Annotated in this window: 32 protein-coding genes; 13 read left to right on the top strand and 19 right to left on the bottom strand. The window is 46.0% G+C overall.

The features are described from left to right. On the top strand, positions 1–455 hold a 455-nt coding region (locus QZ918_RS12025; RefSeq protein ID WP_293335111.1), incomplete at its 5' end, for a YdhT family protein. Here the strand turns inward: QZ918_RS12025 and QZ918_RS12020 are convergent. Then, positions 389–1984 carry a M16 family metallopeptidase gene (locus tag QZ918_RS12020; RefSeq protein WP_293335108.1) on the bottom strand — a complete coding sequence of 532 codons (1596 nt, stop codon included), beginning with the start codon at positions 1982–1984 and terminating at the stop codon, positions 389–391. The two genes, QZ918_RS12025 and QZ918_RS12020, sit on opposite strands and share 67 nt — an antisense overlap. A 271-nt stretch (positions 1985–2255) precedes the next feature. Between QZ918_RS12020 and QZ918_RS12015 the strand changes: the two genes are divergently transcribed. Together QZ918_RS12015 and QZ918_RS12010 are read left to right on the top strand one after the other, a co-directional pair. After that, on the top strand, positions 2256–2870 hold the full coding sequence (locus QZ918_RS12015; RefSeq protein ID WP_293147517.1) for a TetR/AcrR family transcriptional regulator: 615 nt from the start codon (positions 2256–2258) through the stop codon (positions 2868–2870). A gap of 267 nt (positions 2871–3137) precedes the next feature. Next, positions 3138–3659, top strand: coding sequence for a GNAT family N-acetyltransferase (locus QZ918_RS12010; protein ID WP_293147515.1), 522 nt, complete (start codon positions 3138–3140; stop codon positions 3657–3659). Between the two features lie 8 nt (positions 3660–3667). On the opposite strand, the gene QZ918_RS12005 is transcribed toward QZ918_RS12010, so the two are convergent. Continuing rightward, positions 3668–4033: a hypothetical protein gene (locus tag QZ918_RS12005; protein WP_293335105.1), complete on the bottom strand. Its 366-nt coding sequence runs from the start codon at positions 4031–4033 to the stop codon at positions 3668–3670. Between the two features lie 121 nt (positions 4034–4154). Between QZ918_RS12005 and QZ918_RS12000 the strand changes: the two genes are divergently transcribed. Beyond that, a complete protein-coding gene (locus tag QZ918_RS12000) occupies positions 4155–4916 on the top strand; it encodes a cobalamin biosynthesis protein (protein ID WP_293335102.1) in 762 nt (253 codons plus the stop codon). Positions 4917–4920: 4 nt separating this feature from the next. On the opposite strand, the gene QZ918_RS11995 is transcribed toward QZ918_RS12000, so the two are convergent. Next, positions 4921–5286, bottom strand: coding sequence for a phage holin family protein (locus QZ918_RS11995; protein ID WP_293335117.1), 366 nt, complete (start codon positions 5284–5286; stop codon positions 4921–4923). 109 nt (positions 5287–5395) lie between these two features. Here QZ918_RS11995 and QZ918_RS11990 point away from each other — a divergent pair, with 109 nt between their 5' ends. Next, positions 5396–5893, top strand: a complete 498-nt coding sequence (locus QZ918_RS11990; protein WP_293335099.1) for a pentapeptide repeat-containing protein — start codon at positions 5396–5398, stop codon at positions 5891–5893. Positions 5894–6294: 401 nt separating this feature from the next. On the opposite strand, the gene QZ918_RS11985 is transcribed toward QZ918_RS11990, so the two are convergent. Next, entirely contained in the window at positions 6295–8496 is a 2202-nt protein-coding gene (locus QZ918_RS11985; protein WP_293335096.1) for a lytic transglycosylase domain-containing protein, read from the bottom strand. Positions 8497–8686: 190 nt separating this feature from the next. Here QZ918_RS11985 and QZ918_RS11980 point away from each other — a divergent pair, with 190 nt between their 5' ends. Both QZ918_RS11980 and QZ918_RS11975 read left to right on the top strand, forming a co-directional pair. Continuing rightward, entirely contained in the window at positions 8687–10165 is a 1479-nt protein-coding gene (locus QZ918_RS11980) for a leucyl aminopeptidase (RefSeq protein ID WP_293335093.1), read from the top strand. Positions 10166–11158: 993 nt separating this feature from the next. Then, on the top strand, positions 11159–13381 hold the full coding sequence (locus tag QZ918_RS11975) for a PAS domain-containing sensor histidine kinase (protein ID WP_293335090.1): 2223 nt from the start codon (positions 11159–11161) through the stop codon (positions 13379–13381). Positions 13382–13398: 17 nt separating this feature from the next. On the opposite strand, the gene QZ918_RS11970 is transcribed toward QZ918_RS11975, so the two are convergent. The 10 genes from QZ918_RS11970 to trxA all read right to left on the bottom strand — a co-directional run bounded on the left by QZ918_RS11970 (position 13399) and on the right by trxA (position 26239). Continuing rightward, the gene (locus QZ918_RS11970; RefSeq protein WP_293335087.1) at positions 13399–16803 is read right to left on the bottom strand and encodes a PAS domain S-box protein; all 3405 of its coding nucleotides are present in this window, start codon (positions 16801–16803) and stop codon (positions 13399–13401) included. A 469-nt stretch (positions 16804–17272) separates the two neighbouring features. Beyond that, positions 17273–18286, bottom strand: coding sequence for a cytochrome d ubiquinol oxidase subunit II (cydB, locus tag QZ918_RS11965; protein ID WP_293147506.1), 1014 nt, complete (start codon positions 18284–18286; stop codon positions 17273–17275). Positions 18287–18294: 8 nt separating this feature from the next. Further along, entirely contained in the window at positions 18295–19737 is a 1443-nt protein-coding gene (locus tag QZ918_RS11960; protein ID WP_293147504.1) for a cytochrome ubiquinol oxidase subunit I, read from the bottom strand. A 748-nt stretch (positions 19738–20485) separates the two neighbouring features. Further along, positions 20486–20956, bottom strand: a complete 471-nt coding sequence (locus QZ918_RS11955; RefSeq protein ID WP_293335084.1) for a hypothetical protein — start codon at positions 20954–20956, stop codon at positions 20486–20488. Then, entirely contained in the window at positions 20931–22136 is a 1206-nt protein-coding gene (locus tag QZ918_RS11950; RefSeq protein WP_293335081.1) for an urease accessory protein UreH domain-containing protein, read from the bottom strand. The genes QZ918_RS11955 and QZ918_RS11950 overlap by 26 nt, the downstream gene beginning before the upstream one ends. A 167-nt stretch (positions 22137–22303) precedes the next feature. Continuing rightward, entirely contained in the window at positions 22304–22582 is a 279-nt protein-coding gene (locus tag QZ918_RS11945) for a hypothetical protein (protein ID WP_367275325.1), read from the bottom strand. 117 nt (positions 22583–22699) lie between these two features. Further along, positions 22700–23947 carry an RNA-guided endonuclease InsQ/TnpB family protein gene (locus QZ918_RS11940; RefSeq protein ID WP_293147497.1) on the bottom strand — a complete coding sequence of 416 codons (1248 nt, stop codon included), beginning with the start codon at positions 23945–23947 and terminating at the stop codon, positions 22700–22702. 156 nt (positions 23948–24103) lie between these two features. Beyond that, positions 24104–24370 carry a hypothetical protein gene (locus QZ918_RS11935; protein WP_293181486.1) on the bottom strand — a complete coding sequence of 89 codons (267 nt, stop codon included), beginning with the start codon at positions 24368–24370 and terminating at the stop codon, positions 24104–24106. A 295-nt stretch (positions 24371–24665) separates the two neighbouring features. Further along, positions 24666–25727, bottom strand: a complete 1062-nt coding sequence (locus tag QZ918_RS11930; protein WP_293147494.1) for an LOG family protein — start codon at positions 25725–25727, stop codon at positions 24666–24668. Between the two features lie 188 nt (positions 25728–25915). Then, on the bottom strand, positions 25916–26239 hold the full coding sequence (gene trxA / locus QZ918_RS11925) for a thioredoxin (protein WP_006631199.1): 324 nt from the start codon (positions 26237–26239) through the stop codon (positions 25916–25918). A 313-nt stretch (positions 26240–26552) separates the two neighbouring features. On the opposite strand from trxA, the gene QZ918_RS11920 reads away from it, so the two are divergent. Then, positions 26553–27707, top strand: coding sequence for an RNA-guided endonuclease InsQ/TnpB family protein (locus QZ918_RS11920; RefSeq protein ID WP_363318774.1), 1155 nt, complete (start codon positions 26553–26555; stop codon positions 27705–27707). A gap of 549 nt (positions 27708–28256) precedes the next feature. Here QZ918_RS11920 and QZ918_RS11915 read toward each other — a convergent pair. Then, entirely contained in the window at positions 28257–29420 is a 1164-nt protein-coding gene (locus tag QZ918_RS11915; RefSeq protein ID WP_293147492.1) for a GuaB3 family IMP dehydrogenase-related protein, read from the bottom strand. A gap of 566 nt (positions 29421–29986) precedes the next feature. On the opposite strand from QZ918_RS11915, the gene QZ918_RS11910 reads away from it, so the two are divergent. After that, on the top strand, positions 29987–31198 hold the full coding sequence (locus tag QZ918_RS11910; RefSeq protein ID WP_293335078.1) for a lipid-A-disaccharide synthase-related protein: 1212 nt from the start codon (positions 29987–29989) through the stop codon (positions 31196–31198). Between the two features lie 263 nt (positions 31199–31461). On the opposite strand, the gene QZ918_RS11905 is transcribed toward QZ918_RS11910, so the two are convergent. Next, the gene (locus tag QZ918_RS11905) at positions 31462–31719 is read right to left on the bottom strand and encodes a hypothetical protein (RefSeq protein WP_293147488.1); all 258 of its coding nucleotides are present in this window, start codon (positions 31717–31719) and stop codon (positions 31462–31464) included. Between the two features lie 319 nt (positions 31720–32038). On the opposite strand from QZ918_RS11905, the gene QZ918_RS11900 reads away from it, so the two are divergent. Then, positions 32039–32578: a hypothetical protein gene (locus QZ918_RS11900; RefSeq protein ID WP_293335075.1), complete on the top strand. Its 540-nt coding sequence runs from the start codon at positions 32039–32041 to the stop codon at positions 32576–32578. A gap of 10 nt (positions 32579–32588) precedes the next feature. Here QZ918_RS11900 and QZ918_RS11895 read toward each other — a convergent pair whose 3' ends face one another. After that, a complete protein-coding gene (locus tag QZ918_RS11895; protein ID WP_293147484.1) occupies positions 32589–33392 on the bottom strand; it encodes a circadian clock KaiB family protein in 804 nt (267 codons plus the stop codon). Between the two features lie 590 nt (positions 33393–33982). Further along, positions 33983–35269 carry a PilT/PilU family type 4a pilus ATPase gene (locus QZ918_RS11890; protein WP_527250398.1) on the bottom strand — a complete coding sequence of 429 codons (1287 nt, stop codon included), beginning with the start codon at positions 35267–35269 and terminating at the stop codon, positions 33983–33985. Positions 35270–35740: 471 nt separating this feature from the next. On the opposite strand from QZ918_RS11890, the gene QZ918_RS11880 reads away from it, so the two are divergent. Together QZ918_RS11880 and QZ918_RS11875 are read left to right on the top strand one after the other, a co-directional pair. Beyond that, a complete protein-coding gene (locus QZ918_RS11880; RefSeq protein ID WP_293335067.1) occupies positions 35741–35908 on the top strand; it encodes a hypothetical protein in 168 nt (55 codons plus the stop codon). A gap of 80 nt (positions 35909–35988) precedes the next feature. Then, complete coding sequence (locus QZ918_RS11875) at positions 35989–37386, top strand: amidase (RefSeq protein WP_293335064.1); 1398 nt, start codon at positions 35989–35991, stop codon at positions 37384–37386. A 268-nt stretch (positions 37387–37654) separates the two neighbouring features. On the opposite strand, the gene QZ918_RS11870 is transcribed toward QZ918_RS11875, so the two are convergent. Next, positions 37655–43258 (bottom strand): trifunctional serine/threonine-protein kinase/ATP-binding protein/sensor histidine kinase, encoded by a 5604-nt coding sequence (locus tag QZ918_RS11870; protein WP_293335061.1) that lies wholly within the window; start codon positions 43256–43258, stop codon positions 37655–37657. A 368-nt stretch (positions 43259–43626) separates the two neighbouring features. Here QZ918_RS11870 and QZ918_RS11865 point away from each other — a divergent pair, with 368 nt between their 5' ends. Further along, a complete protein-coding gene (locus QZ918_RS11865; protein ID WP_293335058.1) occupies positions 43627–45285 on the top strand; it encodes an alpha/beta hydrolase in 1659 nt (552 codons plus the stop codon). Positions 45286–45651 lie beyond the last annotated feature (366 nt).

Here is a 45651-nt window from a genome sequence, read left to right as displayed (position 1 = left end):
GCGGAGGCAGACTTCGTTTTTGTAGCTGCGGTTTCAACCGCCGAGTCTTAGTCTGCGGAGGCAGACTTCGTTTTTGTAGCTGCGGTTTCAACCGCCGAGTCTTAGTCTGCGGAGGCAGACTTCGTTTGTGTAGCTGCGGTTTCAACCGCCGAGTCTTAGTCTGCGGAGGCAGACTTCGTTTGTGTAGCTGCGGTTTCAACCGCCGAGTCTTAGTCTGCGGAGGCAGACTTCGTTTGTGTAGCTGCGGTTTCAACCGCCGAGTCTTAGTCTGCGGAGGCAGACTTCGTTTTTGTAGCTGCGGTTTCAACCGCCGAGTCTTAGTCTGCGGAGGCAGACTTCGTTTTTGTAGCTGCGGTTTCAACCGCCGAGTCCAAATCGAGGCTTCTTCTTACAGCGACAAAAGCTTACCAATCGTGCGATTTTCCGGGCGGAAAGTTGCCTTAGCTACTCGCTGAATGTCAGCGGGAGCAACAGCAGCGATCGCATCCAATTGCTTGAACAGATTTTTCCACGAACCAGTTTTCACTTGATAGTCCAGCAGCGAAAATGCCATCCCCATATTAGAATTGAGCGATCGCAACAAACCCGCCCTCGCCTGAGTTTTCACCCGTTCCAACTCCAAAGCAGACACCGGATCAGTTTTTAGGCGATCGATTTCCTTGCTCAAAGCTACCGCCACCTCATCAACCGTTTTACCCGGAGCAGTTTGAGCGTAAAACAACATCAAATTCGGGTACTTTTCCCCCGGATAACCGCTAAAACCTTGAGCAGCTAGCGCCAATTGCTGTTGTTCAACCAAAGACTTATAAAGCCGAGAAGTGCGGCCGCTGCTGAGCAAAGAACCAATGATTTCATAAACCGCATTGTCGGGATGATTCATCGCCGGCCTGTGGTATCCTTCCAAATACCAAGGTTGAGTTTTTAACTTCAGCGTCACTTCCTTCGTTTGTGTTTGCGGAGGCTCCACAATTTGCAATTCAGGAGGCGCTGGTTTCGCCTTGTAGCGACCGAAATAAATTTGAGCGAGACGCTTCACCTCCGCAGCTTTCACGTCTCCTACCACCGCCACAGTCAGCTTGCTGGGGATGTAGTGGCTGTCGAAAAAATTCTGCACCTGGCTGCGCGTGAGGTTCTTAATGTCTTCAGTGTAGCCAATCACCGGACGACGGTAAGGATGAACAGAGAAAGCTTTGTCAGCAAAAACTTCTACCATTTGCCCGATCGCCGAATTCTCGGTTCGCAGCCTCCGCTCTTCTAAAATTACCTGTTTTTCCTTGTAAAATTCCCGAAAAACAGGCTCTAAAAAACGCTCGGATTCCAACGACATCCACAGTTCTAACTTGTTAGCTGGCAGACTGTAAAAATACATAGTCGAGTCGATGGAAGTAGCAGCATTTAGTCCAACTCCGCCTGCTTGTTCGACAATTTTACCGAATTCATTGCGCTTGACAAATTGCAAAGCTTCGGATTCAACCTTGTCAAATTCTGCTTTGAATTTGGCGATATCTTCAGTTTTGCCGATCGCCTTCGCTGCTTGCATTTGCTCGAAGAGTTTATCTTGTTTTTCTAGCAGCGGCTTTTCGGCTTTGTAGTCGGTAGTGCCGATTTTTGGCGTACCTTTAAAAGCTAAATGTTCCAGGTAGTGGGCGACTCCGGTTTGGCCCTCTGGTTCGTTGGCGCCTCCCACATCGGCGTGAATCAGAAACGATGCTACCGGGGATCTGGGCCTTTCGAGCACCACGAATGTCATGCCATTGTCGAGCTTAAATTCGGTGACTTGCTTGATTACGCGATCGAGCGACGGTTGCACAGACACTAATTGCGAGCCGCTAGCGGGGTTCTCGCGAGCGAGGGCGATTTCGGGGGAAATTCCCCACCACAGCACTACAGCGGCGAGTAGGGAGGCAATGAATCGAGTTTTGGGTTTGGGCGATTCCCTAAGGGATCGCTTCGCCGCGCGTGGTTTTTGGAAGTGCGGGATCATTCGATTTTAGATTTTAGATTTTGGATTGTCAAACCAGAGGTTTGTGCCGAATACAAGAGATTCTTGTTTAAGGATAAAGATTTTTTGACGCATAAGCGATCTGTTGCGCCGCAGATGTTAGGCTGATACAGCAAATCTCAAAAAGGGTCTAGGGTCAGGCAAGGAGTTTTGAGTTTGGAATTAAAGTCGCGCACTACTTAAAACTTAACATTATTTCGCCCGCCCGTCCGAAACCCCCAGTTCTAAATCGCCAATTACCGATTCCAAAGCCATGCGAATTTTTAATCAGTCTCCTCCTTCAGAAACAGAAACCAAGAAGCGAATTTTACAAGCAGCTCAGCGGTTATTTGCCCGCAGCGGATACGACGGTACGACAACTCGGGATTTAGCAGCGGCGGCGGGGGTGGCGGAGGGTACGTTATTTCGGCATTTTGATAATAAAAAAGCGATTTTGGTTGAGGTGGCGACGGAAGGATGGGTGGAAATACTGACAGATTTGCTGACGGAATTGAGCGAGATGGGTAGTTACAAAGCAGTGGCTCAAGTGATGCGGAGGCGGATGCTAAATATCCGCGAGAATAGCGATATGATGCGGGTATGTTTTTTGGAGGCGCAGTTTCATCCCGATTTGCGCGACAAAATTCAGTTGGAAGTCATCGGAAAAATGAGTATTGTGGCTGAGGCTTTTTTTGAAACGGCGATGGAAAAAGGAGTTTATCGGAAGATGAATCCAAAGATTGTCGCTCAGGTATTTTTGGGAATGTTTGCCGTCGCCGGTTTCAGTCAAAATACAATTATGGAGCCGAATGCTTCCCCGCAGGAAATGCAGGAAATGGCGGAAGGATTGGCAGATATTTTTCTGAATGGAGTTTTGGTTAAGGATTAGTCAGTTGTCAGTGTTTAGTTGTCAGTGGTTAGTTGTTAGTTGTCATTAGCGCGAGCGTCATTAATCATTAGTCATTAGTATAGCGGTTCTCAGAAAGATTCGCGGACGTTGTTGGGCTTGGGCCCTATACGTCTAAGCGGTTATACTGATGCCAGTCATACCTCATCTTTTTGAGAAAGGCTATAGTTCGCGTTTTTTCCTTCTTTATTCTTCAACACATTCGTTAAATCCGTGGAGCGCATCCTTTGCTGAACTTTCTTCTACCTTATGGACAAAATCTTAGACTATTCTATTCGGCCCTTAATGCAGGAAGACGAGCCTTTTCTGTGGCAAATGCTCTATGAAGCGGCGCACATGGCAGAAGAAGGCGAATCAACGGTGGAAGCTGTTGTGAATCATCCTTTAATTGCGAAATATGTCAAGCATTGGGGACGTGCAGGCGATATGGGCTTCCTAGCAATTGAATTGAACAGCAGCCAGCCAGTAGGAGCGGCGTGGCTGCGTTTGTTTGCAGGGGATGACAGGGGGTTTGGCTGGATTGACGATACTATCCCGGAATTGGCGATCGCGGTTCTTCCAGAATACACAAATCAGGGTGTAGGAACTCAATTGCTGGCTCATTTGTTGCCAGCAGCCAAAGCATCTTATCCAGCGGTATCCTTGAGTGTCAGAAGCTCAAATCAGGCCCTGAATTTGTACGAGCGATCGGGATTTAAAGTAATTGAGGGAAGCGAGATAATTAACCGCACAGCCGGGACATCATTGACTATGAAAATAGATTTTGATTGAGTAAATTATTACTCATCGTTAAACTCGTACATTTGCCGTGCCCAATTATCCCGATTTTCCTGCCATTCATCAATAAATGCTTCCCAAGTTGTATTGCTTTCTAGTTCCAGCAATAAACTTGATACTTCTTCAAGAGTCGATGCTGCTTGACATTCTTCTACCCAACTTTCCCGGCGCCGTTTCCATTGATTTTGCACCGCTTCCCACTCGATGTCTGATTCCAATTCAACTAGAAATTCTGCTAACTGTGACGGATCGACTGCTGCTTGCACGTCACTCACCCAACTGTCGCGACGTTCTTTCCATTCTTGCGTCACTGATTCCCATGTGAGGTTGCTTTCAAACTCTAACAGTAATTGGTTCAGTTCTACCATATTAAATGTTTAATTGTTTGCAGTTTGTGCTAAAGTTATTATACAAAAAAAATCAACAAAGAGTGTTAAAAAAAATTTAAGATTGCAGTCTCAGTGAAACTACGGAATAGATAATTGAATAATGAGCGATGAATTTACTTTAGAGATGCTAGACATTCCCAGGAGTTGGAATCGCGGGACAGGCGACTGGACGAAAGTTGCCGCTGCGATGGAGAGAGGGGAAACTGTAGAAGTAATTCAAGAAGTTGGTTCGACTTTGTGGCGAAACAGTCTGCCGGAAAAACATTGTTTGTCTTGGGATGGGGAAAATCTATCACCTATCAAAGGGCGAATTTGGATTAGTTTTACTCAGAGAAGATTTGCGCCGGAATCGGTTTTGCCAAAGGTTCAGTGGCATCCGAGAGTGTTGTGGGTAGGGATAGGTTGCAAAGCTGGAACTTCGCGAGAATTAATCGAAACTGCGATTCAAAGTGTCTGTCGCAGTTATCATTTAGCGGAAAGTGCGATCGCAGGTATTGCTACAATAGACGCTAAATCAGGAGAAATCGGCTTGCTGGAACTTTGTCGATCGCGAAACTGGCAGTTAAAAACCTTTTCTGCTAAAGTTTTAAGTTCCGTTGAAGTCCCCAATCCTTCAGATGTTGCAGCAACAGCAGTCGGCACGCCCAGCGTAGCAGAAGCCGCTGCACTTTGCGCGATCGCCCAAATTGTCACCGCGCACCAACACCAAAAAACGCAGATATCCATGAATCATCTGGGTTTATCTGCGTTTATGTGCGGTTCGCATCCGCTCTTAGTTCCGAAACAAGTCTTGCGATCGCACAAAATGCTAGGCTCTGTTACAGTGGCGGTTGCAGTTTGCCCGATCGACTATCCAGGATAATATCTTACTGCTCGACACCGACATTCACAAATCGACCAATTAGCCCAGAAACCAACGACAACACAATTGCACCGAACAAAGCAGGCCAAAAACCGTTAATCGCAAAGCCGATACTGAAAGCACCCGCCAACCACGAAGCCAAGGAAAGCGAAATCGCATTCACCACAAACAAAAACAAACCTAAACTCAGAATGCTCAAAGGCAGCGTCAGCAATGTAATAATCGGCCTGACAACCGCATTCACAAATCCGATAACCACAGCAGCCAGCATCGCCGCTGGAAAGCTCGTCACCGCAATACCCGGTACAATGTTAGCGGTAATCACCAGCGAAACGGCCGCTACTATCCAAGTTAAGAAAAAACTTACCATATCGTTTTTTTCATCTCCATCACTCTTAATTAAGATTGTAGCTGTTTGGGCGATCGACCAAAGTTCGGGATACACTACCAAATACCCACCTTGCGACGACATCAGATTTATGAAAATCCGGCAACTAGCAGCATTTCTATTGGCACTCACCATCTTCATCCTGCCCCGCGCAGCCCAAGCTCAATCTAAATATTATCCACCGCCGCTGTCCTTTAGCAATGCCGAACTAACCAGACGCGATTTTTCTGGCCAAACGCTGCGCGCCGCTGAGTTTTCTAACGCTAATATGGACTTAACTAATTTTTCTAATGCCGATTTGCGGGGAGCAATTATGAGCGCTTCGGTGATGACTGAAGCGAATTTGCACGGCGCAAATTTAACTAATGCCATGATCGATCAAATTAAATTTACTAAGGCTGATTTAAGCGATGCAATTTTAGTGGAAACAATTTTGTTGCGTTCTACTTTTGATGAAGCTGATATCACGGGTGCTGATTTTACTGATGCAATTATGGATGGCGCACAAGTTAAAGAATTGTGCAGCAAAGCCAGCGGCATTAATTCTCAAACTGGGATTTCCACTCGCGATTCTTTGGGATGCCGCTGATTTGTTTTAATCCCATAATTTCAATTTTTGGAACAGAAGGTACCAGGGCTATTTCATTCTCAGGGAAACCAGGGTTTTGTAGGGGTAGTGCCCCCGTGCCTACCCTCCTTATCGATGATTTGCAAGCATTTCAGGAATTGGGGCAACCTGGCGTGGGATTGCCCCTACAAAGAATGAAATAGCCCTGCAGAAGGTACGTTGTTGGGCTTTAGCCCTCTTTAAGATATACGCCTACAGAGGGCTGAAGCCCAACTACGTACCTATTTTTATACAGAAGGTACGTTGTTGGGATTTAGCCCTCTTTAAGATATACGCCTAAAGAGGGCTGAAGCCCAACAACGTACCTAATTAATTTGATTGTGAAACAGGCCGGAAAGCCTGTTTCTGACAGCTAAGAATTACTAAGGCTTGACTTTTTTCTGAGCAGCCTCATAATGTTCAGCCATTAACTGATTAACTTCTGGATTGTAAATCCGCAGATAATTCCAGTAATTCTCAAATACCGATTTCACGTATCCTTTTGTTTCAGGAAACGGAATCTTTTCCGCAAAAGCATCCGGATCGCTAAAACTAAACCTCTTCAACCAATCTGCTACCGCATTCGGCCCTGCATTGTAACTCGCCACAGCTAACATCGAATTATTCTTGTACTCGTCGTGAGTGTGATCCAAATACCAAGTTCCGAGTTTAACATTGTCGTCTACATCCTCCAAGGAATACTTTTTGAGGCTGATTTTCTCAGCCACCCAACTTCCTGTCTCCGGCATTACTTGCATTAAACCTGTCGCCCCAACTACTGATTTAATTTTGGGCATAAACCGAGATTCTTGGCGAATCAAGGCTGTTACTAATACTGGATTTATTTGGCGTTCTTGCGACCATTTGACAATGGTTTCTAGGTAAGGAAAGGGATAAAGTGCTTGCCAATAAGCGGGCTGCTGTCTGAGAGCCAAATATTCAGTTTTATCATCTGGTTTTTCGCGCTGGCGCAAACTTCCAATCATCCACAAACCGTCTAAATTGTCTCCGACTCCAATTCGCATTAAACCGTCGGTAAACTGTTCGGCAACACTTGGTTCGACGCGGTTGGTAAATTCTATTTGCCACAACGTCCAAGCATCTCTATCTTGACCTAATTGATACAGTTCTTTTAATGCAGGAGATCCGGCGGTTGGTTCGGGGCGCTGAGGCTGTTGTACTACCTTGGGAGATAAGTCTCGGACTGTGGTAAAGTCGCCTACTGGCCAGCCGAGAAATACTGCCGATCGCCATGCGAAATATGATTCTGGATAGCGTACAATGGTGTACTCGAAGGATGTCTTGGCATCCTGTTCGCGGCCGAGCTGCATAGCCCATTTCCCGACCCAAAATGCTGCTTCTGGTGCTTGTTCGCTGTCGGGATTGTGGGTGGTTAATTCCCTCGCCCACTGCCAAGCTGATTTTAAATCTCCGGCTTTGGCATACTGTTGCGCGATCGCCCAACGCAATTCGGCTGCTTTATCAGAATTGTTGTATTTTGTCAATAGCAACTTGCGGGTTTGTGAGGCGGATTCACCGCTGCCTGCTTTGTCGAGAAGTTTGGATTTATCTAGCAAAGCTTCGGGGGCATCATTGGGAAATTTGCCGATCGCGCGATCGAGATAGGCGATCGCATCCTTGGGCTCGCTCAGCCGTGACAGGCGGATTAAACCCATACCAGTATCTTCGGCATCCGGGAAATCTCGCACTAATTCTTGATAGGCAATTCTCGATTCCGGGATTTTGCCGTCTAGCCACAAACCGCGAGCTTTGCGGTAAAGATTTTTACCCGTGCGGGGCGCTTTTCCATAAGCAATCGCTCCTTTGCCGTAATCCTGTTTTTCCCAATAGCCAAAGGCAATTTCTTCCCAATCTTCCGGTTTCAAACTAGCGCTGTTTTGCTGCACCAGTTGTTCTAATAATGTACCGTAATCTTTAAGATAATGGCCGTGCTTTGCTACTAACAGCATTAACTCGGGCTGATTGGGATTTTCTTTTAACTTCTTCCGGGCTATTTCTACACTGCGCGGATGGGCGGGAAATTCAGTAACTGCTTGCTTCCAATATTCTGGTTTCGACTTGCCTAAAACATACAAAGATTCGGCAGATACTGGATCGCTTGCATAGTTTTTAAGCAGTTCTTTCCAAGCTTTTTCTGCTTTGCCTTTGTCGCCGCTTAATTCGTAAGCTTGCGCGCGTTTGAGGGCAATTTGAGCAGCTAAAAGTGGATATTCTTGCTCTAAGTTTTCCAGTAATTTTAATGCTTTGGCGGCATTTCCTTGCTGGATTAAATCGCTGGCAAGCAAGTAGCGGGCGCGGCTTTGAGGGGAGATTTCCTGCTGTGGGTTGGTACTTGCAGGCTGACTGGCGGCGAGCTCTACCAATTTTGCCGATCGCTCATTCGGTGACAGGGATACCAGCGTTTTGACGGACGATGGGGAATTGGCTGCATCTCTTGCCCGCTGAGCCTTCTGGAAGGGGCCCACACCCATCCATTTCGCCGCACCAACCACAGAGGCGATCGCCATTATGCAAACTGAAACGCCAATTAAAACAGAAACTCGGGTTTTTCGTCGCTTTAGCATGGGAAAATTTAATAAAATAACAATAGAAAATCGATCGCCAGCGGACTTGGCTGATATCGTACCAGAATTCATTTAGATCTGTAGCGGAGAATTTAGGCGATAGATTTATTTACTAGAACGAAGGAAAAACGACAAACCAGCAAGGACAAAGTACAATCAAAAATCTAAAATCTAAACTGTAAATCAAAACATGGAATTTCTAGTCACCGATACGCTCCCCTCTGCTTGGACGGGAGATGCCCTGGCAATTGGTCTATTTGAGGACGCTTTGGAGATCGCCGGCGACTTGGCGCAATTAGATGAAAAGCTTGCAGGCACGTTGAAAGAGCTGATTCAGGAAGTAGATTTTAAGGGCAAAGCGGGCCAGAGTGCGATCGCCCGTGTCGGCGGCAACAGTCCAATTCGCAAAATTGCGATCGTCGGTTTGGGGAAAGCCCCAGACTTAAAATTAGACACAGTGCGGCAAGCTGCGGGCGCGTGCGCCAAGTTAGCCAAAAAGGAGAAATGCAAAACCCTCGGAATTAGCCTTCCAGTGTGGCAAAACGCGCCGGATGTAACAGCAAGTGCGATCGCCGAAGGTGTAGAGCTCTCCCTGAATCAAGACAACCGTTTCAAATCGGAACCCGACGAGAAAAGCCCGCAAGTAGAACAAATTCATTTACTCGGTTTCGCCGGTACCGAAAGTGCGATCGCCCGCGCTCGCCAAATCACAGCCGGAGTTATTTTAGCACGGGAATTAGTCGCAGCGCCGGCCAATTATGTCACCCCGATTACCATGGCCGAAACCGCTCAAAGTCTAGCAGCAGAATGCGGTTTAGAATTAGAAATATTAGAGCAAGAAGAGTGCGAAAAACTAGGCATGGGAGCCTTTCTCGGGGTTGCCAAAGCATCCGACTTGCCGCCGAAATTCATCCACCTGACTTACAAACCCGCAGGCACACCGCGGCGCAAAATTGCGATCGTCGGCAAAGGATTAACCTTTGATTCCGGCGGTTTGAACATCAAAGGAGCCGGCAGCGGTATTGAAATGATGAAAATAGATATGGGCGGTGCCGCTGCTACCTTGGGAGCCGCAAAGGCGATCGGACACATCAAACCAGATGTCGAAGTTCACTTTATCAGCGCCGTCACCGAAAACATGATCAGCGGCCACGCCATGCGCCCTGGAGACATTCTCACAGCTTCCAACGGCAAAACAATTGAAGTCAATAATACCGACGCCGAAGGTCGTTTAACCCTCGCTGATGCTTTGGTATTTGCTGACAAGTTGGGAGTTGACGTAATTGTCGATTTAGCCACTCTAACTGGCGCCTGCGTCATTGCTTTGGGCGAAGATATCGCCGGTTTGTGGAGTCCTCAAGATAGCGTCGCCGCCGAAATAGTCGCCGCCTCAGAATTGGCAGGCGAAAAGTTTTGGCGAATGCCGATGGAAGAAAAGTATTTTGATGGCTTGAAGGCTTTGCACGCTGACATGAAAAACACAGGGCCTCGTTACGGCGGTTCGATTACGGCGGCGCTATTTTTGAAGCAGTTTGTTAAGGACACTCCTTGGGCGCATTTAGATATTGCTGGCCCAGTTTGGAGCGACAAGGAAAACGGCTATAACGGCGCTGGAGCAACTGGTTTTGGCGTTCGGACTCTGGTGCATTTGGTGCTTGGTGGTGCTTAATTAACTGTGGATTTGCCAGCGCAAAAATAGATATTTTTGCTGCTGGCAATCTGGGTCATAGCAATCCTAAATCATTTGTGAATTTGTAACTCCCTCCCCGCAATTTCGGGGAGGAAGTCAGGGCCGTTTGGTTGTCGTCTTAGGTACGTAGTTGCGCTTCAGCGCTCTTCATAATCTCAGCAAAAAGCGCTATTATTTATTATCATCTTAGGTACGTAGTTGCGCTTGGGCGCTCTTAACAATCCCAGCAAAAAGCGCTATTATTGATTATCATCCTAGGTACGTAGTTGCGCTTGGGCGCTCTTAACAATCCCAGCAAAAAGTGCTATTATTTATTGTCATCCTAGGTACGTAGTTGCGCTTGGGCGCTCTTAACAATCTCAGCAAAAAGCGCTATTATTGATTATCATCCTAGGTACGTAGTTGCGCTTGGGCGCTCTTCACGATCTAAACAAAAAGCGCTAAGTTCGCAACTACGTATTTGCGTTCATCTCATTTAGGCAAGGGCGAAGCATTTCGGTACATAATTTATAGCCTTTCTCAAAAAGATGAGGTATAACTGACAGCTCATATAACTACTAAACTCACAGGGCTAAAGCCCAACAACATACCTTATCTTTCTGAAAACCGCTATATCGAAAATTATTCTAGAAGCACCAGGGATCGGAAACACTGCGCGCGATTATTTTTACTCCCAGAAACTTCAGTCAGCTTACAGGAACTACCAATTGCCTTTTTCCCCATTACCACCCTTTGATATCGTTTCCGGTTGCATCGGTATTGTTTAAACCGTCAACTGTCAACTATCACAGGGCAACTGTCAACTGTCAACTGTCAGCCGAAGCTACACAGTTTTGACATTCCATGCAAAAATAGCTGTTTCCTAAAAAATGAAAAAAGTATATAATTATGTAAATATTTTTCAGCCACCGAAATCAAATAATTATATTTGATGGATTTGGATTGCTGCAAATAACTTTTTTCTTGAAATTTATGCAAGAATTATTAACATTTTTTTATGCAACACTGCCTGCATCTTCCGCACTTGGCTGCGACGGGCTGGCCCAGTTGCGACTGTACGCTGTTTTTGACTCGCTGACGGCACTCGCTTATTGCTCTCTGGCGCTATCTTTGGTTTATTTTACGCGCCAAAGTTCTCACAGCAAGATTGGACGGCTATTTGCTGTTGGTTTTTTGGGCTGCGGTGCTGCTCAATTAACGCAAGTTTGGGCGCTTTGGCATTCCATTGATTGGCTGTCGGTAGATCTCAAAGCTGCAAGTGGTGTGATTTCTTTGCTCTTAGCCGCATTCGCGATCGCCCTGATGCCGAAAGCATTTACCGAATCTGACTTAAATCTCACAGAAGATCTTCCACAACAGCCGTTAAAACAGTTAGCACAAAATCCGCAGCAAGATGATACACAGACAGCAGAATTGGCAAAACCACCAACAGACGATATTGTCGATCGCACTTTAACTCTCAGTTCGTTAAGCGAACTGTTGCAAAAAGAAATCGCCGATCGCCACCGGATTGAGGAAAAGTTGCAATTGGCTCAATTTGCGCTCGACCGATCGGCAGATGCGGTATTCTGGATCGGAGCGGACGGTAAATTTTTGTACGTCAACGACGCCGCTTGCAGTTCGTTGGGATATTCTGCCACAGAATTGCTCGATCTAACTGTGCACGACATCAATCCCGATTTTCCCGAAACTGCTTGGAATTTGCACTGGAAAGTCTTAAAAAGGTGCGGTTCCGTTAATATAGAAGTTCACCACATCACTAAATACGGTCGCATTTTTCCAGTAGAAATTACGATCGACCATTGGCAATTTAACGGCCAAGAATATCAGTGTGCCTTTGCGCGCGACATTAGCGATCGCAAGCGGATTGAGGCAGCTTTGCGGGAAAGGGAACAAGAATTTAGATCCTTAGTTTCCAATATTCCCGGCGCAGTTTACCGTTGCAGTGCTGCGGGGCGATCGAGCTTAACTTTTATCAGCAGCGGCATAGAAGCTATTTCCGGCTATCCGGCAGATAACTTTATGGAAAAACCCGTGCAAGCTTTTGCTAGTATAGTTCATGGCGATGACGTGGGGCAGATCGATAAAATTGTCGATCGGGCGATTAAGACAAGACAACCTTACGCGATCGAATATCGCCTGATTCACAGCAACGGAAACCTGCGGTGGGTTGCAGAAAAAGGTCAAGCTATTTTCAATCCAGACGGTCAAATTTTATCCCTCAACGGCGCCATTTTCGACGTGACAGAGCGCAAAGCGGCCGAGGATGCTTTGCGACTCTCCGAGGCGATCGCCAACAACAGAGCCCAGCAGCTAGAAATAGCTCTCAAAGAACTCCGAGAAACTCAAGCTCACCTAATTCATACCGAAAAAATGTCAAGCCTCGGTCAAATGGTAGCAGGAGTCGCCCACGAAATCAACAATCCCGTGAGTTTTATCTACGGCAATATTTCCTACGCCAGCCAATATATGAGAGACTTATTGCAGCTTGTGGAACTGTACCAAACACACTATCCTCAACCACAAGTAGAAGTTCAAGAATATATTGAAAACATAGATTTAGAATTCCTGAAAGAAGACTTATTAAAAATATTCTCTTCGATGAAAATGGGAGCAGATCGCATTCGCGAAATAGTTCTGAGTTTGCGAAACTTCTCGCGTTTAGACGACTCGGTAAAGCAGCCTGCCAATCTTCATGAAGGCATAGACAACACACTGCTAATTTTGCACAACAAACTGCGAGCTAGATCCGAATATCCCGAAATTAAAGTCATCAAAGATTACGGGAAAGTACCCTTAATTGAATGTTATCCAGGTCAGCTAAATCAGGTATTCATGAATCTGCTTAGCAACAGTATTGACGCCTTGGAAGATGCTTGGAAGCAAAAAAAGCGTTCCTCTCCGAGGGCTTCGCTAACGGGTAGTGGCGACTGGAAACCAACTATTAGCATTCACACAGAAGCCCTTAACGAAAATATTATTTGCATCCGGATTGCCGATAATGCGATCGGCATGACAGAAGACGTGCGCCACCAATTATTTGACCCGTTTTTCACCACAAAACCGATGGGGAAAGGCACCGGTTTGGGCTTAGCCATCAGTTACCGAATTGTGGTGGAAAAACACGGCGGAACCTTGATCTGCCATTCGGTTTTGGGCGAAGGGACGGAATTTGCGATCGAGCTTCCATTATAAACTAGCTATAGATAATTTTACTTGCAAGTTGGCAACTCGATCGTCAACTCCGTCCCCTCTCCGGGTGTCGAAAAACACCGCAACTTCCCCCGATGATTTTCCGTGACAATTTGATAGCTAGTTGCTAGCCCCATCCCCGTACCTTTACCCACCGGTTTAGTCGTAAAAAAGGGATTAAATATTTGTTCTTGAACTTCAGGAGTTATCCCGCAACCGTTATCATGAATCGAGATCGACACGCGATTGTCAGCAGCGAACGAAGTGGCGATCGCGATCCGACCAATATAATTTAATTTGGCGCTGGGTTCTAGGCTTTCTCGCCTTTGTTCGATCGCATCGATCGCATTCACCAGCAAATTCATAAATACCTGATTTAACAAACCGCCATAACATTCAACCAGAGGTACTTCACCATAATATTTGGCGACATGAATTTCTGGTTTTCCCGCCCTACCGTTCAAGCGATTTTGTAAAATCACTAAGGTACTTTCGAGATTCTCGTGAATATCTGTGCTTTTTAAATCCGCTTCGTCCAACCGCGAAAAAGTCCGCAGCGACTTAACAATATCGCTGATGCGCGCGGCTCCAGTTTTCATCGATTTCAACAGCTTATAAAAATCATTTTCTAGATACTCAAGCTCGATATCTTCGATAAAATCGGCAATCGCCTGGGGCGGAATCGGATAATGCTCTCGGTAAAGATGAATTAGTTGAATTAACTCGCTCGCACAATCGGTAGCAGGTTGAATATTGCCATAAATAAAACTGACTGGATTGTTAATTTCATGGGCAATTCCGGCGACTAATTGACCCAAACTAGACATTTTTTCCGCTTGAATTAACTGAGTTTGGGTATTCTGCAACTTTTTCAGGGTTGCTTCTAATTCTTCAGTTTGCAGCCGCAGTTGAATTTCTGATTTACGCACTGCTGCTTCCGCCTGCATCCGTTCCATTTCCGCAGCCGCACGGGTGGCAAATATTCTCAAGATAGCTGACTGCATTTCTAGATATTTCACCATCGGCTCAGTATCCATCACTACGAGCAATCCCCAACAATTTCCAGCGGCATCTACAATCGGTACACCCGCATAACTTTGGGCTGGGAAACTTGCTAAATTATCATCTTTGGGGAACCAGCACTGCAAGAGATTGGGATACCGACATATCTCGGTACACCGCTCGACATTTTGACAGGGTGTCTCGGATAGATGGTAAGTAAAATTATCCCCAAATTCATCTCCCGCCCAAAATGCTAGAGTTGTGGCGATCGTTTTTTCAGAGTCACCAAATTCAGCAATCAAAGCATATCGAACTTCTAGTGCCTGGGCGAGATATTGAACGCAGCTTTTGAAGAATGCTGCGCCGGTTTTTGCCGCCGTACCTTCGACTACTAAGCGGAGAGCTAGCTGTTGGCGTTTGCGATCGGTGATATCTCTGGCGACAAACACCACTTGCTCTTGAGACATGGGAGAAATCCTGGCATCAAACCAGACTGAACGATCGCCAATTGGTAACGAGTATTCCAACTGCGTCACGCATTGATTGGCGATCGCTTCTTGAATCGACTCTAGGAAAAAATCTGCTGATTCTTTGGGTAAAACTTCGTGAAGAGTTTTGCCTAAAATTTGAGCGGTAGGTTTGTACAACAAGGGAGCCGAGCTGGGAGATATTTTGAGATAGCGTCCCTCTGTATCGAGCACCATAATCACATCCTGCATGGCGTTAAATAGTGCGATTAATTCTGCTTGAGATGTTGCTAACTCTAATTCTGCGGTTTTGCGATCGCTGATATCGCAATGAGTGCCGATAAACCGCATCGGTTCACATTCTTCGTCCCATTCCACCACCTGACCCCGGTCTAAAATCCACTTGTAAGAACCGTCTTTGCAGCGCAGGCGGTGTTCGTTGCGACAGGTAGAAGTTTCGCCGCGAAAATGTTTGGCAAAATCTATATAGCATTGAGCTTTATCCTCTGGATGTACCCGACCGTCCCACTCTGCTAAATTATTCACAATTTCGTGTTCTGCATAGCCCAGCATCGCTTTCCACTGCCTGGAAAAGATGACTTCATTGGTTTTGAGGTTCCAATCCCAAGTGCCATCTCCCGCTCCTTCTATAGCCAACTGCCAGCGGCTGTTACTTTCTTCTAAAGCGATTTGTGCTTGTTTTTGAGGGTGGATGTAACGCGCTATTCCCAAACAGGCAACGAATTCTCCAGCGTCATTTACGATCGCGGATACATTGGCAGAGTGCCAGTAATAGTTGCCATCTCGATGCAAAACTCGGTACTCAGATCCCCGCAGTTTCTCACCTTGCAAAGAGCGATCGAGAGTATTTTTACAAATTGGTAAATCTTCTGGATAAACCCACTTAGCAAAACTCTCATGTAACATTTCTGCTGCTTCATATCCCATGATTTCTTTTAATTGGGGACTGACATAGCTGAAGGTGGTATCGGAATTGACGATATAAACCATATCGTTGAGATTTTCCACGATCGTGCGAAATTTTTCTTCACTGGTTTTGATGGCAATTTCTGCGGCTTTGCTCTCGGTATTGTCCCGAACATAGCCATGCCAAATAGTGCTGCCATCGGGTTGTCGCTGCGGTGTAGAATCGCCCCGCAACCACCGCAACCGCCCGTCGGGAAAACACAGCCGGTATTCGCAACACCAAGGTGTCTGATGTTGGGCAGAATCGAGAATCGATTGATAAACGCGATCGAAATCTTCAGGATGGAGGTTATTGAAAAGACAACTCGAATCTTGTTGCACTTGTTCTCGGGTAATGCCATAAATCTCTTGCAGCTTGCCGCTGGCATAGGGAAAATGGAAACCACCATCAGCATCCATCCGAAACTGATAAATAACGCCCGGGATGTGGCGGGCAATTTGTTCTAAAAAATCCGAGTCTGCCGGAGTAGTTGGGATCGCGAGTGCGATACCTGCTTCCCGAAGTTGAGCTTGGGTTTGGGCGAGTTGGCGGGTAAGTTCTTCGACTTGTGTTTCGGCTTGTTTGCGCCCTGTAACATCTCGCATGACTAACAAGTAGCGGTGAGGCAAAAAGTTGAGCGTTATTGCATATTCGACGGTGCGAATCTCTGCATCAGCCCGCACTAACTCAAATTCACCCTGCACTTTTTCCGGTTGCTGACATTCTTCCCACACCTGTTGAAAATTCCAGCTTGGTTTTGCAAACTCCCAGATCCAGCGCCCGAGGAGTTGTTCTCTTTTTAGTCCAAACAATTCGCAGGCGGCGGGGTTGACATCGAGGTATCGCCCTTTGTCATCGGCGATCGCGATCGCATCTAGGGCAGTTTCCCAAATAGTCTGCAATTTCCTCTCTCTGAAACAAATCAAAGTGCGATCGTCTGCTGCTGATGGGGGATTGATTTCTCGATCGCCGTCTAAAAATTCAGACATAAATTATTAAATCAAGTGTAAAATAATACATAGTATTTCCGTAATATCGCCAACCAACTTACGAGTTACTCTATTTCTACTAATTCTCAAAACTCACAGAACAGTAAGGTTCCTCGTACCGGGACACCCTTAAATCCTGAAAAAAAGCGACAATCTCGCCTCGACGCACCTGAGACAATAGTTAGGCAAACACAGCCAAAACTTGTAACTGTTGCCAGACAAAAAGAGCATAGAAATCATTTTCTCTACTAATTATACAGAAATTTTCAGCATTCTTATAAGTAGATTCACTTAATTTTGCGGGCGAAAACAAAAAGTTTTATATTTTTTTGATTAATAAATCAGAACCCTGACGCTCAGAAATCGATACTTGTCAACAGCAAAGACACCCAAATATCCCCAGATCGGATTAATTTTAAATCTGGGGATATTTGGGTGTCTTTACTTGGATTTGCAGTGTTATGCTGCTTTATTCGCCGTAATGGCCGCCAGCAACCTTACCCCGAAATACTACGTAGTTGTAGATGTTGTAGAAAATCATGATCGGGATCAGAAAGCCGATGAACACAATCATAAATACCAGGGCGCTGGGTGCCGCCGCCGCTTGGTAAATCGTGAGTTGTGTGGGAATAATGTAGGGAAAAACAATCAATCCCAAACCGATGAAACTGAGCAAGAAAATCATAATCGTCCAGACAAATGGCGTCCGTTCTTCTTTGCGATTGAGACTTCTGAGCAAGAGTCCAACTAATAGCAATCCCAGCAAAGGAATCGCTACAAACACATAAACTAGCGGTTTCTCAAACAATCTTGCTCTGGTACTTTCATAAAAAACCGGAGTGGCGACGGTAATCAAAATCGCTCCGATTAACGTCGTCACCGCCGCAATTTTAGCCGTGCGATAGTGATGTGTTTGCAGTTCCCCCTCAGTCTTCATAATTAGATAGGTGGAACCAATCAAAACATAGCCTTGAACCAGCGTCAAAGCCACCAAGATCGATCGCCAATCCAGCCAATCCCAAGTAGTCCCCACAAAATGACCGGCTTCATCCACCGCAATGCCTTCAAGCACCGCACCGAGGGCAAATCCTTGAGCTAAAGCAGCCAAAAAACTGCCCGCACCGAAAGCATAATTCCAAAACAACTTGCGGTTAGAATGCTCGCGAAATTCAAAGGCTACAGCCCGAAATATTAAACCGAAAAGCATCATGCAAATCGGTATGTACAAGGCAGTTAAAATTGTGCCGTAAGCCAAAGGAAATGCACCAAATAAAGCGCCTCCCATTAAAACCAGCCATGTTTCGTTAGCATCCCAAACATTGCCCAGACTGGTCATTAAAATGCCTCGGCGCTCGTCATCAGAAGCAGTCAAAGATAATATTCCCACCCCTAAGTCAAAGCCGTCTAGCATGACATAGAGCAAAAGAAATAAACCCAAAATGATGAACCAGACTTGCGGGAGAAAATGCTCCAAAGCTTGCATAAAATCTCCTATTGTTGTGCTTCTACAGGGCGTTGATCGGGAATGTGTTCTGCGGGTTCAGTTTCGATCGCAGGTTGATTGTCTAAACCAGGTACTGACAGATTCAAATTCGGGCCTTTGCGGATAATGCGGCTGCCAAAATACAAGGCGCAAACAAACAAAAAGCTGTAAATAACAGCAAAGAAACTCAGAGAAGTTAAAACATTGCTAGCGGGGATATTTGATACCCCGTCAGCCGTGCGAATTTGCCCGTATAAAACCCAGGGTTGTCTGCCTACACAGCGCACAATCCAACCCGATTCTACAGCGATATATCCCAGGGGTGCTGCTAAGATCCAAGCGCGCATCAACCAAGGTTGACTGCTAATATTTTCAGCGGAAAGTTTGCCTCGCATCCACTGAATTGTACTGAACAGCATCAATCCTACAAAGAAGAATCCAATCCCGGACATGATGCGGAAACAATAGTAGATTAAACCTACCATCCGGGGTCGATCTTCTGGTTTCCATTCCTTTAAACCGAGGACTGGTTCGGAAAGTTTTTGTTTGAATTCTAGAACGTATCCTAAGCCATTGGGAATTTTAATTTCCCAGTCATTTTTTTGGGCTTTTTCATTAGGCAAAGCTAGCAAAGTCCAATCGGCTGATTCTCCGGCTGCTGAGGTTTCCCATTTAGCTTCGATCGCTGCTAATTTGGTCGGCTGATAGTGATAGACTTGTTCGGCGCTCAAATGTCCGATGAATATCTGTAAAGGTGCAACTGCGATCGCCGTTGCTATGGCAATCTTTAAAGATTTGGAAAAGAAGGCTTCGTTGCGCTTATTTAGAATGTACCAAGCGCTAATTCCACCAATTACAAACAGGGAAGTTTCTAACGTCGCAAAAAACATATGTAGAATGCTGTTTAATGCGAAGGGGTTCATAATTGCTTGGAAGTAATCGGTGACAACAAACTTGCCGTCGATCATTTCTCCGCCGGCGGGAGTTTGCAGCCAGGAGTTAGCGACTAAAATCCAGACTGTGGATAGGTTTGCGCCGAAGGCTACCATGATGGTAGCGAAATAATGGACGATCGGGTGAACGCGCCCCCAACCAAACAGCATAATCCCTAAAAAGCCTGCTTCCAGCATAAATGCCATGGAAGCTTCAAACCCTAAAATGCTGCCAAAAAAGTCGCCAACTGCTTCGGAAAACGGCGCCCAGTTTGTCCCGAATTGAAACTCCATCGGAATCCCGGAAGCGACACCAATCCCGAAGTTTAGGACATAAAGTTGCGACCAAAAACGAGCGTGACGGTAATAATCTGGGTTGCGAGTTTTCAGCCACATTCCCTCAACAATTACCAGATAAATTCCCATTCCTGTAGTGAGAACCGGCCACAGCATATGGAATATGGCGGTTAGCGCAAATTGCATCCGCGATAGGGCCACGGTGTTAGATAAGATATCCATGTTTGTGTCCTTTGGTCAGTTCAACAGAGATTAGTTTGCACAATTTTTAGAATTGACATTAACTACAATGTAATGTAAAAATTCGTGACATTTTGTAGGGTTGGGAATTTTTAAGGTTTTATACAGATTTGATTTGTGTTTTTTAATACATTTATCGGTTGTTTTTATTGGGAAATAGGTACATTTGAATTTATGGTTGGGTGGGCGGGTTTTTGAGATTGTTTGTTAGGGGCGGTTATTTCGGTGAACCCGCCCTTACAATATTGATGTTTGTTGATGCGGGGATACAATTTTAGTACATTTGAATTTATGGTTGGGCGGGGGCGGGTTTACGAGATTGTTTGTTTTTGGCGGTTGTTTCGGTGAAACCGCCCCTACAAGATTGATGTTTTTTAGGGGATATTCTATTGGCGAACGGTGACTTTATAACTGATTTTAAAGGGTTTAAAGAAATAGGTACATTTGAATTTATGGTTAGGTGGGGGCGGGTTTACGAGGTGGGGGCGGGTTTACGAGATTGTTTGTTTTTGGCAGTTATTTCGGTGAACCCGCCCCTACAAGATTGATGTTTTTTAGGGGATATTCTATTGGTGAACGGTGACTTTATCACTGATTTTAAAGGGTTTAAAGAAATAGGTACATTTGAATTTATGGTTGGGTGGGGGCGGGTTTACGAGATTGTTTGTTTTTGGCAGTTATTTCGGCGAACCCGCCCCTACAAGATTGATGTTTTTTAGGGGATAGGATATTAGCGAACGGTGACTTTATAACTGATTTTAAAGGGTTTAAATTTAGCCGATGCTTTCGCCGTTCCGCTGAGTTTTAACTCGTAGATTCCTGCCTTGGGAAATACAATTTCTGCTCCGGGAATGCCTTGGTAGCGCTCGGCAGATACGGCTTTTAAAGGCGGTTCCATCAGCGGTTTATCCCCCTGTTTGTGATTTTTTGGATAAACGGCTAGCTGGCAGTTGCACTGCTCTAAGGGGATAATTTGACCGCCCCTGCGAGTCAGTGCAAACCACACTTTTGCAGTTTCTCCGGCGCGGGGATTGTGGTTTGGTTCTAGGTGAAAGGTAGCGGCGACATCTCCCGAGATTTCGACTTCGTGGGCGATCGCAGTTGTGTTTAGCTGCGGTATGGGAAATATTCCGGCTTGTACTAGCAATCCCAAGAAGACTAACAATCCTAAAGTTTTACTTTTGTTTGACAGGTGCAACATAGAAATTATCCAGTGATAAAATTGACCAAAATAAGCGCGATCGCACTAACAAAACTAACACCGCAACCGCGGCTAAGACGGCTGTCAGCAGTCGATCGTACAACTTCCATTCAAAACCGCCGAGATAGTGGGAACCGATGAGGGCTGCGTGAAGGGCGCACAGCAAGAAAGCGGGTACTGTTAGCAAATGAATTTGCCGCCACCGCTTCCCTAAATAATTCTGAATGCGATCGCAACTTGTCACCGCCGCCGGTATCATCAACAGCAGTCCCAGCATTCCCAATGCCATCCCTAATTGATGCTGCGGCAGCATAAAAGATACAGCGTCAAAATTCCATTGCAGCGTATGATCTAGCATATGAAACGTGTGGGCAAGGGCGATCGCAAACGCACCGACACCCAAAGCCCGACGGTAGCGCAACAGTGGCGGCAAAAACTTGCTGAGCGGACGCGCAATCAGTGCTAGCATCAAGCATATTAGCGCTGCGTGGCCTGTCAGATCGACCATTTCATCGGTTCGCAACAGAGTAATGATCCCGATCGCCACTGTCACCCAACCGCCCGCACGAAACAGTTGACTGCGTTTGTCGGTGCTGAATCTGCCAGCAAAAAATCCCACTCCCAGCATAGTTGGCAGCGTGCCCATTCCAAAAGCAAACATCGTTGCCGCACCCAAAATTGGGTTTCCGGTTTCTGCCGCTTTGATTTGCGCCCCGTACAGGAAACCGCAGGGAATTAAACCCCAAAGCAAACCCAAAGCTAACGGTATCCACCAGTTGTTTTGAGTTGAAATCTTGGTCATTGCACTGCTGATGCGATCGTGCGAAACTGGGTGCAGCAATGGCAAACGTGGGAGCAAACCCGGTTTAATTTGTACCAATCCAAACCAAATTAGCATTGTACCGGTGATAATGGCGATCGCCCGCCGCCACCCGCTACCGATACCTGCCATTTGCCCGCCTGCAATCAATACCGAACCCACTCCGCCAATTGCAGCGCCAACTAAAGCATAAGCCACAATTCTTCCCACATTTAATAGCAGGTGAAAGCGGAAAGAAGCTAATTTATCTTTGTCGGTACTTGACAGGGAAAAAGCCACTGTCAGCGGGCCGCACATTCCGGCGCAGTGTCCGAAACTGCCGAGAAATCCTAAAGTTGCAATTAGCAGGATGTCTAGCATTTTGAGTCAGGGGATTTTAGATTTTAGATTTTACATTTTAGATTGGTTTTTACTGCTTATGTCATGTCTGGTCAATTACCCGCGATCTGGTTTGTAGTGAGGACTTTAGTCCTTGATTCCTAAGGACTAAAGTCCTCACTACAAACCCTTTTGATTGTGGTCAACTCTCAACTGTTTTGAATGCCGATCGCCAAAATCCCCAAAATTTTATCAACTTCATTCAAAAAATACTCTAATAAATCTATTTTAACTGATTGCCCTTCCAGTATCAAAAACTTCCAAATTTCTCCCGTTGTCACCACTCCATAAATCTTTGATACCTGATTTCCCTCGCGCTCATTAAACAGTTGCGCTGCATACATTTCCGCCACGCACTCACCCAACCCAGCATTAATATTTTCCTTTTTTGCCTCAACGATTAAAATCGCAGGTGCGCTTAGAATCAAAAGTTCTACCTATCGGCTAATCAGAAAATCGCAACTCCCGTTTAATCCCAAGTCGCTATCAACCGTAAAATCGACACCCGAAAACAAACTAATGCGATCGGGAAACAGTCTGGTGAACTACCCAACACCCATCTGAGCACAGATAGGGTGTAGGCTTCCCAATTCATTGGGGATTGCCTCGGTCTTCATGGCTTTTTTACGTCCTGATAACTTTGGTCTTACATCCCCTCCAAGGGCAGAAGAGCTAGTTCCTAACTCCAAAAGTCGCAAACCTTCATTTTTAATATTGATTGCAGCATTAATATCTCTATCATGCTGTTTCTGGCAGTGAGGACAATCTACAAACCTTACGCCCAATGAATCATAGCCTTTCTGTAGCATCGGGATTGGTAGTAGAGTCTCGCTACAAAGTTGAGAAGATGGGAAAAAACGTCCTATTTCTTGGTAGGTATGACCAAATTTCTCAGCTTTGTACTTGAGCATGGTTTGAAACATCCCCCATCCTTGGTCTGATATCGATTTTGCCAAGTTGGGATTTTTTACCATGTTCTTAACTGCCAAATCTTCTACACAAATAACTTGGTTTTCGTAGGCTATTTTGCGAGATAGCTTGTGTAGAAAGTCTTCACGAATTCTAGCTATTTTGCTAGAAACTTTGGCTAATATTCGTCTAGCTTTACGACGTTTATTAGAAGTTTTATCTGTCTTTTTAGCTAATTTTTTATGTTTGCATTTTTTATTATTTTCTAGTTTGGCTAATTGCTTTTTAGGTAGGTCATATTTTGAGCCTTCGGAAGTTATAGCAAAGTGCTTCAATCCTAAGTCAACGCCGATAGCTTCCCTAATTGCAACTACCGGATTGTCATTTTGGTTAAAAAGAATAGATGCGTAGTACCTGCCGTCTGCATTTCTCGATATTGTTACAGTCGTGAATTTAGCATCAGGTAGTTGTTTGTGAAACACAGTTTTCATTAACCCCAGATTACCGGGAAACTTAATAACAGAATCCTCTGGCATCAGTTTGATATTTTGGGGATATTGAATTGATTGCTTACCATGTTTAGATTTAAAGTTAGGGAATTTAGCACGACCCTCAAAGAAATTGACAAACGCACTTGAAAGATTGAATGTTACTCGTTGTAAAACTTGGCTATAAGCTAGTCCCAACCATTCAAATTCTTTTTTTAGTCCCGGAAGCAACTTATCCATAGCTGCTTTAGAAAGCCCCTTGCCTGTTTCTTTGTACGCGGTGGTTGTTGCATTAAGCATATGATTCCACAACCATCTAGTATTGCCAAAACATTGAGCTAGATATGATTCTTGCTCGCCTGTAGGATAAATTCTCATCTTAACTGCTCTATACATGGTATCGACCTTACCGTGTTTACATATTCATAGTAACACATTTTTGATGATTGTTTCACCAAAAACAGAATATTTTGCTCGTTTCGTCGTCGTAGTCTTCCCGGTTTTCGCTGCGCTCAAATGTGGTCAGACTACACTCCTCAACTCACGCGCAATTCATCTCGACACTGACAAACGTACAGGTACAGTGTGAGCCTTCTTGCTGTTCGAGGTAAGTTCCAGCAAAATCGGCGCAATAATCATTTCCGATCGCGATTTTTCCGTATTGCTCGCCAGAGCAAAAGGCACATTATAAGCTAAAGTTTCTGTTAAATAATTGCTGCATTTTAAATCAGGTACCGCCGAAAACAAATCTTGTCTGGGCGAAATCGTTAAATTTAAAGATTTTTTGACACTTGCCAAACTAAAATCGCTGTAAGCCATACCTTTTGCCCTTAATTTTTTACTTTCTTAGGACTTCTACCCCATCTGACTGACGCAAGCTACCCCGCGATCGAGGGTGCATCTTAATTTGGCAAGGGCGAAGCATTTCGGCACATAATTTATGAGTGAGAACCAGAGATTGACTGCCGAAATGCTTCGCCCCTACGAATATATTTGCAAAAATCAGATGCACCCGCGATCGATCGACGGTTTGATTCGGGTACCATAACTGTCAACTGCTAATTAAGAGGGCGGGCACGGGGGCACCGCCCCTACCAACTGTCAACTGCTATAACTATTTTTGTTCTGGATGCGCCGCCGCCGGCGATGTCGCTCCCATTTGATTAATCGCAGCAATTAGCTGATAAAGCCGCCCCGAATCCCGCTGGTTGAAATGCAAAACTAGGCGCGGTAAAGCAAAGGTTTCATCCGTGGCTTCGGCGGGCAGAGCTTGACTTTTTTCGATTTTACCGTCTACCAAAATATCGCTAAAATTAGTATTTAATCGATCGACATTCTCCTCAGAAAGTTGAGACTTCAAGCGAATTACCAGTTTTCCATCCACGTAGCGGCAGGAGTGATAAACCAGATAAAAACTCGCGATCGCCTCACAAGCGACATTTATATCATCTGTAATTGTGTACAGGCTGCGATCGTCGGCTGAAATCAAACCCCGACCACGCAATTGTTTTTGTACAAAATAATCCCAATCGTGCCAATAATCGCCTCCGGGTCGATCGAGCAAAACCAAAGGGGCCGGCCCAAACTTGCCAGTTTGAGTCAAAGTCAGACACTCAAAAGCCTCATCCAGAGTGCCGAAACCGCCGGGAAACAAAGCCAAAGCATCGCTTTCCCGGAGAAAGAATAACTTGCGGGTGAAAAAATATTTAAAATTGAGCAACTTGGAGTCGCCCGCAATGAAAGGATTAGAACTCTGCTCGAAAGGTAACTGAATGTTGAGCCCAAAAGAACGTTCCGCAGTCGCCCCCTCATTCCCCGCCTGCATAATCCCCCCACCGCCACCAGTAATCACCATAAATCCCTGCTGGGCGATCGCCCGTGCAAAATCTCTGGCTAGCAAATATTCCGCCGATGTCGGCGACACCCTCGCCGAACCAAAAATCACAATTTTGCGAACGTGGCGGTAAGGATAAAACATGGAAAAAGCTCTCTCCATATCTCGCAGCGACGACGCCATAATCTTCCAATCGAGGCGATCGAGTTCCTCTCCAGCCATTTGCACGATCGTCGAGAGCGATCGTTCGATCCACTCAGAGTGCTTTAACATTGGCAGGCGATCGATTAAGTCGATCGCATCAGCTTGGAGGGACTCAAAACCTTGACCAGAAGGAATCATGAATTTTTCCGAAACGGTAACAATTTGTCGTTGCTAAAAATTAAGGGGCAAGCCAAATTTAGAAGCCAGTAGCCACCAGCAAATAGCACTGCTAGCAACTAATAACTTTTCCAGTAGCTTTGCCCCGGTTCTGAAGATAGTTAGATTTCGCGGCCCCAAAAAACAGCCCGAAACCTCTGGCAGTTTGGTTAAATGTACTTTTCCAGAGTGTTGGCCAGAGTAGTTTTCGGAACTGCCCCAACCACCATATCAACCCGCTGACCGCCCTTAAATATCATCAGCGTCGGAATGCTGCGGATACCGTATTGGCTTGCCACATTAGGATTCTCGTCGGTGTTAACTTTTACTACCTTCACCTGCCCTTCATATTGCTGGGCAATTTCGTCTACGACGGGCGCCACCATCCGACAGGGCCCGCACCAGGGAGCCCAAAAATCCACTAGAACTGGAACTTCGCTATCGAGCACTTCCTGTTTAAAGGTAGAGTCGGTTACTTGCGCGGCTGCTGACATCCCTAGCCATCCTTGTAAATACTATTTCTCGGATAACAAGTTTAGCAAAAAGTGTAACCACTTGCGTCAGTCGATTTTACGATTTTAGATTTTAGATTTTAGATTTAGCTAACGGGCGCGGGAATCCCTCGCGCGATAGCGCTGCGATTGGTGTGGGATGAAAGCCAGGGCTGTTGACGACGATCCCTGAACGAATTGGCGTAGCCAATAGAGTTGCGGAGACGGAGGAAACAGCCAGTCAGTCTATTGGGCAAACCAGAAGCTTTTGTCTTGCGGGTGTTATCATACTCATAGAAGCACGATAAACATAGTCATGTTGAAAGCAGTCAAGGTCAGAATCTATCCCACCGACATTCAAGAAGCCCATCTTGCACAGGCTTTCGGGTGTGTTCGTTGGGTTTGGAATCAATCTTTGGCTGCGATGTCCCAAACCTACAAAGACACGGGAAAGGGAGTATCGGCTTATGACATGAAGAAAATGATTCCGATTTGGAAGAAAGAATACGAATGGTTGAAAGAGTGTTACTCTCAATGCCTTCAATCTTCTGTTCTGAATCTGTCTGGTGCGTTTATCAATTTCTTTGATGGTCGCACAGGCTACCCAACTTTCAAAAATAGGCACGGTCGCCAGTCGATTCAATTCCCTGCAAACGTTAAAATCCTCAGCAATTCCGAGATTAAGTTCCCCGGCAATCTGGGCACAGTTAAAGCGAAAATTCATCGGGAAACTGAGGGAAAGAAACTCAAAACTGTGACGCTATCCCGGATGACAGATGGTCGCTATTACGCTTCCTTGTTGCTAGATGATGGTACTGAAAAACCAGAATCGAATAGCGAAGGTCATGCCATTGGGATTGATTTGGGACTGACTGATTTTGCCGTTACTTCTGACGGTTCAAAGTTTCAAAACCCTCGTCATCTAAAAAAGCATGAGCGCAACCTGAAGCGAAAGCAGCGTCAGTTGTCCCGCAAAAAGGATAAAACGACGAACAAACGTCGTAAGGCTAAAAAAGCACTAGCGAAAGTGCATTCCAAAATCTCTAGAGTGAGAGAAGATTTCCTCCATAAGCTATCCCGCAAGATAGTCAACGAAAACCAAGTGATTGTGGTGGAAGACTTGGCAGTGAAAAACATGGTCAAGAATCACAACCTAGCTAAAGCAATCAGCGATGTAAGTTGGGGAACGTTCCAAACCATGCTCAAATACAAAGCGGAGCAAGACGGCAAGATTTACCTAGAAGTGGGTAGATTCTTTCCTTCCTCACATCTTTGCTCTAACACACTGCTGAAAGTAGCCAAGATTGATTTATCGATCAGGATGTTTGAATGTCCGCATTGCGGGGAACATCATGACCGGGATATCAATGCTGCTATCAATATCAAGAATGAAGGCTTGCGGATATTGTCGTTGGGAACCAGCGATACTGCCCTTGGAGGCAATGTAAGACCTTCATCGGTATGGGCGTAAGTCTACTACTGTAGAGGCGGTTGCTGATGAATTGGGAAGCCTACCCCATACCGCATAGCAGTTGGGGTGGTTAGTTCACTTGCAGCATTGAATCTGGGAGTTCAAACAGGAGTCCACTATTCTGAGTTCTGCACGACGATTGTACGTGGCACGCTATCCCTTTGTGGGTCGGAGCGACGATTTTAACAGAAGGCTTCTGAAAAAATTCGAGAAATGGAAGTTAGAATTCGGCATTCTGCCACCAAAAAATTTTCCCCCTCTCCGCCTCTCCCCCTCTCCGCCTCTCCCCCTCTCCGCCTCTTCCCCTCTTCCCTCTCCGGATCGAACAGCCTTAACCCCGTACCTAGTCAGTAAAGGGGAGCGCTTGGGGTCAAAAAGGAACCGCCCGAACAGTAGTCCGGGCGGAGTGTGGTGTGAGGAGTGAACGGAAACATGCGTCTCCGCTTCTTATATTGTGACACCTCCTTCTCGATAATTCCACAACATTCTGTAAATTTCGAGACGATCGCACAAATTTTGTCAAGGTACGATGGTATTCAATCGATAAATCTACTTACCCATACCCAACTGCTGAGCTTTTTGATAGACTTTACCCTCCGTCAGCAGAGAAGGAGCAATCACCACTTCCACTTGCTGCATCTCCTTAATATCCTTAGCGCCCAAGGTACCCATGCTAGTTTTCAGCGCTCCAAGCAAGTTGTGCGTACCGTCATCGAGCAGTGCTGGGCCCCGCAAAATTTGCTCCACAGTCCCAGTAGTCCCCACCCGAATCCGAGTGCCTCGCGGCAAAACCGGGCTGGGAGTCGCCATTCCCCAGTGAAAGCCCCGGCCCGGAGCTTCCGCAGCCCTAGCAAAGGGCGAACCAATCATCACTCCATCAGCGCCGCAGGCAATGCACTTGCAGATATCGCCCCCGGTAATTAAACCACCGTCCGCAATTATCGACACGTATTTGCCAGTTTCGCGATAGTAGTCGTCCCGCGCAGCGGCGCAGTCTGCTACCGCTGTCGCTTGGGGAACGCCGACACCCAATACCCCCCTAGATGTGCAAGCAGCCCCCGGCCCGATGCCCACGAGAATGCCTGCGGCGCCAGTTTTCATTAAATTCAGGGCGACTTCGTAGGTGACGCAGTTGCCCAAAATTACGGGTATTGGCATCTCTTGACAGAATTGGGTCAAGTCCAAAGATGCGATCGACTCTGGGGAAAGAAAAGCAGTCGAGACTACAGTAGCCTGCACAAAAAATATATCGGCTCCAGATTCAGCAACTTTTAAGCCGTATTTGCTCGCACCTGCGGGTGTACCGCTGACGGCGGCAATCCCTCCTCCAGCTTTAATTTCTTTAATTCTGAGCTCGATTAATTCTGGCTTAATGGGTTCGGCATAGAGTTGCTGCATCAGAGACACAAATTCGTGGTTCCCCACAGAAGCGATGCGCTCTAAAATGGGTTGGGGGTCAGCATAGCGGGTTTGAATTCCTTCTAGGTTAAGCACGCCCATTGCTCCCAATTCCGACAGCAAAATGGCCATGCGGACATCGACTACTCCGTCCATGGCGCTGGCGATGATCGGGATTTCTCGATCGATCCCACCAATCTGCCACTTAGTATCTGCCAAACTCGGATCGAGGGTACGCTGTCCCGGTACGAGCGCGATTTCATCTATGCCGTAAGCTCTGCGAGCGCTTTTGCCCCGCCCAATTTCAATATTCACGCTGTTTCACTTCCACAATGTATTTAAATTAGAGTGAAGTACCCACCGTCAAGCGGATTACCGCTATGACGGGGGCTTCCTGTTTCAACCGCCACCGCCTCGACACAAGCTTGCCTTATGTTTCGGTCTTACGCAGCGTCTAGAGGTTTGACAAGCCGTCTTGCCCTGACTCTCACATCCCTTGCACGATGCCCAGGCAGCCACCCTCCTTCCGAAGGCAGAAATGTTTTTAGTCGGAAACCCACATGGCGTTTGATATATTCAGTGGCGGATTTCTTTTAGTGGATAGTGCGAAGCGTACTTACGCTTGCTCGAGTGCAACGGCCTTTTAGACGCCGCGCGGGGTGATCGACCTCCAAACCGATTGTACCAATTCTCGAAATGTTTCTGCTAAGCAATTATCTATTTGTTCATTGAGTACGACTCACACGCCTTTCATCCCCCACTAACCGAGTACGGTATAGTGGGGGAATTCCCGTCTGCCTTGTTAACAAAATCGTAGCTCGGTTGCCGGTCGCGATCCTCTCACGGTTTTTAACAAAAGCTCATCAATAATTTTCATTCCCATGAACTCCAAGGAAATACTTTTCCTCAGCAACGGCCACGGGGAAGACGCGATTAACTGTCAAATTGTCAATGCTTTGAGAGCATCTGCGCCAGATATTCAGGTTTGGGCGATGCCCATTGTTGGTGATGGGGCTGCTTACAGTCGATCGACAGTACCAATTATCGGGCCCACCAGTCCCATGCCATCTGGGGGAGTTTTTTACATGAATCCCCTATTTTTCCTCAAAGATTTGAGGGCGGGGCTACTTCGTTTGACTTTGCAGCAAGTCAAGGCTGCTTCGGCGCATTCGCAGCAATGCGATTTGGTGGTAACGACTGGGGATATTGTCGCGGCGGGGTTCGCCCATGCCACAGGCCGCCCGTATATAATTTTTCTGTCAGCTCATTCTACTTATTACGAAGGGCTAGCCGATTTGGGTTTCCTCTTGAATTATTTGCTTTCCTCCGAGCAATGTCTGGCTATTTTCACCAGGGATGCTTTGACTGCTGCGGACTTAAACCAACAGGGTTTCGAGAGAGCGATATTTGTCGGCAATCCTGTCATGGACAACCTCAATGCTACAGGCAAAGATTTGCAGTTAAAGCCTGGAGTTAGGACGATCGCCCTTCTGCCCGGTTCGCGGCTCCCCGAAGCCACGGAAAACCTGATTTTGCTGCTAAAATTGGTCAAAGAAATTGCCGCCAACTCTACCTTACCAGTGCAGTTTCGAGCAGCCTTAGTTCCAAGTTTAATGCTGGAATTAGATAATATTGCAGCGCGCTCCGGATGGCTGCACCGAGAAGGAAAGTTAGTTTGTCAAGAAATCAAACAGCAGGATAGTGAAAAAGCAGCAACAGTTGAAGTAATTTGCTACTCCGATGCTTTCGCCGACATTTTGCAGCAGTCTAATTTAGTAATTGGGATGACGGGAACTGCGATCGAACAAGCCGTAGGCTTAGGAAAACCAGTAATTACCATCCCTGGTAACGGCCCGTCATTTACCTATCGGTTTGCCGAGGCTCAAAACCGGCTGTTAGGTGATTCAGTGCAAGTTATTGGCACAGAACCAGCAAATCCTGAGATTATCAAAGAAGCTGCCGCGTCAGTCGATCGCACTTTGCGAGACAAAAAATATTTAGAGACTTGCGTAAAAAATGGCTTAGAAAGAATGGGGCGATCGGGCGGTAGCAGCCAAATTGCCGATCGCTTAACCAAATATCTTTCTGATTAATTGGAGTATGCTGCTTAAACAATTGAGAGTTAGCAGTTGGCAGGAAAGCATTTGACAGCGAGGTTTTAAACAGTTAATACTCAACGCCTGTAATTCTTACTTGCTAAATTTAGTTAGGACAGGGATGGGCTTCTCGCATCCCCTGTTGTTATCAGAAAGAATTGGTTGAAAGCACCAACCCCGCTCGGGAGAAATTTAAAAAAGACGATTCATTACTCCAATCCTCTTCCTTCCAGGTAGAGGTCGCCCTCAATTGTCAACTGTCAACTGAAAAGTCTTGCCCAATGTTCGCAATTGAATCGATAGAGTTCATATTGCCAGCGTTCGTGAAACTCTGCTACAGAAATATGCAATGCTTGATTGATGCGTTCCTTTTCCCGATATAATATCCATTTGGCAGTTTGAAATCTATCCCAATCAATTTGCCAAATTGCTAATCTTGCCGTATTTTTTTTGCTATTGCTGTGAATTGGTTTCCATCCTATAGATTCCCAATCGTTAATTTGTACTGAGTAATGCAAGATATTGGGGTTGTGAATGTCGCAATGATGGAGTAAGCTTCCGTAATGCCGATGGAAATTATTAATAATAAGAATATCGTGAAATTTTTAAATAATTTTATTATTATACTCCTATTTATAGCGATTGCTAAGTAATTGAAGCACGCAGGCGATCGATGGCTAATGACTAATTACTAATTACCAATTACAAAGTGTACTTCATGTTACTGAGAAAAGGGATAGTCATACTATTGGGGGATAATAAATCATCCGATTGGGTGAGGCGGAGTCGAGAGTTTGTGGCTGTATTATTAAACGGTTATTTTCAGGGAATCTATCAATGAAGTTGCAAGCTCTGTTCGCTGGTTTAGTCAGTCTGACAGTTTTAGGAAGCGGTTTATTGGCGGTGGAATCTGCGATCGCCCAACCAGCCTCTGTTTTTAGGCCGCTGATTGACGATATTCGTCGCCAATTGCCGAAAGGCTTGAAAATGCGGCTGCCTGCGTCTATCCCCGCTACTCCAATACAGCTTTATCCTTTCATTGAGTCCGATGGTAAAGTATTTAAAGTTAATATCGGAATTAAGCCGGACTGCGCTAAATCTGCGAATGCTTCGTCTTGCACTGTCGGAGTATTCGCTGTGGTTTCACCCGCTAATTCTAAAAATTGGCCTGGGCAAGATCAGGATATTTCGCCAATTAATTTGAGTGGTGGAATTCGTGGCTACTATTTAGCAAAAGGTGGTGGCAGAACTATTTCTTGGGAACAGGAAGGACTCAGATATGCCGTTGCGGTATCGGGGAGTGCAGTGTCTCAACAGCAGTTGCTGGATCTTGTTAATTCGATGGTGAGTCAACCGGCGATCGCCAGTATTCAATAATCGCACAAATCTAAAATTCTGAATTGCTCAACAATCTGACTATTTTTTGGGCATCGTTCAATTCGCCGACTATTCGCCGCACGGGTTTCGGCCAGATTTTAATTAAAGTGGGAGTTGCTGAAATCTGATCTGCTTCTGCTTGTTCGGGATGTTTTAACACATCGATTACTTTCAAAGTGTAGGGGCGATCGAGACATTTCTCTAGGAATTGGTATAAAGTTTCGAGGGTGCGTTCGGTGCTGGGGTTGCTCCCGGAAACAAACAGCCGCAAAACGTACCCTTGGGTTGGTGGCGGTGGGGTGAGTCCTGTTGGTTTGGTTCCCGGGAACAGCGGAGATTGCCGAAAGTGGGAGGGAGGTACGATCGCAGAATTGCCAGAGTCCGATCGCCCAACGTCGATCGGATATCGTACAACTAAGTCGTGATTTTCCCAAAGTTCGGGGAATTGTTCGTGATAAGTGGCGATCGCCATTGGTTCGCAGATTTCGTCGCTGCGGGCTTCCCAAACCAAGTCGCTCGTGCCAAAAATGGCATTTAGCAGCGTTTGATGTCGCAGCACCGGGGGGTATGCCTCGGCTGCCACCCGCAACTGTCGATCGGTGCGATCGCGCCAGCAGTCAACTGTTGCCGTGTAGCAAGGTATCAGAAAATGCGGCGGTTCCGACAAACCGAGTATCTCCTGGAGAGCAACGCACAACTGCAAGTGCCACTGAGTTTGCTTGCGGGAGTCTATACAATAGATTAAGTCTCCCCCTGGTGTAAACAGTGCAATGCCTTTGAAAAATTCTGGCAAAATCGGGCGATCGACTTTCATAAAAATAATACGGGATGCGGGAAACGAGCGCGTCTTTAGACCTGAGAGGAAAGCGACGCGAGGGACTTCAGTCCCCGTGTTCTTGAAAATGTGGTATAATTTGAATTGTGAGTAAGAACAAAAACATCTACGTGTTGAAACATCCTAGTATCGGAGAAATCCCTGCAACTTAGTACGCAAGAGTGAGAGGTAACACAAAAAGAGCGGTGGGATGGCAGGATGTTGAGCGTACCGTGTCTTGGCAAGCGTGATGGATTCTGAAAGCATTGGAAATAACAATCATTAGCTAGTAACTATCGCTTGACGATTGGTGACTAGGTAGACGGCGTTTGACGGCCGTAACGAGATTAGATTTAGGTAATACACGCTTGTCTAATTCTGTCAGTAGAATCGAGCGTGGCGTTGACTCCCTGAGAGTGTCAATGAAGTACCAATAGACTTGCATTGCATAAATCTTTGATTGATAGATCAACCGCAGATGCAAGGCAGATCAACGCAGATAATTTCAAGACTTGAGAGCGATTTTTGCAATGCAAGTCTAATAACAGTTAACTATTAATTAATAACAGTTAACTGTTAACACTCGACCTTTAGACTCGACCTCGGAGCATCTGGGCCATTTCGTTGGGGAACGGTGAGTTTTCTACAGCCAGTTCTTCAGTAATTCTACCTTCTTGATAAAGGCCGTAGAGCGACTTATTCATCGTCGTCATGCCTTCATAAGTATCTTTGATCATGATTTGATTGATTTCCTCATTCTGTCCCTTCAGAATGTATTCCTTAACCACGTCGGTATTGATCATCACGTCGTGGAAAGCAGCCCGTTTGCCGTCTGTGGTTTTGCACAGCAGTTGAGCAATAATCGCCACTAGGGATTCGGAAATTGAAACCCGTATGGCGTCCTGTTCTTCCGCCCCGAACATATCCAGAATCCGGTTCAGGGTTTTAACTGCACTGTTGGTGTGCAGAGTTCCTGCAACTAAGTGACCTGTCTGAGAGGCTTTGAGGGCAATTTCCACCGTCTCTCTGTCCCGAATTTCTCCTACTAGCAGCATATCCGGATCTTGCCGCAGAGCACCTTTGAGAGCACTCATAAACTTGAGGGTGTGTCTGCCGACTTCCCGGTGCTTGATCAAGGATTTTTTGCTTTCGTGTACGAATTCTACCGGGTCTTCGATCGTGATGATGTTGTAGGCTTTATTTTTGTTGATGTAGTCGATCATGGCGGCCAAGGTGGTCGATTTGCCAGAACCTGTGGGGCCCGTCACCAAAATCAGCCCTTTGTGGTAGCCACATATTTTCTTAAAGACTTGCGGCAGGTTTAATTCCTCCAGCGTCATTATTTTGGCAGGAATTAGCCGCAGCACCATCGCCGGGCCGGCCAAGGAGTCCATGCAACTGATCCGAATGCGGACGAAGCCGAAGTCGAAAGCACCGTCAAAGTCTAGGGTTTTTTGGAAAATTTCAATTTCTTCATCGCTCATGCACTCGCGCAGCCAGCCAAAAAACGTATCTAAATCCGACGGTGGATAGCCGATATCGGCTATCTCGCCCCGGTTTCGGAAGCGCGGGAATTCGTTGACTCCGAGGTGAAGATCGGATACTCCTTCTTCTTTGGCTCGCATTACCAACTCTTTCAAAGTCGGAATTTTGTTGTTGCTGGAATTTTTAGGTGTGGCGAAGGATTGGGGTGCTGGTGCGGGTGGCGGCGGTGCTGCTGGTGCGGGTGGCGGCGGTGCTGCTGGTGCTGGTGGTGGCGGTGCTGGTGGCATTCCTGCTGCTCTGGGAATGCCTGGAGCTGGAGGGCGTGGCAGCCCTGGGGGTGGGGGAGCTCCGGGTACGGGCGGACGAGGAGCTGGCGGATGCTGTTGTGTCATATGCGCTACTGGGAATTTGGTGAGAAGGCTGACTCGAACAGTTGACACTCAAGGCGCGTAAACGCACTGAGATTCTTTAGAAGGAGATATCCACCGTTGGACATTGCTCGAACCGCTACTCGTAGAGCTGCTTACTCGAACTCTACCGCAGCGCGACAGGGGGTGCCAATTCCCACTACTCTCTCCGCTATTTCTAGCATTGAGGCTACTTTGATTTGTTGTGAGTGATTCCGTCGCCCCAGAGTCTTTACTTGCAAAGGCTAGAGGTAGGGTATTATTGGATACCAGTTTAACCATGTCGGTTAAACGTCTTTTAACTACAAAGTCCAATTGCTAGGAGTTTCACCTTACTTTAGAGGTCAACGTGTGTGTGTCTATTTTAACACACTTCCCACATATAAAGCCGTTCTGTAAGGCTTGCGCTGAGCTTGCCGAAGGAACGGGGTTTCCACCCACATTTTCTGATGATTTGTGGAAGTTAGACAATGCCGATCGCCCGAAGAGCGTTTCTTGCACAAAAGCTTAACTGTTCCGATCAGTTTATCTCAAGAGGGGGTCGCAGCAAGGAAATATTCTGCTGTTTGCACGCGGGCGATCGCTCTGGCCCTACAATCGAATATGGATTTTCGACATTTTTGAATATTTTTTTAAAGGGAAAGACTTTTCCTGAAAAAACAGTATAAATAGATACTTGACCGAACTATTCAGGACTTACACCTATGGATTCTGTCGATCGGGCTTTTAGTTCAGCCCTGGATTTGGCGAAGTCGATTCGCGATCGGGAAATTTCGCCCCTAGAAATTGCCAATGTGTACTTGGAACGGATCGATCGATTAAACCATCAACTTGGTAGTTATTTTACAGTAACTGCCGATCGGGCGATCGAGCTGGCGACAGCGCAAACCGAACACCTAGCAGGCTTAAACAAGTCAGAGCAATTGCCGCCTTTTTTCGGAGTGCCGATCGGCATCAAAGACTTGACACCAGTTACCGGCATTCCGTGTACTTACGGGGTTCAGGCTTTGCACAGTAACATATCTCCCTACAACGAGTCAGTAGTCTGGCGGATCGAAGCAGCCGGATTTAACATTCTGGGGAAAACAGCAACCTCTCAAATAGGCTCATTACCTTACAGTGAACCCCCAGGTTTCCGGCCCGCGCGCAATCCCTGGAATTTAGACTACACGCCCGGAGGTTCCAGCGGCGGCTCAGCGGCGGCCGTAGCGGCGGGTTTATGTGCGATCGCCCAAGGTTCAGACGGCGGCGGTTCGATCCGAGGCCCAGCTTCCGCCTGCGGTTTAGTGGGCATTAAACCCTCGCGCGGGCGAGTTTCCTGGGCGCCAGTCGGAGATTACCTAAGCGGAATTTCTGCCAACGGCCCCCTCGCCCGCACCGTGGCTGACGCCGCCGCCCTGTTGGACGTAATGTCAGGCTACACCACCGGCGATCCGTACTGGCTACCAGACCCAAATCCCACGTTTTTAGAGGCTTCCGGCCAAAAGTTGGGCAAACTGCGAGTTGCTTTTTCTACCAGTATTGCTCCCGTGGGTGAGGCAGCGCCTGTGTGTCAGCAAGCGGTACTCGATACCGTAAAATTACTGACAGATTTGGGTCACGATATCGAACCGGGATGCCCGGATTTTACAGGTTTAATCGAACCGTTTACAGTAATTTGGCAGTCAGGGGCGGCAGCAAGCGGCATTCCAGGCAAGGTTTTGGAACCGATGAATCGCTGGTTGTTGGAAAAAACTGTTGCGGCTGGGGAATATTTGCGGGCGGTGAATCAAATGCAGGTAATTTCACGGCGGATTGTGGGATTCTTTGAAAATTTTGATGTGTTAGTTTTGCCGACTTATATGCACTCGCCAATTGGCATCGGGGAGTGGGCGGATTTGAGTTGTGAGGAAACTTTGCAGCGGATTATTAATTGGGTTGCTCCTTGTCCGCCATTTAATGCGAGTGGTTTACCTGCGATCGCACTTCCGGCCATCTTAGATGATAACGGTTTGCCCGTAGGAATTCAAATTATCGGGCGGCCGGCGGCGGAAGCAACTTTAATTGCTTTAGCAGCGCAGATAGAAGCGGCGAAACCTTTCCCAGTTTTGGATTTTCAATAGGTTTGTAGTGAGGACTTTAGTCCTTCTTTGATGCGGACTAAAGTCCTCACTACGAACTTTAGCCAGGTTTGTAGTGAGGACTTTAGTCCTTCTTTGATGCGGACTAAAGTCCTCACTACGAACTTTAGCCAGGTTTGTAGTGAGGACTTTAGTCCTTCTTTGATGCGGACTAAAGTCCTCACTACGAACTTTAGCCAGGTTTGTAGTGAGGACTTTAGTCCTTCTTTGATGCGGACTAAAGTCCTCACTACGAACCGGTTCAGATTGCCTAATTCAACGGAATTGTGATAACAAATTCCGCACCTTTTCCCGGTTCAGAAATACACTCGATCGCACCGCCGTGTTTTTCGACTACAATTTGATAGCTAATCGACAATCCCAATCCCGTACCTTTCCCCTCCGGCTTAGTAGTAAAAAACGGATCGAACAATTTACACCGCGTTGCTTCAGCCATCCCCGGCCCATTATCCTTAATCCGAATCACCGCAAAACTCTCAGTTTTTTCCCCTCTTACTTCTTCCTTATTCCTAACATCCGTTAAATCCGCTACATCCGTTACATCCGTTACAAAATCCCTTGCCGAACTTTCCTTGACTTCGGTATAAATTGTGATAATATTAGGATGCTTATCAATGTCAGCATAAGTGCGTGAAGCGCAGCTATCCCGTAGGGAATCGCAATTAAATTCATCCAAAGCATCGATCGCATTTCCAAGCAAATTCATAAACACCTGATTGAGTTGTCCGCTGTAACATTCAACCGCAGGCAAATCACCGTATTCTTTAATAACTTGAATCGCCGGACGTTCCGCATTAGCTTTTAGGCGGTGCTGTAAAATCATTAACGTACTCTCGATACCTGCGTGGATGTCAGCAGATTTTTTGTGGGTACCGTCAACGCGCGAGAAATTCCGCAATGATTGCATGATATCGCGGATGCGATCGATTCCTAACTGCATGGAACCCAGCATTTTCGGCAAATCTTCCATCAGATAATCGATTTCCATATCTTCTGCTGCTTCTGCAATTGCTGGTACAGGGTTCGGATAGTGCTGCTGGTAAAGATTGAGAATGCAAATCAAGTCTTGTACGTAATCGTTAGCGTGGTGAAGATTGCCGGAAATAAAGCCAAGGGGGTTATTGACTTCGTGGGCGACTCCTGCTACCAACTGTCCCAAACTAGAAATTTTTTCCGTTTGCACGAGTTGAGCTTGGGTTTGCTGCAACTTGTGCAAAGATTGTTCTAATTGCTGCGATTTTTCTTGTGCTTGTGCGTAGAGTTTAGCATTTTCTATAGCGATCGCAACTTGAGAAGTCAGAACGTTTAAAACTTGCAATCTTTCGGGAGAAAATGCACCGACTGCTAAGTTATTTTCCAGATACAGAATGCCTGTGAGTTTGCCCTGATAGATGACTGGATTGCAAATAATTGACTTTGGCTGACTGCTGACAATATATGGATCTTCGATAAACAAGCTGTCTAAGCCTGCATTGTTTAAAACCAAGTCTTTTTGAGTCCGAGCAACATAGTTGACAATCGATACAGGCACATCTCGACTAATTTCCACGGGTAGGGATTGCAAGACTGTTGCTTGATTTTGTTCTGACGTGCAGGTGGCTTGTATCAAAAGACTATCATCTTTGTAGAGCATCAGTACAGCTTTTTGAGCGGCGGCATTTTCTAACAAAATTTTGATTAAACGGGAGAGCAATTTATCCAGCACAATTTCGCTGGTAATTGCTTGAGATGCTTTGACGAATGTGCCGATATCTAAGGCTTTGCCAAAATCGCTGTTGGTGGTTGTGGTAGTTGTGGTGACTGTTAAATCGCGGGTTTTAGTTTCTCGGTTGAGGGTTTGGGCGACTAACTGGGGATATCGGGCTTCTAAATCTTTGACTTTGGCGATCGCTCCCCAGTGGATGTAACCGTAGTATGATTCTGTGAGATAGACTTGAGCGATTTTGTCTTTGTTGCAAGACAAATAAAACTCGGCTGCAAGTTCGTTAGCGAGTGCTTCTTCCTGAATGTATCCCTGCTCTTTTGCTCCTTCAATAGCTTTATCATAATAATTTGCTGCATCCCAATTATTACCCAATACTCGCGCTTTTTCGGCTTCTACGAGGTCGTACTTGTGCTGATAGTTCATGGGGGCGTGGTATGCCCATTTTTGCATTCTTTCCTGATTGGCTGCTACTTGCATCAAGTATTTTTCTTGCTCGGCAATGTCAGCAGTTGGATACACAGCGAGCAGTGCCAGGGAATAGTAAAAATTTTGAGCAGCAATAGGCATCCACCCACCCATCGATTGCAAATATTTTGTAGCTATTGTTGCGCTATTAACAGCACTACTAAATTCTTTAAACAAATACAAAATCATGGATTTCACAAAATATGTCGTACATAGCATCCAAGCATCATTAACCGCTTGCAACTCCGGTAACATAGTTGTTTCATCAAAACTCTCACCAATCAAACAAGTCTTATCTGCTGCTAAATCTCGTAAATTTAAATTCAGTTGTCTCCACAGACTGATACTGGAGGCAACATAATCAATTTTGAGCTGGCGTAACAAATTAATATAACTAATTTGCTGGCGTTCTAAATCATCGAGATTCTCTCCCATGAAAAACAAAGAAATGACGTGGTTAAAAGCACAATAGCCAGCATAAAGTAAATTACCTGATTCCAGACCAGTTTGAAATCCTTCCAGCAAATTAGCGATAGTTTCTCTTTGATGCTCTTTCCAGGGTTGAATGCAAGTATTAAATTGATTAAATACTTGGCATTTCAGAGAATTTACACCATATTTTTGTAAAAGCTTAACAGCGAGTTGTCCGGCCTGATATCCTTTCTCAATGTCTCCCATGCCACCGCACAGAACTAAACCATAAAAACTGTAGGAAATAGCAGATAGTGGTGAATGACCTTCTAACATGCAAAGATTAATCTGAGCCAATATAACCGGCAATAAAATTTCAGGTTTATACAACAATAATGGTGAATTAATTGACACCAAAATCCGAAGAATTGCGAGTTGTTTGGGGTCTGTAATTTCTGGCAAATTATCCACTTTTTCTATCTGTGGTAGTTGCACATTCAGATGCTCGCATTCCAGGATATCAGAGAGAGAGATACCCATCATTTCTAAAGCTTCTAGTCCCGTATTTATAGCTTTTAAACACTGAGTTTGAGCTATATACATCTCTATTTTTAATTCGTATATTTTTACTTTGTCGAGAAGACTTTTAGCTTGTTCCAAAATGACAGAAATTAACTTTTCTGACTGTTCAAAGTTAGTATTGAGATACTCGGCTTCGGCTGCTTCTACGTGCAGGTTCAGCGTCAAGTCATAATCAGTATCCCAACTTGAGCTTGTACCGACGGGGGACTGGGAGGAGTTAATGAGTTCCAAACTGACATTCAAATACCTGACAGCAGCTTCGTAAGCATTGGATGCTTTGGCTTTTTTTCCAGCTATAAAATTCAGTTTTGCCAGTTCATATTTTTCGGTTTTATCTGTGAGCAATTCAACACCCACATTCAATTGATTGACAATATCAAATACGTTTTCGTCAATCTCAGAATCCGGAGTATTTTCTAGCAGCAAACGACCGATTTTGACGTGAGTTTCTTGTTTCTCACTTTCGGGAATTAAAGAATAGGCTGCTTGCTGCACTCTGTCGTGCAGGAATTTATATGAAATCTTGAATTCCCCGTAGGGGCAGTGCCCCCGTGCCTGCCCTCCCCGTGCCTGCCCTCCCCGTACCTGCTGCGATAAATTCTCCGATTCCCAGCCTCCAACCAGCGGAATTTTGTAAGCATTACTTAACGGGAGAACCAATCCAGTTTGCAGCGCCGCCCAGAGTTCGCTAGCCACTTGCGCTGGAGATTGTTTGCTGACAATTGACAAGACATTCAGGCTAAATTTATCGCCAATACAAGCCGCAAATTTTAAGACTCGTTGCGTGGTTTCCGGTAGTTTTCCGATGCGGCTGGCTACCAATTCGACGACACTTTTGTCAGTAATGCCGATCGCCTGAATCTGCGCTAAATCCCACTGCCAACTACCGCTGCTCAACTCAAAGTGTAACAGATTTTCTTGATACAGGGCTTGCAAAAGTTGCGTGATGAAGAAAGGATTACCGCCGGTTTTGTGGAAAATCAACTCAGCCAGCAATCTCACCTTGTCGTTAGCCGTGAGAGTATCGGCAATTAATTCGCAAACATTGCCGAAATCCAGCGGTTGCAAGACAATATTATTAACAGGAGTACCAGTTTTGGCAATTTGCTCGATCGCCTGTACGAGCGGATGAGTCGGATTAACTTCATTATCCCGATAAGCACCAATCAACAGCAGATATTGACTTTCCGAATTGCCAAGCAACAACTGCATTAAATTCAGCGATGCCGAATCAGCCCACTGCAAATCATCTAAAAAGATTACTAGCGGATGTTCTACACGAGTAAAGACGCCGATAAACTCTTGAAAGACTCGATTAAACCGATTTTGAGATTCCGCAGCCCCGAGTTGTGGTACTTCCGACTGTTTGCCAATAATTAGTTCAATCTCTGGAATTACGTCAGCAATTACAGCACCGTTTGCGCCCAAAGCCGCCGCTAACTTTTCTCTCCAAGCTTGCAATTTTTCGCTGCTTTCAGTAAGCAATTGTCCGATTAAAGACTGGAAAGCTTGAATCAAAGCTGCATAGGGAATGTTGCGCTTAAATTGGTCAAATTTGCCGTTGATAAAATAGCCGCGATGTCGCACAATTGGCTTGTGAACTTCATTGACAATGGCGGTTTTGCCAATGCCAGAATAGCCGGAAACTAGGACTATTTCGCTTTGAGAACGAGTAGCTAGATTTTCCGATTTTTCTGGGAGTTGTGTGTCTGCAAGCCCGCTAACTCGTTCAAAAGCAGCGAGCAGGCGATCGACTTCGGCTTCTCGTCCGTAGAGTTTTTGAGGGATTGACAGTTGTGGCGAGCGATCGCACTTTCCCGGTACAAAATCAGCAATTTCCCCAGTTGTCTGCCAAGAATTCAAACAGTTTTCTAAATCTACCTTAATCCCCTCTGCTGTTTGATACCTATCTTCGGCATTTTTTGCCAACAGCTTCATCACAATATCCGAAACAACTTGCGGAATTTTTTCATCATTTTCTGCATTTTTGCTGCATTCACAAGGCGGTGCGGGATGTTTGGCAATATGACAGTGTACCAGTTCCAAAATATCGTTGCTGTGAAACGGCAATTCGCCTGTCAGCATTTCGTAAAATGTCACACCGAGGGAATAGAAGTCGCTGCGATAATCTAAAGTGCGGTTCATTCTCCCGGTTTGTTCGGGAGACATATAGGCGACTGTACCTTCAACTAAGTTAGCGCTGTTAATTTGGGGAGTTTCTTTGCTCAGCCGGGAAGCGATGCTGAAGTCGGTTATTTTAACTATTCCTATTTCCAGGTTGATGATAATGTTGGATGGTTTGATGTCTTTGTGGATGATGCCGTTTTGATGCAGCGAGTTGAGTGCTGATGCTAGCTGAATGCCAATGTTTAAAAATTCTGTTAAGTCAAGCTTTTTCGAGATAATTTGGTTGAGGGAGCGGCCGCCAAAGTCTTCTGCAATTAGGGCGAGACGGTTTTGAGAGGTTTCGAGGCTGTAATATTTGACGATGCTGTCTGCGTGTAAATGCTGAGTAATTTTATATTCGTTTTTTAAGCGGGTAATTTGTTCGAGGGTGGGAAATTCTGCTTTGAGGATTTTGATGATGACTGGTTGTTCGTCTGATTCTCTAATTGCTCGGTAAACGCTGGTATTGAAGCCGTCAGATATGGAGGTGCTAATGCGGTACCCTGGCAGTGTTAACGTATTCATTGAAATGCTCCTTGTAGGTGATTTTTAAAATGCCGGTGGAGACGATATAATGCGAGTGGTGACGATCGCACGAGACTCGGAAAATTATTGTGATGCAAAAGTCAGTAATATCGCGAGGTTTTATTTCCAATAATAATAGTGAATATCAAGTATTGCGTCAACCGCAATTTTGCTTAGTAAATTAAGCCAAATGGCTATCTTTGATTGGCAATTATACTTAATACGAGCATTGCGATCGATCGACATTTAAACATACCGAGAGGCTTTGTCGATCGCACCCCGAGACAATTTATCGACATCTAGAACAATTTCTCGGTATCTGGGAGAATTCTAAGAATATGATGATATCCAGTCTAGATTGAAAAAAGATGAGCATTAGACCAAATTTAAGATGGTTTTCGTCAGTGGCGAGTGTTTGTAGCGCGATCGCGATCGGCACTTTCGGCGCTATGATATCCCCTGCAAAAGCTACAGAAACAGTTGTTGTCCGCAAAGGCCCTTTAGAATCGTCTATTTCGGTGGCGGATTTGCGCGAGCTCGCAAAAACCGGAAAAGTCCCCCCCAGACTGCAAGCCTACGCGAATCTGCTGTCTGACGCACAGCGCAGTCAAATTTTGGGAGCACTTCAAGCGAAAATCCCTCTCAATGTAGTTGGTTTGAGCAACTTGCTAAATACGCGCATCGGGACTGCGATTTTGACGGATTTGACTACAGTGATACCCAGGGGCGACGGTGCGGGTGTGGAAGCGCTGCGAGCGGCTTTGGTGCTGGGAGCGAATGCGCCGGAAGGCTTATCTGTATTGAGTTTCATTGAATCTTATCCGAGTTCGCGGGTAGTCGTGGATCTCGATCGAGCTTTCGCAGTTTTGAGCAACTTAAACTCGGGTTTTTGGCAAACTCAGAGGTTTATGGCCGCGATCGCACCTCAATTAACAGCCACTAAACCCGCCTTTAACCCGCCTTTCGACCCGACCCAACCCGGCCCGAATTCGGTTCGGGTTCTCAAGCTAGATTTGAACGATAGCGCCCGCAATCGGCGTATTCCTGTTGATGTCTATTGGTCGAGAGCAGCGACGGCCGACAAACCGACGATCGTGTTTTCTCACGGTTTGGGTTCGGTGCGGACGGATTTGCGTTATTTAGCCGAGCATTTGGCGTCCTACGGCTACGTGGTAGCTGCTGTAGAACATCCGGGAAGCAACGAAACAAATACCAAGGCTGCGATCGCGGGTAAGTCTCAGTTGCTCGCTTCTGGAGAGTTTTTAGACCGTCCTAAAGATATCAGTTTTGTGCTCGACGAACTGGCAAAATTGAACCAAACGGATGATAACTTGCAGGGGAAAATTGCGATCGAGCGATCGATGATCGTGGGCTATTCCTTCGGTGGCGCCACAGCCTTGTCCGTAGCCGGTGCCGAACTGCAATTGAGCCGGCTCAAACAGCGCTGTCAGGGGGATTTAATCGGGTTTAGCTTGGGCGAAGGCATTCAGTGCGCGGCGGCCCGATTGCCCCAAGAACGGTATCAATTGCGGGATGTGAGGATTAAAAGGGCGATCGTCATGAATCCCACCACATCATTACTATTTGGAGAAACTGGTTTAAGTGCCATTCAAATCCCTACATTAATAGTAGCATCTTCAGCCGACAAAACCACACCCGCCTTAGTCGAACAAATTGCCGGCTTCACCAAAATTTCCAGTCCCAAATGGCTAGTGGGCTTTGTAGGAGGAACCCACTTAAGCGTCAAAGATCCGAGTACAACCTTAGACCAAGTTAGCAGACCGAGTACAGTAATTTCTGGCGATGAAGTTGTCGGCGAGAAAGCAGTTAGCATCCGCAATTATATTAAAGCTATCAGTCTGGCTACTGCCGCTCAACTAACGACCGAAGCTGACAAATATGCAGTCTTTCTCACCCCAGAATACGCGCAATTTGCTTCTACAAATGCAATTCCGGTGCGTCTAGTAACAGAAATTTCTTCGGAAACTAATGCAGTCGTGCAAAGTTTTATTCAGCAGAGTCGTTAGTCGTTACCTAATAATATCATATCCAGTGCATTACCCTGAAAAAATGGTTCGTAGTGCGGACTTTAGTCCGCAGCTTTTTGCGGACTGAAGTCCGCACTACGAACCTTACTTACAGCAGAGTCGTTAGTAGTTACCTAATAATATCATATCCGGTGCATTACCTTGAAAAAATGGTTCGTAGTGCGGACTTTAGTCCGCAGCTTTTTGCGGACTGAAGTCCGCACTACGAACCTTACTTACAGCAGAGTCGTTAGTCGTTACCTAATAATATCATATCCAGTGCATTACCCTGAAAAAATGGTTCGTAGTGCGGACTTTAGTCCGCAGCTTTTTGCGGACTGAAGTCCGCACTACGAACCTTACTTA

Source organism: Microcoleus sp. CAWBG58, assembly GCF_020883045.1.
In the GTDB taxonomy this organism is placed as follows: domain Bacteria; phylum Cyanobacteriota; class Cyanobacteriia; order Cyanobacteriales; family Microcoleaceae; genus Microcoleus.
The sequence above is the reverse complement of the archived record's forward strand: the minus strand, read 5'-3'. Positions and strand labels throughout refer to the sequence as shown.

Bases quoted from the DNA above. Each gene is read 5' to 3' on its own strand.
- QZ918_RS12020 (WP_293335108.1), bottom strand. From the start codon at position 1,984: ATGATCCCGCACTTCCAAAAACCACGCGCGGCGAAGCGATCCCTTAGG.
- QZ918_RS12015 (WP_293147517.1), top strand. From the start codon at position 2,256: ATGCGAATTTTTAATCAGTCTCCTCCTTCAGAAACAGAAACCAAGAAG.
- QZ918_RS12010 (WP_293147515.1), top strand. From the start codon at position 3,138: ATGGACAAAATCTTAGACTATTCTATTCGGCCCTTAATGCAGGAAGAC.
- QZ918_RS12005 (WP_293335105.1), bottom strand. From the start codon at position 4,033: ATGGTAGAACTGAACCAATTACTGTTAGAGTTTGAAAGCAACCTCACA.
- QZ918_RS12000 (WP_293335102.1), top strand. From the start codon at position 4,155: ATGAGCGATGAATTTACTTTAGAGATGCTAGACATTCCCAGGAGTTGG.
- QZ918_RS11995 (WP_293335117.1), bottom strand. From the start codon at position 5,286: ATGGTAAGTTTTTTCTTAACTTGGATAGTAGCGGCCGTTTCGCTGGTG.
- QZ918_RS11990 (WP_293335099.1), top strand. From the start codon at position 5,396: ATGAAAATCCGGCAACTAGCAGCATTTCTATTGGCACTCACCATCTTC.
- QZ918_RS11985 (WP_293335096.1), bottom strand. From the start codon at position 8,496: ATGCTAAAGCGACGAAAAACCCGAGTTTCTGTTTTAATTGGCGTTTCA.
- QZ918_RS11980 (WP_293335093.1), top strand. From the start codon at position 8,687: ATGGAATTTCTAGTCACCGATACGCTCCCCTCTGCTTGGACGGGAGAT.
- QZ918_RS11975 (WP_293335090.1), top strand. From the start codon at position 11,159: ATGCAAGAATTATTAACATTTTTTTATGCAACACTGCCTGCATCTTCC.
- QZ918_RS11970 (WP_293335087.1), bottom strand. From the start codon at position 16,803: ATGTCTGAATTTTTAGACGGCGATCGAGAAATCAATCCCCCATCAGCA.
- cydB (WP_293147506.1), bottom strand. From the start codon at position 18,286: ATGCAAGCTTTGGAGCATTTTCTCCCGCAAGTCTGGTTCATCATTTTG.
- QZ918_RS11960 (WP_293147504.1), bottom strand. From the start codon at position 19,737: ATGGATATCTTATCTAACACCGTGGCCCTATCGCGGATGCAATTTGCG.
- QZ918_RS11955 (WP_293335084.1), bottom strand. From the start codon at position 20,956: ATGTTGCACCTGTCAAACAAAAGTAAAACTTTAGGATTGTTAGTCTTC.
- QZ918_RS11950 (WP_293335081.1), bottom strand. From the start codon at position 22,136: ATGCTAGACATCCTGCTAATTGCAACTTTAGGATTTCTCGGCAGTTTC.
- QZ918_RS11940 (WP_293147497.1), bottom strand. From the start codon at position 23,947: ATGTATAGAGCAGTTAAGATGAGAATTTATCCTACAGGCGAGCAAGAA.
- QZ918_RS11935 (WP_293181486.1), bottom strand. From the start codon at position 24,370: ATGGCTTACAGCGATTTTAGTTTGGCAAGTGTCAAAAAATCTTTAAAT.
- QZ918_RS11930 (WP_293147494.1), bottom strand. From the start codon at position 25,727: ATGATTCCTTCTGGTCAAGGTTTTGAGTCCCTCCAAGCTGATGCGATC.
- trxA (WP_006631199.1), bottom strand. From the start codon at position 26,239: ATGTCAGCAGCCGCGCAAGTAACCGACTCTACCTTTAAACAGGAAGTG.
- QZ918_RS11920 (WP_363318774.1), top strand. From the start codon at position 26,553: ATGTTGAAAGCAGTCAAGGTCAGAATCTATCCCACCGACATTCAAGAA.
- QZ918_RS11910 (WP_293335078.1), top strand. From the start codon at position 29,987: ATGAACTCCAAGGAAATACTTTTCCTCAGCAACGGCCACGGGGAAGAC.
- QZ918_RS11900 (WP_293335075.1), top strand. From the start codon at position 32,039: ATGAAGTTGCAAGCTCTGTTCGCTGGTTTAGTCAGTCTGACAGTTTTA.
- QZ918_RS11895 (WP_293147484.1), bottom strand. From the start codon at position 33,392: ATGAAAGTCGATCGCCCGATTTTGCCAGAATTTTTCAAAGGCATTGCA.
- QZ918_RS11890 (WP_527250398.1), bottom strand. From the start codon at position 35,269: ATGACACAACAGCATCCGCCAGCTCCTCGTCCGCCCGTACCCGGAGCT.
- QZ918_RS11875 (WP_293335064.1), top strand. From the start codon at position 35,989: ATGGATTCTGTCGATCGGGCTTTTAGTTCAGCCCTGGATTTGGCGAAG.
- QZ918_RS11870 (WP_293335061.1), bottom strand. From the start codon at position 43,258: ATGAATACGTTAACACTGCCAGGGTACCGCATTAGCACCTCCATATCT.
- QZ918_RS11865 (WP_293335058.1), top strand. From the start codon at position 43,627: ATGAGCATTAGACCAAATTTAAGATGGTTTTCGTCAGTGGCGAGTGTT.